The sequence below is a fragment of the Niallia sp. CD-39 genome (assembly GCF_059874745.1).
The window spans coordinates 173,015-217,820 of sequence record NZ_JCBCPS010000004.1 but is presented as its reverse complement, the minus strand read 5'-3'; the positions used below and the strand labels follow the sequence as shown (position 1 = coordinate 217,820).

At 36.8% G+C, this 44,806-nt stretch carries 38 protein-coding genes and 1 pseudogene (1 of these 39 only partly in view); 24 read left to right on the top strand and 15 right to left on the bottom strand.

Features of this window, described 5'->3' with window-relative positions:
• Positions 1–1,428: 1,428 nt before the first annotated feature.
• The 5 genes from AC6F34_RS11330 to AC6F34_RS11310 form a co-directional block, all read right to left on the bottom strand.
• A complete protein-coding gene (locus AC6F34_RS11330; protein ID WP_500772130.1) occupies positions 1,429–2,421 on the bottom strand; it encodes a serine hydrolase domain-containing protein in 993 nt (330 codons plus the stop codon).
• A 439-nt stretch (positions 2,422–2,860) separates the two neighbouring features.
• Positions 2,861–3,802 (bottom strand): hypothetical protein, encoded by a 942-nt coding sequence (locus tag AC6F34_RS11325; protein ID WP_500772128.1) that lies wholly within the window; start codon positions 3,800–3,802, stop codon positions 2,861–2,863.
• Between the two features lie 58 nt (positions 3,803–3,860).
• Positions 3,861–4,319, bottom strand: coding sequence for a small multi-drug export protein (locus tag AC6F34_RS11320; protein WP_500772126.1), 459 nt, complete (start codon positions 4,317–4,319; stop codon positions 3,861–3,863).
• 22 nt (positions 4,320–4,341) lie between these two features.
• Positions 4,342–4,980 (bottom strand): pentapeptide repeat-containing protein, encoded by a 639-nt coding sequence (locus AC6F34_RS11315; RefSeq protein WP_500772124.1) that lies wholly within the window; start codon positions 4,978–4,980, stop codon positions 4,342–4,344.
• Between the two features lie 16 nt (positions 4,981–4,996).
• Positions 4,997–6,226: an MFS transporter gene (locus AC6F34_RS11310; RefSeq protein ID WP_500772122.1), complete on the bottom strand. Its 1,230-nt coding sequence runs from the start codon at positions 6,224–6,226 to the stop codon at positions 4,997–4,999.
• A 143-nt stretch (positions 6,227–6,369) separates the two neighbouring features.
• Between AC6F34_RS11310 and AC6F34_RS11305 the strand changes: the two genes are divergently transcribed.
• The 13 genes from AC6F34_RS11305 to AC6F34_RS11245 all read left to right on the top strand — a co-directional run bounded on the left by AC6F34_RS11305 (position 6,370) and on the right by AC6F34_RS11245 (position 19,070).
• A complete protein-coding gene (locus AC6F34_RS11305; protein ID WP_500772120.1) occupies positions 6,370–6,945 on the top strand; it encodes a lysophospholipid acyltransferase family protein in 576 nt (191 codons plus the stop codon).
• Positions 6,946–7,065: 120 nt separating this feature from the next.
• Positions 7,066–8,049 carry a ring-cleaving dioxygenase gene (locus AC6F34_RS11300; protein ID WP_500772118.1) on the top strand — a complete coding sequence of 328 codons (984 nt, stop codon included), beginning with the start codon at positions 7,066–7,068 and terminating at the stop codon, positions 8,047–8,049.
• A gap of 194 nt (positions 8,050–8,243) precedes the next feature.
• Entirely contained in the window at positions 8,244–9,437 is a 1,194-nt protein-coding gene (locus AC6F34_RS11295; RefSeq protein WP_500772116.1) for a TraB/GumN family protein, read from the top strand.
• Between the two features lie 29 nt (positions 9,438–9,466).
• The gene (locus AC6F34_RS11290) at positions 9,467–9,661 is read left to right on the top strand and encodes a histidine kinase (protein ID WP_500772114.1); all 195 of its coding nucleotides are present in this window, start codon (positions 9,467–9,469) and stop codon (positions 9,659–9,661) included.
• Positions 9,662–9,855: 194 nt separating this feature from the next.
• Entirely contained in the window at positions 9,856–10,614 is a 759-nt protein-coding gene (locus AC6F34_RS11285; protein ID WP_500772441.1) for a MerR family transcriptional regulator, read from the top strand.
• 184 nt (positions 10,615–10,798) lie between these two features.
• Positions 10,799–11,572: an ABC transporter ATP-binding protein gene (locus AC6F34_RS11280; protein ID WP_500772112.1), complete on the top strand. Its 774-nt coding sequence runs from the start codon at positions 10,799–10,801 to the stop codon at positions 11,570–11,572.
• Positions 11,573–11,585: 13 nt separating this feature from the next.
• Positions 11,586–13,490 (top strand): AMP-binding protein, encoded by a 1,905-nt coding sequence (locus AC6F34_RS11275; protein WP_500772110.1) that lies wholly within the window; start codon positions 11,586–11,588, stop codon positions 13,488–13,490.
• A complete protein-coding gene (locus AC6F34_RS11270) occupies positions 13,490–14,374 on the top strand; it encodes a branched-chain amino acid ABC transporter permease (protein WP_500772108.1) in 885 nt (294 codons plus the stop codon). Before AC6F34_RS11275 ends, AC6F34_RS11270 begins: the two co-directional genes overlap by 1 nt.
• A 3-nt stretch (positions 14,375–14,377) precedes the next feature.
• Complete coding sequence (locus tag AC6F34_RS11265; RefSeq protein WP_500772106.1) at positions 14,378–15,439, top strand: branched-chain amino acid ABC transporter permease; 1,062 nt, start codon at positions 14,378–14,380, stop codon at positions 15,437–15,439.
• An 18-nt stretch (positions 15,440–15,457) separates the two neighbouring features.
• Positions 15,458–16,621: an ABC transporter substrate-binding protein gene (locus AC6F34_RS11260; protein ID WP_500772104.1), complete on the top strand. Its 1,164-nt coding sequence runs from the start codon at positions 15,458–15,460 to the stop codon at positions 16,619–16,621.
• A gap of 60 nt (positions 16,622–16,681) precedes the next feature.
• A complete protein-coding gene (locus tag AC6F34_RS11255; protein WP_500772102.1) occupies positions 16,682–17,470 on the top strand; it encodes an ABC transporter ATP-binding protein in 789 nt (262 codons plus the stop codon).
• Entirely contained in the window at positions 17,470–18,624 is a 1,155-nt protein-coding gene (locus AC6F34_RS11250; RefSeq protein ID WP_500772100.1) for a phenylacetate--CoA ligase family protein, read from the top strand. The genes AC6F34_RS11255 and AC6F34_RS11250 overlap by 1 nt, the downstream gene beginning before the upstream one ends.
• 74 nt (positions 18,625–18,698) lie before the next feature.
• Entirely contained in the window at positions 18,699–19,070 is a 372-nt protein-coding gene (locus AC6F34_RS11245) for a hypothetical protein (protein ID WP_500772098.1), read from the top strand.
• A gap of 90 nt (positions 19,071–19,160) precedes the next feature.
• On the opposite strand, the gene AC6F34_RS11240 is transcribed toward AC6F34_RS11245, so the two are convergent.
• The 3 genes from AC6F34_RS11240 to AC6F34_RS11230 form a co-directional block, all read right to left on the bottom strand.
• Positions 19,161–20,153, bottom strand: coding sequence for a DUF3231 family protein (locus AC6F34_RS11240; protein ID WP_500772096.1), 993 nt, complete (start codon positions 20,151–20,153; stop codon positions 19,161–19,163).
• A gap of 288 nt (positions 20,154–20,441) precedes the next feature.
• Positions 20,442–21,323 (bottom strand): protease HtpX, encoded by an 882-nt coding sequence (gene htpX / locus AC6F34_RS11235; protein WP_500772094.1) that lies wholly within the window; start codon positions 21,321–21,323, stop codon positions 20,442–20,444.
• Positions 21,324–21,441: 118 nt separating this feature from the next.
• On the bottom strand, positions 21,442–22,710 hold the full coding sequence (locus AC6F34_RS11230) for an ATP-binding protein (RefSeq protein WP_500772092.1): 1,269 nt from the start codon (positions 22,708–22,710) through the stop codon (positions 21,442–21,444).
• A gap of 166 nt (positions 22,711–22,876) precedes the next feature.
• Between AC6F34_RS11230 and AC6F34_RS11225 the strand changes: the two genes are divergently transcribed.
• The 5 genes and pseudogenes from AC6F34_RS11225 to AC6F34_RS11205 all read left to right on the top strand — a co-directional run bounded on the left by AC6F34_RS11225 (position 22,877) and on the right by AC6F34_RS11205 (position 27,636).
• Positions 22,877–23,401, top strand: coding sequence for an RNA polymerase sigma factor (locus tag AC6F34_RS11225; protein ID WP_500772090.1), 525 nt, complete (start codon positions 22,877–22,879; stop codon positions 23,399–23,401).
• Positions 23,391–24,260 (top strand): hypothetical protein, encoded by an 870-nt coding sequence (locus AC6F34_RS11220; RefSeq protein ID WP_500772088.1) that lies wholly within the window; start codon positions 23,391–23,393, stop codon positions 24,258–24,260. The genes AC6F34_RS11225 and AC6F34_RS11220 overlap by 11 nt, the downstream gene beginning before the upstream one ends.
• A gap of 180 nt (positions 24,261–24,440) precedes the next feature.
• Complete coding sequence (locus tag AC6F34_RS11215; protein ID WP_500772086.1) at positions 24,441–24,902, top strand: ArsR/SmtB family transcription factor; 462 nt, start codon at positions 24,441–24,443, stop codon at positions 24,900–24,902.
• A gap of 3 nt (positions 24,903–24,905) precedes the next feature.
• Complete coding sequence (locus tag AC6F34_RS11210; protein ID WP_500772084.1) at positions 24,906–26,195, top strand: MFS transporter; 1,290 nt, start codon at positions 24,906–24,908, stop codon at positions 26,193–26,195.
• Positions 26,196–26,279: 84 nt separating this feature from the next.
• Positions 26,280–27,636, top strand: a pseudogene (locus AC6F34_RS11205) (IS3 family transposase).
• 39 nt (positions 27,637–27,675) lie between these two features.
• On the opposite strand, the gene AC6F34_RS11200 reads toward AC6F34_RS11205, so the two are convergent.
• The 5 genes from AC6F34_RS11200 to AC6F34_RS11180 all read right to left on the bottom strand — a co-directional run bounded on the left by AC6F34_RS11200 (position 27,676) and on the right by AC6F34_RS11180 (position 33,530).
• Entirely contained in the window at positions 27,676–28,413 is a 738-nt protein-coding gene (locus tag AC6F34_RS11200) for a DUF3784 domain-containing protein (RefSeq protein ID WP_500772082.1), read from the bottom strand.
• Positions 28,414–28,476: 63 nt separating this feature from the next.
• Positions 28,477–29,406 (bottom strand): ketopantoate reductase family protein, encoded by a 930-nt coding sequence (locus tag AC6F34_RS11195; RefSeq protein ID WP_500772080.1) that lies wholly within the window; start codon positions 29,404–29,406, stop codon positions 28,477–28,479.
• 59 nt (positions 29,407–29,465) lie between these two features.
• Positions 29,466–30,926, bottom strand: a complete 1,461-nt coding sequence (locus AC6F34_RS11190; protein ID WP_500772078.1) for a carbon starvation CstA family protein — start codon at positions 30,924–30,926, stop codon at positions 29,466–29,468.
• Positions 30,927–31,065: 139 nt separating this feature from the next.
• On the bottom strand, positions 31,066–31,794 hold the full coding sequence (locus AC6F34_RS11185; RefSeq protein WP_500772076.1) for a LytR/AlgR family response regulator transcription factor: 729 nt from the start codon (positions 31,792–31,794) through the stop codon (positions 31,066–31,068).
• A 2-nt stretch (positions 31,795–31,796) separates the two neighbouring features.
• Entirely contained in the window at positions 31,797–33,530 is a 1,734-nt protein-coding gene (locus AC6F34_RS11180) for a LytS/YhcK type 5TM receptor domain-containing protein (protein ID WP_500772074.1), read from the bottom strand.
• 395 nt (positions 33,531–33,925) lie between these two features.
• Between AC6F34_RS11180 and map the strand changes: the two genes are divergently transcribed.
• A complete protein-coding gene (map, locus tag AC6F34_RS11175) occupies positions 33,926–34,669 on the top strand; it encodes a type I methionyl aminopeptidase (protein WP_500772072.1) in 744 nt (247 codons plus the stop codon).
• A 112-nt stretch (positions 34,670–34,781) separates the two neighbouring features.
• Entirely contained in the window at positions 34,782–35,777 is a 996-nt protein-coding gene (locus tag AC6F34_RS11170; RefSeq protein WP_500772070.1) for a zinc-binding dehydrogenase, read from the top strand.
• 171 nt (positions 35,778–35,948) lie between these two features.
• Here the strand turns inward: AC6F34_RS11170 and AC6F34_RS11165 are convergent, their stop codons facing one another.
• Positions 35,949–37,136, bottom strand: a complete 1,188-nt coding sequence (locus AC6F34_RS11165; protein ID WP_500772068.1) for an MFS transporter — start codon at positions 37,134–37,136, stop codon at positions 35,949–35,951.
• A 218-nt stretch (positions 37,137–37,354) separates the two neighbouring features.
• Here AC6F34_RS11165 and AC6F34_RS11160 point away from each other — a divergent pair, with 218 nt between their 5' ends.
• From AC6F34_RS11160 to AC6F34_RS11150, 3 genes are all read left to right on the top strand, one after another.
• Entirely contained in the window at positions 37,355–38,830 is a 1,476-nt protein-coding gene (locus tag AC6F34_RS11160; protein WP_500772066.1) for an alanine/glycine:cation symporter family protein, read from the top strand.
• Positions 38,831–39,133: 303 nt separating this feature from the next.
• Entirely contained in the window at positions 39,134–40,270 is a 1,137-nt protein-coding gene (locus AC6F34_RS11155; protein ID WP_500772064.1) for a DEAD/DEAH box helicase, read from the top strand.
• A gap of 340 nt (positions 40,271–40,610) precedes the next feature.
• Entirely contained in the window at positions 40,611–41,900 is a 1,290-nt protein-coding gene (locus tag AC6F34_RS11150; RefSeq protein WP_500772062.1) for a protoglobin domain-containing protein, read from the top strand.
• Between the two features lie 53 nt (positions 41,901–41,953).
• Here AC6F34_RS11150 and AC6F34_RS11145 read toward each other — a convergent pair whose 3' ends face one another.
• Positions 41,954–43,477 (bottom strand): FAD-dependent oxidoreductase, encoded by a 1,524-nt coding sequence (locus tag AC6F34_RS11145; protein ID WP_500772060.1) that lies wholly within the window; start codon positions 43,475–43,477, stop codon positions 41,954–41,956.
• Positions 43,478–43,672: 195 nt separating this feature from the next.
• On the opposite strand from AC6F34_RS11145, the gene AC6F34_RS11140 reads away from it, so the two are divergent.
• Positions 43,673–44,806, top strand: partial view of a trans-sulfuration enzyme family protein gene (locus AC6F34_RS11140; protein ID WP_500772058.1) — the 5' portion only. 3 nt of this gene lie beyond the right edge of the window; only the first 1,134 of its 1,137 coding nucleotides appear in the window; it begins with the start codon at positions 43,673–43,675; the stop codon falls past the right edge of the window.

The following is a 44,806-nucleotide window of genomic DNA, read 5'->3' as shown; positions in this document are numbered from 1 at the left end:
TAAAAGAATCTAGGAGACAAACTTGTCAGCTTTTTTCATATTTTTCATTCCTTTTATGGAGTTGATCCAATTGTATCAAACATGTATGTGTAAACGAAAGATACGTGTTTGACAACTTATTAATAACAAAAGCTCTGTTTAACTTTAAGGTTGTTATTATATAAAAAAACGAACTTCCAAGTATATGGAAGTTCTATTTCGTTCTTTACCTTTTTCAATATAGAAACTAAATTCAAACAAAATATAATGCTCAATATAAGCATAAAAATATATGCTACATACAAACTTGCAACAATCATATTTATCTCTCCCTTGGTTTGATAATCTATACTCATACTGCCACGTTAGTTTGAAGTCGAGTAATGCAATAACTCTAGATTACGCATTTCGTTTAGCAGACTTAAACATCCAAAATAAAATTATAAGTGCGAGAACTAATGAAAAGACAATAGCCAACATACTATCTTCACCAAATAATAAAACTAATACAACGTCAAACGTTGGAACACCTAATGCTTTAATCAATGGCAATATAAAAAGAGTCACTGATACTACTGCAAAAAAATGTTAACCAGTAGCTTTTTTCTTTTTACTCATAGAATCCCCCTTTATTTGTAACTTCTTCTCACAACCCTTCTGCTCATTACTCAACAGGTGAAATCACTACTCCTGCTGGCTCAGTGCCTGGGTAATTAAACAAGAGCTCCCTTTAATTGAATGGTAACTTGTTTATTTTTTTTCAGTTTGAGATAATTTTAATTGTTAAAACCTACCGTCTTTGAATCTAATTTTTCACTAAGTAATTTTTCTAATCCTAATTTATCATCATTTGATAGATGATCTGTGTAAATTGGTTCTTCTTTTCCATTATTTAATATAAATATGATAGCTTCATTTAGCTTAACTACACGTTCTACTTTATCAAAGAGAATTAGTTTTCTCGGAAAGAGACTACCTCTATGTATTGACAAGGAATTGTCATTAATAATTAATTAGAATTTCTGAGGTAGTTTGAAATAATAAATTGACTAATATATCATCCCACCCAGTATAATCACTGTTACAATAATATAGAAGTTTGTAAGCCTCCCCATTTTAGAAGTGTAAAAGGCATAGATACCACAGAAAATGATTATTAGCACATATAAAATTAATAGTATACCATTCCAAACCCATTTCTTTTTCGGACCAAATTTATAACTCAAAACCAAACACCCCTTCCACTTATTTCCATTAGTTTTAATGTAACAGAACAAACATAATTATACAATTATAGAATAAAAAAGTATGGTCCTTTATAGCACTAACCTGCCACGTTTATTACATAAGAAAAGCTGCCTGAATTGGCAGCTGTCTTGAATATAAGCACTAGGTTGTTAAAGTAGTACATTCTAATAATACTACCCCTAAGAACCACTATATATATAATTATTCAGTTGTTAATAGGTGATTATATACTTCATAGGCAATTTCCTCTCCAATCGTTCCTCCTATTCCTAACAGGAGTTTAACTATACTCCACATTGAATGTTTTTGCGTAGTAGCAATAATAATCCCCATTTTATTTTCTTTTTTCATTCCAATATAGGTGTTAAATCCGATTGTACCACCGGTGTGCCAATGAATGTTTTCTTGTGTTTGTTTATCTTTAGAAATCATCCATCCTAATCCCATTTGTGTATTATTATCAACTCTAATTTTACTTTGTATTTCATGTGTTTGGTTCAAAACTTGTTGTAAAGGACTATCTGTTAATCCTAAATTTCCTTCTAAGAAAGTCAACATATCATTTAGTGTGCTTTTCAATCCACCAGCTCCCGGTAGTGCAGGAATAGAGAATGGAGGTATTTCTTTGTTTTTGTTATATGAATTGATTACTTTTTGCTGGTTACTATCACTTATATTAATAAAAGTGTTATGCAATCCTAAAGGTTTACAAATTCTCGCATTTATTGCTTCTTCATAATCAGTACCAAGAACACCAGCTAGTAAATTTCCTAAATGCCCTACACCAACATTTGAATATTTCCATTTGTTTTTATACTTTTTTAACTGAAAGTTTGATAAAAAATCGTCTAAATCCTTTGGTTGGTAGGAAGCAAAGGGATTCATTCTATCTTGTACTTTAATATTTGAAGCATCTCTCGGCAAATTCGATTGATGGGTAATTAAATCTCGTAAAGTCATTTCTTTGATATTATTTGAGAATGCTTGGACATAACTTGGCTGATATTTTAATACGGAGTCATCTAATTGAACTATATTATCCCTTATCATTGTCTGTAATAATATAGCAGTAAAAACTTTAGAAATAGAACCACTTTCGAAAATTCTGTCTTCAACGGGTGTATTTAATTTTTCGTCTATGCTACTGAATATAACTTTCTCCCGTTTTGATTCACAATACCAAGTAGGGTACACGAATCGTTACTTCTGTTGTTCTTAGACACTAAAATATTCTTAATTCCTGTCTCCATATTTTTCTCCTTTCAAAATAACCTCTCCCTTAGTCTAAGAACATTCTTTCCGAAGTTGCTAAATAATTTGTCTCCGTAATCTACTCATTCCAAATACTTGCGAAACAGTTATCTTGTCTCGGCACCCTGTTACTCAAATTCGTTGCTAATACTACTTTTCTTCACAGAGCAACCAAGCTTCCGAAATTTTCTATCTTTAATCATTCTTTTCCCTTTTTCAAATTATAAGAAATAGGTTATCTGCATTAATGATGCTAAGAGAGCTTGTATCTCCGTTTGCTCCCACGGTCATCACATAATTAAATGATGCACCTATTGCAAAACAACCTTTCCAATTGGTCACAATCAATATCTACCTTTAATAGAGCCTAAACAAAAGAGGCTTAAGAACAGGATTCAAATAGTTCAATTCTCTCCAAATGAACACGGGTTAGTTCGCACTCCAGTTCATCTCTTTGTACTTTGATATCCTTTAGAGTGGATTTAACAAGGTCATACATTTCTTCTGTCTGTGACAGTGCATCATTAATTCTTCCATGAACCATCCAATCGACAATGATGCCGTCAAAGAAGTAATCGGCAATCGTCAGCATATTGCCGATATCATAATCGTGATGAAAATGCTTTTTAAGATCTAACAACTCTTCTCGAAATTGGCGGAGTGTGTGTTGGGCATTATGGATGAGAGATTGAGCACTATTGTAGCGACTATGTTTAACAAAAGTAGAAATCGTGCCGCCGCCAAACATATCGAAGGTTGACCAATTTTGTGCAGAGCTTAGTTCGTCTAGTGCCTCATCTAACTGATGTTTTGCTTTCTGACCGACTTCAATTGCTTCATTGTATTCTTTTAAACTGGCAAATAAATCTGCTTCTCTTTCTGAAAGTGCGTATAATTGCTCGTTCCAAAAGGAATCACTATCACGGATTAACCGTTCTTTTTCTTTTAGAATCGCCTCATATTCTACGTCAGCATTCGCAACACTAGTAAGCTCTGCTTCAAACTCTCGTATCTCTTTTTCCATATCAGAAATGGTTTCAATCGCTTCCTTATACTTTAGTTTTGTAGCTTCGATCTTCCGTTCTTCTTCATCAATCTTCTCAAGCTTTTTGCCAATCAGAGAATAAAAAACATTGGCTAAGGTAAAAGATTCAAAACGGCTTACATCTTCCTGTTTCTGTTCTAACGAATGTTTATACATATCGCGTTTTTGCATTTCTAGCTGCAAATCAGCCTTTAGGCGTTCCAAATGGTCCTCATACTTCTCTTTTCTTCTCAAATCATCCTTCACAATAATTAACCGCTCATTCAACTCCGTGAACATTTGCGTTCCCCCTAAAATAGCTCTTTCTTTTTATATACGGTAAATGTAGGGGGAGGTTTCATATTTGCAGGAAATCTCGGACCCATTGATCTGCGAAAAACGAAAGAAAACCAATTGTGATGGCATAGACGATGACGGCGATTGAAACCCAGAAAAACGTTTTTTCACGGTCAATCCCTAAAGGAACCATCCCTGCTGCTGTTAGTTGACTACTGAGCATAAAGGAGCCAATGAATGCAAGACCAACTGAGCCGTATCTATGAAAATACTTTACTATTCTTTTGTTTGTTTTTTTGGCTACACGTTCTTTTTTCAAGCGAGAAAAAAATGCGAGAATTTTTTCGCCTAAGAAAATGAAGAGAAGAATCGATAGCACATTACCAGCGATTGCAAAGACAGTAGTGGCAATGGGATTTAATTTAAATACGATGATTCCAACTGGTATGGAAATGAAAGCTTCAACAAATGGAATCATTGCGAGAAAGAATACGCTGATGTATTCAAATGTTACACTCATATAACCCTCCTATTTAATAAAGCTATCCTTCTTTTTTAACTTGTAATCCAATTAATGAGGCAAAGCCAATTGCTTGTTCAGTTGATACAATACATCCTTTTAAGCTTTCAATCTGTACGTGGATTTTCTCGAATGTACAAGTAGTTAGGTCAACGCCAGCTAGACTTGTTTGCGAAAAATCAGCATCATGCAAATCACAATGTGAGAATTGTGTCTTTTGAAGTTTGCATTCATAGAAGTTTGCGCTTTTTAATGTAGTTTGTTGAAAAGCAACCTCTTTTAATCTAGCCATTGGAAAGTTTATAAGGTTTGTATGACAATTCCTAAATGAAACATTCCCTAGTGTGGCTTCAGTGAAGTTCGTTCCAACAAGCTTGCACTCTTTAAACGTTGCTCGATGAATCATCGCTTCTGATAAATTTGTATTAGAGAAGTCACAATGTTCAAAGATGACATCAGTAAAGTCTGCCCCTTGTAAAGAGGCACCGACGAAGTCTACCTGCTTAAAATGGACTTTAGAAAATACGACTCGATTCATTTCTCCATAACTGGCATTAGTATCGCGAATTGTACAAGAGGTGAGGAATGGATCATCGTCATCTATAGAAGCAAAGAGGTCAACCTCAGGCAAGTCTCCGGTGATTCTAGGTTTTACTACCATCAATTATCAACTCATTTCATTCGTTCTTTTGTTGTTTGATTATTTTACCATAGATGAAGAGGACAGGTACTAAAACAATTCCACAGACTAATAGTGCAGTACGGACAGTGAAGATGGTTGCGATCCCACCAATCATCGGTCCCCCAGAAATTTGCCCGATGGAATCGACTTGTCCTTTTACAGAAAAGAAAGTGGCTCTTGTTGATGGATTGCTAATCAATGAGTTTAACCATATATCCTCTAGGGGATACATGACTTTACGTGCCATTTGTACAATACAAAAGAAGAGCAATAGGATGATGAAATGGCTCGATAATGCAAATAAAATTAATGAACAAATGAGGATGAGACTTGTGAAAAGTAATACACGATAGATTGTTGATAACTGTTTATGCAATTGTTGATTTTGGATGATGCTCATGGCGATAAAGCCAATTAGTACAATAATAAAGTTTAATGCACCTGTCACAAGTACGAGCATTTGATTACTGACTTCGGTTAAAAAGGTTAAATCCATTATATGAGAGAGCCATAGGCGATCGAACCCTTCACTGTATAATCCAAAGAATAAAGCAATAAAAAGCAAAAGGCGGATGAGTCGGCTTGCTCGAGCGTATACAACAACTTGTTTTAATTGGTCTTTCATCATCGTCGTACTCGACTTACTCTTTTTCAGTGGGATAAAGCGCTCTTCCTTCATCGTAATGAATAGGAATAACGCAAGCCCAATCATGCATAATCCACCGATGATGATCGGCATCTGAATGAAAGTGAATCCGAGCAAAATGCTAAATGGAATGGCCGTTAATTGTGCAATAGACTCCACTCTTGCCCCAGTTAAAAAAGCATGACCTGCCTTTGTTTCTCCGATTTCGTCGGCAATCCAAGCTTGTAACGATCCACTTGTAAATGTATAGCCGATGCCCCATAAAATTTGAGAGGCAATGACCATTTCTAAAAGCGGAAAAAGCCCCTCAAGTAAAAAGGCAATTCCAACTAATACATACCCAATAATTAAAGCAAGCTTGCGACTTTTTAAGTCTGATACCATCCCGGTAGGAATCTCAAACAAAAACACAGTTAACTCTAATATTGTGCCAACAACCACTAATTGAAGCGGTAATAAGCCAACAACCTGTACATGATAAAGCAATGTAACAGTAAAGATGGTTGTAAAAAAGAATGATGATAAAAAGGTAGTGACAAGATAAACCGTATATGGATCTTTCTGTCTTAATGCGTTCATTGTTTCTCCTCCTTATAGCTATGCTACAAAAAAGAAAAGTAGGTTTCTTTTCCAAAATTGCGATATTTTTAGTACCAAGTATTAAAAGTAGATATAAATTCTATCTCGTTTCCATTATAATAATGGAAAAGGGGGAGAATAGAATGTATCCGTTTATTTGCAATATTTTAAGGATGATCATTCGAATACTTCGTTTGTTAAAGGTAGAGGGAAAGGAAAATATTCCTCGAAACCGTGGATTTGTTGTCACTTGTACACATATAGGCTGGGTGGATGTGATTATGCTTGCCATTGCTCTATATCCTACTGAAATTCATTTTATGGCGAAAAAAGAGCTTTTCAATCGGAAATGGAAAGAATGGTTTTTAAAATCAATTCATGCGTTTCCTGTAAACCGTGAGAATCCTGGCCCGAGTACGTTGAAAATTCCAATAAAATTAATTCGTTCGAATCAATGTGTTGGTATTTTTCCAAGTGGGACAAGAAGTACAGAGGACTTGCCTCTAAAGCGGGGGGCAGTCACAATTGCATTAAAGGCAGATGCCCCACTTGTTCCAGTTATTTATAGCGGACCAAAAACATTTAAAGACTTACTAAAAGGGGAAAAGGCTAAAGTAATTGTTAAAGAAGAAATCATCATGTCCTCGATTTCTGGAGATAGCACAGAGGATCGAATCATTAATGGAGTTCGTGTCCTTCAGGAAAGGATGAATGGCTAGAATGGGCTAATTTACACAGAAAGATCAATTTGATGTTTGACAACAAATAATTCGTATGGTATATTTATCTCGAAATAAAGATATTTTAATTCGAAATAAATTTCGATGGAGGGATTATTTATGAATGGTTTAAAAGGAATCCACCATGTTACAGCAATTACGAGCAGCGCAGAAAAGAATTATGAATTTTTTACGTATACATTAGGAATGCGATTGGTAAAGAAGACAGTTAACCAAGATGATATCAAAACCTATCATTTATTCTTTGCAGATGACAAAGGAAACGCAGGAACGGATATGACGTTCTTTGATTTTCCTGGCATTCCAAAAGGATCTCACGGCACGAATGAAATTTCTAAAACATCTTTTCGTGTTCCATCAGATGAGGCGCTTGAATATTGGGTAAAACGTTTTGACCGCTTGGAGGTTAAGCATTCTGGGATTCAAGAGCAGTTCGGTAAAGAGACATTATCATTTGTTGATTTTGATGATCAATACTATCAACTAATTTCTGATGAAAACAACGTAGGTGTAGAATCAGGGATACCTTGGCAGAATGGTCCAATTCCATTAGAGTATGCAATCACTGGTTTAGGTCCAATTTTTGTACGGGTAGCGAACATCGATTATTTCTCAGAAATGATGGAAAATGTGCTTCAATTTAAAAAGATTGATCATGAGGGCTCATTTCATTTGTTCGAAGTAGGTGAAGGTGGAAATGGGGCAGCTCTTATTGCAGAACATAACATAACTCTTCCTCAGGCAAGACAAGGGTTTGGTACAGTTCATCATGTGGCTTTCAGTGTTGAAGATAGAAAGGCAATTGATTATTGGGATGAGCGAATCCGCGAATTTGGGTTCCAAACATCTGGTCATGTTGATCGCTTCTTCTTTGAATCTTTATATGCAAGGCTTGCACCGCAAATTTTATTCGAATTTGCAACAGTCGGTCCAGGATTTATGGGGGACGAACCATATGAAACACTTGGGGAAAAGCTATCACTTCCTCCTTTCTTAGAAGGAAAGAGAGAGCAAATCGAAGAGAAGGTACGTCCAATTGATACAGTAAGAAGCACAAAGAAAATTGAAAAAGAATATGAATAAAACAGTTGGCTCGAGTGAAACCTCGAGCCTTTTTACATTTTGATATGCGAGAAACTGGCAAAAAAACATTCTCAATTTGGCCATTGTAGTTTACTATTAAATACAAAGGGTAATAGTTGAGTTCATTCATGTATTTCTGTAATCTAGTAGAAAGTCTTATAATATGTTTCTTTTGTTGAAAAGGAAGGGAATTTATGTCGGAAGATAATTTGGATATAGTACACGATGAAGATAATATAACGAGAATTCACTTAAACGGGAAAGAATACATACTTATTGGAACAGCTCATATTTCCAAGCATAGCGCAGAGCAAGTAAAGGAAGTTATTGAAAGAGAGCAACCTGATTCAGTTTGTGTGGAATTAGATGCACAGCGATATCAATCGATTGTTGATGGCAACAAGTGGAAGGACATGGACATATTTAAGGTCATTAAAGAAAAGAAAGCGACACTTCTTTTAATGAACTTAGCAATTTCATCTTTTCAAAATCGAATGGCCAAGCAATTTGATATTAAAGCTGGGCAAGAAATGATTCAAGGGATTGAATCTGCAAAAGATGTTGATGCGAAGCTAGTATTAGCTGATCGAAACATTCAAATCACGTTTTCAAGAATATGGCGAGGCTTAGGATTTAAAGGGAAAATGCTGCTTCTATCGCAAGTCATTGCTGGTATCTTTAGCGATGAAGAAATTACGGAAGAAGAGCTAGAAAAGATGAAGAAGCAAGACACAATCGATGCAATCTTGGCTGATTTCACTGAAAATTTCCCACAATTAAAAAGGCCGCTTATTGATGAGCGTGATCAATATTTATCACAGAAAATTAAAGAAGCTCCTGGTGAAAAGATCGTTGCTGTTTTAGGGGCTGCCCATGTTCCAGGTATTAAAAATGAAATCCATAATGACCATGACTTGAAGAAATTAACGGAGCTACCTCCTAAATCAAAAGCACCAAAAATCATCGGATGGAGCATCCCATTTGTTATCTTGGCGTTAATTATAGCTACATTCCTTTCAAATCCAGAAACAGGTATGCAACAAACGATTAGCTGGATCCTTTGGAATGGGAGTTTAGCTGCACTTGGAACGATTTTAGCATTTGGACACCCAGTAGCGATTATAGTTGCTTTTATCGCTGCACCATTTACAACCTTGGTACCATTTTTAGCGGCAGGGTGGTTAGCGGGGATTGCACAAGCTTATTTCCGCAGGCCGAGTGTACGCGATTTTGAACGCTTATCAGAGGATGTATTTACATTTAAAGGATTTTGGAGAAACAAAGTGACGAGGATATTATTAGTGGTTGTACTGGCGAATATCGGAAGTTCAATAGGTACATTTGTTGGTGGTGCCGATGTCCTTCGTTTATTTATCCAAAATTTCTAATGTGAAGTGAAGAAGGGAAGAGCAACAAAGTGAAAAAAAAGATTCCAGCGATGATTGCTGTTATGATATTCGTTTTTTCAATTGCCTTGTGGATGCTAGGTCGTGATTTTGCCGAAATCGAAGAGTGGATTCGAGTACTGATTTCGATTGGAGCAGCCATTTTATCAGGTACAATATTAATGACATTCTTTTTTTTAGATCAACATAAACAGGAATCAAACTAAACCAGTAGGAGAAATCTTACTGGTTTTTCAGTTTTTCTTTTAAGAAGCACATACTACTACAGTCTCTACCATGCGAAATCAGCTTAGAGGGTGTATCCAAAAAATATGTGATTTTTCCTATTGACCTTCACGCAACGTCAATGTGTATCGTTTAGAATAAGAGGAGCAAAATGGATGAAGGGAGGTTGGAAGAAGTGGAATATACGATTCAGAAGCTCGCGCAATTAGCACAGGTTAGCACACGAACATTGCGATATTATGATGAAATAGATTTGTTAAAGCCAGCAAGAATTAATTCCTCGGGTTATCGGATTTATGGACAGAACGAAGTGGACATTCTTCAGCAAATTCTATTCTATCGCGAGCTTGGAGTTGGATTAGATGAGATCAAGCAAATCATCCAATCGCCTGCTTTTGATGAAGTTGAAGCGTTGCAAAACCATAAACGTGCGCTCCTTGAAAAAAGAAAGCAGTTAGAAGAATTGATACGAAATGTAGATTCGACTATTGCCAGTAAAAAAGGAGAGATGAACATGTCAGATAAGGAAAAGTTTAAAGGTTTTAAACAAAGATTAGTTGATGAGAATGAGAAACAGTTTGGAAGTGAGATTCGTGAAAAGTATGGGGAGAAGACGATTGAAGCTTCGAACCAGAAAGTACTAAACATGACAGAAGAGGAATACAGGGAAGTGCAACAATTGGAGCAGGAAATGATTGCTGCGTTAACAGAAGCAATCAAAACAAATCCAGCGAGTGCACAGGCTCAAAAAGCAGTAGAGCTTCATAAAAAGTGGCTTATGTTTTATTGGAAAGACTATTCGAAGGAAGCGCATGCGGGACTCGCTGACATGTATGTAGCTGATGAACGATTCAAGGCTTACTATGATCAGCATCAAGAAGGATTCGCTCAATTTTTAAGAGATGCTATTCATATGTACGCCTTTGGAAAATAAGATGACGATGAGTAAAGCTGTTGAGACAATGTCTCAACAGCTTATTTTTTTACAGAATATATTACTTTTAAAAGCTTGTACAAATTAATTGTCATATTAAAATTGCTTACTTCATAGAAATGACCTATAGAAACAAGGTAAGGGGAGTTTGGAAAAAGTAAGCGTTTTCATGGGAGGTGGGAATTTGTCCATTTTAGAGATTCAAGATATAACACTCAAATTTGGGGGCGTCGTTGCATTAGATCACGTTAGTTATGAAGTGAAAAAAGGGGAGATTTTTTCATTAATTGGGCCAAACGGTGCGGGAAAGACGAGCATGCTTAATTGCATAAGTGGGCTCTATCGGCCGATTGCAGGGTCAATCTTATTTAACGGAGAGGATATTACACATTTAAAACCGCATAAACGTGCAGGATTAGGGATTGCACGTGCTTTTCAAAACATAGAGCTTTTTCCACATTTGTCTGTTTTGGACAACCTTATGCTTGGGCGACATGTCAGGATGAAAGCAGGAGTATTATCAGGCGGCTTTTTCTGGGGAAAAGCGCAAAGGGAAGAAATCGAGCATCGAAAAAAAGTGGAGGACGTTATAGACTTTTTGGAAATTGAGCATATTCGCCATACACCGGTTGGTTCTCTTTCATACGGGTTACAAAAGCGTGTTGAAACTGGACGAGCATTAGCGTTAGAGCCTGAAATTCTCTTATTAGATGAACCAATGGCGGGAATGAATTCTGAAGAAAAAGAGGATATGGCACGATACATTTTGGATATTCATGCAGAAATGAGCACAACGATTATTTTGATCGAGCACGATATGAGTGTAGTTATGGATTTATCTGACCATATTGCAGTACTCGATTTTGGAAAACTAATTGGGTACGGAACACCTGATGAAATTCAAAATAATCCAAGGGTGATTGAAGCATACCTCGGCGATGAAAGTTTAATTCCGTAATGGGGGTGAAAAAATGACAACATTTCCAATCCTTTTGGAGGAACGGGCGAAAAAGAGCCCAAAAAAAATTGCTCTAAGGCGAAAGCAATTTGGAATATGGAATGAATATTCAAATGAGCGTTTATTTCAACTCGTAAAGAATTTTAGTCTTGGGCTCTCCACGCTAGGGTTTAGAAGAGGAGATAAGATTGCAATTGTTGGTGATAATCGACCGGAATGGGTCATAAGTGAATTAGCAGCTCAAAGCTTAGGTGGTGTGACTGTTGGTGTGTATCAAGAGTCGCTTGCGCATGAAATGAAATATATTCTGAAGGACTCTGAGGTCAGCATTATTGTAGCAGAGGATCAAGAGCAAGTAGATAAAATTTTTGAAGTCATAGCAGATGTGCCTCACATTCTGGCTGTCATTTATTATGACCCTAGAGGAATGAGGAACTATCATTCTCACACGCTATTTTACTTTGAAGAAATGATTAGAAGAGGCAAAGAATACAATCACAAAAATCCTCATTTCTTTGAAGAAGAGCTCTATAAGGGCAGCGGTGATGATTTAGCGATTCTCTCTTATACTTCTGGAACGACGGGCAAACCGAAAGGAACGATGCTAACCTTTAACAACTTGCTGAACATGGCTAAAAATCTTTCCGATCTTGATCCACTTACTGACCATGATGAATATGTATCCTTTTTACCCCTTGCTTGGATTGGCGAGCAAATGATGACTTTTGCAATGGGGCTCTACAATGGCATCACTGTCAATTTTCCAGAAGAGCCAACGACCGTGCTCGAAGACTTAAGAGAAATCGGTCCGCATGTTCTGTTTTCTCCACCGCGTATCTATGAAGATATGCTTTCGCGCTTTCAAGTGAAAATACAAGATAGTTCGTGGGTGAAAAGAAAAGTATATGAATGGTGTAAGCCTGTTGGGAAGAAGGTCGCACAAGCCCATTTTGAAAATAAAGAGCTAACCTTTTCTACAAAGCTGAAATTCAAGGTTGCTGACTACTTTATGTTTAGTGCGATTAGAGATCACCTCGGGTTATTGAGAATGAAGCGTGCTTATACAGGCGGAGCTCCTCTTGGTCCTGATGTTTTTGAGTTCTTCCATAGTATAGGTGTCAATGTTAAGAGTATTTATGGTCAAACAGAAGTAGCTGGCATCGCTATTGTTCATAGAGATGGAGATATCAAACTTGATAGTGTCGGTGTCCCAATTCCGGGGACAGAAGTGAAAATTTCTGATGATGGAGAAATTCTCATTAAAAGTGAGAGTGTGTGCTCAGGTTATTACAACAATCAAGAAAGCACAAACGAGACAATTCAAGAGGGGTGGCTGAAAACAGGAGATGCTGGATCGATAGACGATAGTGGACATGTGTATGTCATTGATCGCTTAAAGGACGTCATCCGCTTGGATTCTGGTGAAATGTTCTCCCCACAATTTATTGAGAATAAATTAAAATTCAGCTCCTATATACAGGAAGCTGTAGCCATAGGAAAAGAAAGACCATATGTCGTCGCAATGATCAACATTGATATGAAAAATGTTGGTAGATGGGCAGAGAAAAACCAGATTAGTTATACAACCTATACAGACCTCTCCTCTAAGACAGAAGTGCTGAAGCTAATTGAGGACCAAGTTGGACAAATGAACGAATCATTGCCAGAAAAAGCACGAATCAAAAAATTTGTTCTTTTATATAAGGAACTTGATGCAGATGATGAAGAGTTGACCAGAACGAAGAAAGTCAGACGACAATTTGTTGCCAAAAAATATGAAGATTTGATCAATGGCTTGTACTCCGATGAAAAGGAAATCAAGGTAATCGGTACAATCAAATATCGTGATGGTGCTCAGCAAACAATTGAAACAAAGCTGCAAGTAATCGAAATGAAGAAGGGAGAGGGGGCAGCTTAATGATCTTTTTCTTGCAAATGCTTGTGACTGGAATTGTCATTGGGAGTGTATATGCATTAGTCGCATTAGGGTTTGTATTAATTTATAAATCTAGTGACGCGATTAACTTCGCACAAGGAGAATTTTTATTGATTGGAACGTATGTCTGTTTAACGCTTGTCAGTTTTTACAATATTCCATTCCTAGCAGCCCTTCTCCTTTCCCTATTATTCAGTGCTGTACTTGGTTTTGTTGTCGAACGGATTGTTCTTCGTCCGTTTATCGGAGAACCCGTTATCTCGATGATTATGGCAACGATTGGGCTATCAAGTGTGTTAGCTGGAATTGTTCATATAATTTGGGGGCATGAAACGAGGGTTTTCCCTTCTATCTTTCCTAGCTCACCGATAAAAATTGGTGAAATCGCCATTGCACCAGTCTATTTATGGTCACTTGTTATTGTTGTGTTCATGCTTATTATTTTTACGCTGTTCTTTAAATATTCGAAAATTGGAATTGCAATGCGAGCAACAGCTGACGATCAACAAGCTGCCCTTTCTATGGGAATTAGTGTAAAAATGATCTTTGCTGTTGCTTGGGCAATCGCAGCAATTGTTTCAGCGGTTGGTGGTGTTTTATTAGGAAACATCAACGGTGTTAATTCTTCCTTGTCCGCCATTGGGTTAAAGGTTTTGCCAGTTGCAATTTTAGGCGGATTGGATAGTATTCCCGGGGCAATTGTCGGTGGTTTAATTATCGGGATATTAGAGAGTTTTACTGGTGGTTATTTAGATCCATTAGTTGGTGGAGGTTTAAAAGAAGTCATGCCATTTATCATCCTCGTATTCATCCTTATGTTTAAGCCATATGGATTATTTGGCAAAAAAGAGATAGAGAGGGTGTAGACTATGAGAAATCCGTTTGTAATGGATTGCGGGGAATACCATGTCAATTATAAGCAAGACATGGCGATATGGAAGATTCCTAGAATTCGTTTGCGCATCATGATCATCATAGCATTCTTTGCGATTTTTCCTTTCTTAACCTCTGATTACATTATTAGTTTAGCCACATTATGTGGAATTGCAGCTATTGGGGCAATCGGGCTGAACATTCTAACTGGATATACGGGACAAATTTCGATCGGTGTCGGTGCTTTTCTCGGTGTAGGTGGGTACACTTCAGCCATACTTACGGCAACACTTGGATTGAGCTTTTGGATTGCTTTACCTGTTGCAGGGATCATCACTGCAGTTGTTGGTGGACTTTTCGGACTCCCATCCTTAAGGCTGAAAGGGCTTTACTTAGCGATAGCAACACTTGCAGCACAGGTAATCATTATCTTTGTCATTTCTAGATGGGATTCATTAACTGGGGGAACAGCTGGAATGGTTTTATCAAGGCCAGAGGTCGGTGGCTTTGTGTTTGCAAGTGAAAGAAGTTATTACTATCTCATGTTTATTATCTTAGTTTTGACAACTATTTTTGCTTTGAATTTATTCCGTTCTCGTGTAGGAAGAGCTTTCATTGCAGTACGAGATCGTGATGTTGCAGCAGAGGTTATGGGCATCGATTTATTTAAATACAAAGTACTTGCGTTTATCGTCAGCTCCTTCTTCATTGGCATTGCAGGTGCGCTCCTTGGGCACTATACAATGGTTGTTAGCCCAGAGCTTTACAGCATGTCGGTATCGATTGAATACCTTGCGATTATTCTGGTTGGTGGGCTTGGGAGTGTTTTTGGTTCTATTTATGGAGCAGTGTTCATTACACTATTGCCCGTCTTTCTTCGATCAATCATTGATTTACTAAGCGGCGTGTTTCCAGACTTGTCAGCTGTTTTACTTGGACTTAGGGAAGTTGCTTTTGGTTTGGTCATTATTCTGTTTTTAATCTATGAACCTCAAGGGTTGGCGAAGATCTGGAAGAACATTAAAGACTATTTTAAGCTGTGGCCATTTTCATATTAATAAATGAGGGGGATTTATATGGGGAAGATTGTAAAAACGTTCTTGATGGTAAGCTTGCTTATAGGGACTTTGGTAGCTTGTTCAGGTGGAGGCTCTACTAGTGACACGATTAAGTTTGGTGGGCTATATGATTTAACAGGTGGGACTGGAGATGTCGGAACGCCTTATGCAGAAGGATTAAAGGCATATTTTGATTCTATTAAAGATGATGAAATCAATGGTCATAAAGTCGAATTAATCGGTGATGATTATGCGTATAAAATTCCAGAGGCACAAAAGCTTTATCAGAAATTGAAATCAAAAGATAAAGTGTCTGCCATATTAGGATGGGGAACTGGTGATACGGAAGCTTTAAGAACCCAAGTGGCGGCAGATAAGCTCCCATTTATCTCGGCTTCTTATTCTGAAAATCTAAAGAATATGGATGAAAGTCCATACAATTTCTTATCAGCAGCTACCTATTCTGATCAGGCGAGAACAGTCTTAACGTGGATCAAGGAAAATCATCAAGGCGAGAGTCCAACAGTAGCGTTGCTTTATAATGACACAGCATTTGGGAAGTCTCCAATTGAGGATATAAAAGAGTTTGCTAAAGAAGTTGGGATTGAAGTAGTAGATGAACAAGTTGTTGAATTAAGTGCATTAGATTCAACATCTCAACTATTAAATATGGAAAAGAAAAACCCTGACTATGCGATCATCAATCAAACGTGGGGAGCTACGTCTACGATATTAAAGGATGCGGAGAAGCTTGGTATTGACACACAGTTTATCGGATTAAACTGGGCAGCAGGGGAAGGCTTAATTCCAATCGCTGGTGATGCAGCAGAAGGATTTATTGGTGTAATTACGCATGCATTTCCTTATGAAGATTTACCAGGCATGGAGGAAATTAAAACGTATTTAGAAGGAAAAGGCGAAAATCTAGAGGAAAAGAACCAGAAATTCATTCAAGGTTGGGTTTCCGCGAAAATTATGATTGAGGGAATGAAGTTAGCAGATGATCCCACGACTGGTGAAGGAATTAGACAAGGATTAGAGAAAATTCAAAACCTTGAGTTTGGTGGTTTGGCTGCCCCAGTATCCTTTTCAGTCGATAATCACGCTGGTACAAATCAAATTCGACTAGCTAAAGTTGAAAACGGGAAATTTGAAGTGTTTACAGATTATATCGGCCATTAATGAGAAGAGGGGTGATTTTTCACCCCTTAATCGATTTGTGATCAAGAAAGGAGAAGTCTCTTGCTAACTTTAAATAATGTTGAGGTTATGTACGACAAGGTTATTCTTGTTCTGAAGGGAATGTCTCTCGTTGTGCCAAAAGGGAAAATCGTTGCTTTATTAGGAAGTAATGGCGCTGGGAAAACGACAACGTTAAAAGCCATTTCTGGTTTATTAAAAAGTGAAAATGGAGAAGTGACAGATGGTTATATTGAGCTTTATGGAGAGCGTATTGATGCTAAGGATGCCGAAGCAATTGTAAAAAGAGGCATTTTTCAATGCATGGAAGGTAGAAGGGTGTTCAAGCACTTAACGGTAGAGGAAAATTTAATTGCAGGTGCACATACGAGAAAGGATCGGAAACATCTAAAGGATGAATTACAAAAGGTGTATCATTTCTTTCCGAAGTTAGAAGAGTTAAAAGGCAATCAAGCGGGGTATTTGTCAGGCGGAGAGCAGCAGATGCTTGCAATTGGAAGAGGCATCATGGCGAAGCCAAAAGTACTATTGCTTGATGAACCTTCACTTGGACTTGCTCCATTGCTAGTAAAAGAAATCTTCTCGATCATTAAACGAATCAATGAGGAAGAAGGTACAACAATTTTAGTAGTGGAGCAAAATGCGAATATTGCTCTTTCAATTGCAGACTACGGCTATATTATGGAAAACGGTAGGATTGTGATGGATGGTACGGTAGAGCGCCTGCTTTCTAATCAAGATGTAAGGGAGTTTTACTTAGGGATGGGCGATAAGGGGAGAAAAAGTTACAAAGATATTAAATCGTATAAACGAAGAAAGCGGTGGTTGTAGTGGACAAGGTAAAAGAAATCATTCGGTATGCTTACAACCATTCTCCAAGCTTTTACAAACGGATGAATGAGGCAAAGCTTATCCCAGAATATATAAAAACGATTTCAGATGTTAATCGGATTCCTGTTTTACAAAAGGATCATTTGCCAGATATGCAAAAGAATGAACCGCCATTTGGACGAATGCTTACTCATTCAGTAAGTGAGCTTGGGCGAATCTTCATGTCTCCAGGACCCATTTATGACCCGGAACCAAAGGTGGACGATTATTGGCGTTTTTCAGAAGCGCTTCGAGCAGCAGGATTTACGGCTGATGATCTCGTGCAAAATACGTTTTCTTATCATTTATCGCCAGCGGGATTTATGTTTGATAGTGCTCTAAGAGAAATCGGTGCTTCAATTATTCCAGCCGGGACAGGAAATCGTGAATTGCAGGTGCAGCTAATCAAGGATCTTGCTGTAACAGGATATGTTGGTACACCTAGCTTTTTTCAACTACTTCTTGAAACAATAGATTCTAAAGACTATCGCATTGGTAAGGATATTCATCTCAAAAGAGCGTTCTTTACGGCAGAACCAACTTCAAAAGAGTTAAGAAAACGCTGTGAAGAAGAGGGCATATCTACTTTTGAGGGATATGGAACGGCGGATTGTGGCTGTATTGCCTATGAAGACAAAGTAGGACAAGGATTAAAAGTAACAAATTCAGCTTTTATTCAAATCTGTCACCCACTCACAGGCGAACCGGTGGAAAATGAACCCGGGGAGATTGTTGTGACGACATTTGATCATCATTATCCACTTATTCGTTTTGGAACAGGTGATTTATCACAATGGGTAGATGGAGAAGTTGGATCACGCATTGTCGGAATAATAGGACGGGTGAGTGATGGTGTAAAGGTAAAAGGAATGTTTGTGAGAGAGAAACAATTGAGAGAAGCGATTGAATCACAAGGGTATTCCAACTTCCGGGCAGTTGTTACACATGAAGGCAATCAAGATGTGCTTAATGTTTTTGTGGAAACAGATGGCGATTTACCAGCAAACTTTATTCGAAATATTCAAGATGTGATTCGGGTAAGGCCAAATGTTTTTGCAGTTCATTCTTTGGCGAAGGCAGATGAGAAATGCTTAGTTGATGAAAGAAAGAGCTAGAAAATCCACATAAATGAACAATTACATCCATACAATGGTGTATAGCTTGGTATGTAGGAGAGTGGGTTGATCAGATGATTACACTGGAAATGATGAAGCGGTATATGGAGCTTACAAAACAAAAGAAAGCATTAGATTCTGAGATGAATGAGATGAAAAGTACATTTAATTTATACTTCGACCATATGGTCGGAAAGAATGAAAAAGGGGAAGTTCGAATTAAGGATTATAAATTACAACGGCAAGTGAGAAAATCTGAAAAATACCGAATTGAGGATACCGTGAAGAAATTAGATCATTTGCATTTCTCAGAGCTCACATTAAGAGTACCAGACGAAGATAAAATCAAATCTGCAATTGAATTAGATTTAATAAAAGAAGAGGACCTTTCTGATTGTATAGAAACTAAGTGGTCGAATGCTATTTATGTAAAAGAAGTGGACTAAGCTAAAATCATGTAGGGGTTGAAGATGTTCCCTACATGATTTTTTATTAAGATTGTATCCACACTTCTCTTAGATTTTCGCAGTAACAAATCAAGGGTGTGGTTTATTCAAGGAAGGTGGTTCTTCATACCACCCATTTTCAATCATGATTTTTAAACCATCTCTAGAAAAGGCATATACATCTTTTGCAATTAAACCATAACTAACGAGTAAATCGTTTCTTAGACTAAAACCAATGCCAAAGCTGTTTGCTCCCATGCTAAAATTACATAGTAAATATGTACAATACATCATTAACTTATCGGAAAATGGCGCAACATTTGAAGTCGTTACGGTCCCTTTAGTAGCCGACGAAGGTTGAATATCATTTTCATGAAGCAATTTAGTCATGTCAGTAATGATTTTTTTTGATAACTCTTTTCCGTGAGTCATGTATTTGACGACATCTGGATTATTGGCAGTTTGTTCGAAACCAGTCATTAGTTCAAGCCCTGCAACATTCGTTTCAATTGAATGGGAGAGATAAGCATACTCAATTGTAGACAATGGTCGTTTTTTGCTTTTGAATAGTGAGTTGCCTTTTAAATAACTTTCATCTGTTATAAAGCCTACTGATTTGGGCATTTCAATGGAAACAGGTGGAGCAAGCGCTCCATGTGTAACAAGGTAACTTGTAAATTCTTTATAGAAATGTTGAGTGATTCTAGAAAGTTCTTCGTAAAATGTAATAATATCCTCACGGTAGGCCATTGTTAAATGCAATGTATACATCCCCATGCTGATCTCTTTAAGAATTCGTGAAAACATAATGTTAAAGTTGCGATCAAATAATTTTGGTGCCTGCAAGTTCACATCAGCTTCCGTAAACCCAACCGGAATGACTGAACCTTCTTCTGAGAAGATTTTTCTAATCTTATCTACTTGAGGCAGCATCTTCTTATGTAATCCACTTAAGAGCTTTTTTTGAACGATATCATCTGTCGAATGAATAAAAAATTCCAGTACACGAATGATCAGTGTCTTTTTCTGATAAGTCATCCATAACGCGCCAACTTCAGTTGAATTTAGCTTCGGCTTCTTCATTAGGTGATCCTCCAGTATGTCTCTTAGTTTCCTTTAGTATTAATCAATTTAAGCGGACAATGCATTTTTTTTGAAAAAATATACGTCTCTACTAAAGAAAAGAGAATCCAAAAGAGTTGGATTCTCTAGTTTCTCATACGTCCCAATTTGATCCATCGGTTTTATTGGGGTCTTCACTCTACTAAGTGTATAGTTTGGCAGGCGTTTTGAAGACTGTCTGATGGTTTTTTCAGTTTTAAAAAAAGTAGACAAAAGTCAGTATACGACTTTGTCTACTTTTTTAATGCTTTATTTAGCTCGTAAGCGGCTAATACGATCGTCTAAATCTGGGTGTGTTGAAAAGATGCTCGATTTCTTTTTGTTGTTGATCTTTAATGTAGAAATGGCTGTATCTTCCTCATCTCTCATACGGCTTGTGTATGATTTTAAGCTTTCTAAAGCATGGACCATCTTATCTTTTCCTGCAAGGTCTGCTCCACCACGGTCAGCATGGAACTCACGATGACGAGAATAAGCAAATACGACAAGACTTCCTAAAATAGAGAAGACAATCTGGAATACGATTACAGCAATAAAATGAACAATTGGTGCCATTTCTTCTTTTACGAATCGTGACGCAATCCAGGCAGCAATTCGTGATAAGAAGACAACAAATGTGTTAACAACACCTTGTAGCAATGTCATTGTTACCATATCTCCGTTGGCAACGTGGGCAACCTCGTGTGCAATAACTCCTTCAACCGCGTCATCATCCATTTCAGTTAGAAGACCAGTTGAAACAGCAACTAATGAACGCTTCTTAGAAGGTCCAGTTGCGAATGCGTTCACTTCAGGAGAATTATAAATCCCAACTTCTGGCATATGAGTAAGGCCAGCAGCTCTTGATAAACGGTGTACTTTTTCAACAATAGCTCGCTCGTGTGGAGATAATGAACCATTCGGATCGAGCACTTGAACGTTCATCATTTTTTTTGCCATCCAGCGAGACATCGCTAGAGAGATAAATGAACCAGAAAAACCAATAATGGCACTGAAAATCAATAATTGACCAAAGTTGATGTAGCCATTCGAATCGAGGTAGTTACCAGCACCAGTAACCATAAAGATAATACTAATTGTTAATAAAACGAGAACATTCGTTAGTAGAAAGTAAAATATACGCTTTCCCATTTCCTCACCCTTCACTTTTTTCTGGTCATACGACCTTTTCTTTTACATTATTATAAGTTGTATGAGGGCAATTATCAAATGATACCTTCATTCAATATAGTACTTGACCACTCGAACATCAATACCGTTCATTTTTGCTTGCTTTATTATATGTAGGAAAGGTGAAAGTAAATATAGAACCGACTTCAATTTCACTTTCAACGTGAATAGTACCCTTCATCATTCTTGCGATACTAAATACAACCATCATGCCCAAGCCAGTTCCTTTCGCACCTTTTGTTGAATAATAGGGTTCTCCTAACTTCTTGATTTGATCTTGTGACATTCCAACACCAGTATCCCGTACTATAATCGTGACATGCGATTTACTATATTCAGTTGTTATGTAAAGATGACCTCCACGTGGCATTGATTCAATCGAATTTTTTAATACGTTTAAAAAACATTGATGAAATTTTTGTCTTTCCCCTTCAATAGAGCCGATAATAGAAAAATCTGTATGTATCTTTACTGAATTTTGATTTGCAGTTGGCTGTAAAATGTTGATCACCTTATTTAGCTCTGTTTTAACTTGTATTTCTTCTACGTAATTCATTGAAGGTTTTGAGAATGTAAGATAATTCTGTATAACCCTTTCAGCAGACTCCAACTCATCATTCACGATGTTTAAATACTCTGTTCTTTTTTTGCTTGAAATGGTCGCGTCCTTTAGCAAGTGTACAAACCCCATGGCTGCAGTTAAAGGATTCCGTATTTCATGAGAAATGGCTGCACCCATTTGCTCAACAGCCTCTAGCTTTTCTGTCATAATCATTGAATGTTGTATTTTTTCATTTTTTAATGCGTATTCAATGATATAAGCAGCCATATAAACGCCCAATGTAGGGATGACTATATAACCAAACCATAGGTCAATGTGATTAAGTACTGATGTATCTAGAATTACACAATATGTGACGGATAGGAAATTACATATTAATACGAGGCTGACAATGAATAATATTCTTTTTCGAGAACTCATGGACCAAAAGTACGGATACAATTTATAGAAAATGATTCCTAGTATAATAAAGGCAGCGGATTGAAAATAAAAGCCAAAGTCAACTCCATAAAATGCTCGAATGACGATAATAGCGATGGCTATCATCGGTCCAATGCCTACATAGAGTCCCCCTAAAATAACAGGAACAATTCTTAAATCGATTTGGACATTTTCGATCGGTCTATAGGAGAATTGAAAGCAAATGACCAACATGATGACAATCCAAATAAAAGAAGTTAGTTTTGAATAGGAGAACCTATTGTTTTCTTGGGACCACACTAATGAAAAGAATAGGACAATGATAAGTAAGGATAGATTAAAAATTAAATGACTTGTGATCTCCAATTTGTTCACCCTCACAAATGTTGATACCAAAATTTTATCTCTTTTGAAAAAATTAGACAATATGAACAATTGATATATTTGTAAATAAGGAGAAAAAAATAAATGGGATGTCACATCTTTAATTTCTTAACGACTAATAGATAATTGAGCTCAACGAGGTGGGGGAATGGATAAGGAAGCAATAATCATGCAGTGGTATGAAGAATATTTTAATGATGTATATCGATTTATTATTTATATGATTGGAGATTACCAAGTTTGTGAGGATCTGATTCATGATACTTTTTTAAAAGCATATTCAAACCTTCATACATTTAAATATGACTCTAGTCCGAAAACATGGCTGATAAGTATAGCGAGGTTTGTTGTAATTGATGAAATAAGAAGGCGGAGGAAAAAGAAAATCTTCTCTTTTTTTGGAGGAGAAGAGGAATCGCTGCAAGCAAAAGAAGATGTTGAAAAAATACTAGAAACAAAAAATGCTATACAAGATATGGTTAGAAATGTTAGGAAACTTAAAGCAAACGAGCGAACAGTGTTAGTGCTTCGTAAGGTTGAAGAATACTCTACAAAGGAAACAGCTGAGATTTTAGGGTGGACTGAAACTAAAGTGAGAAAGGTTTTATCTAGAGCAATGAAAGCGATGAGAGAAATGAGACGTGCAGAGGAGGTCGAAGTGAATGGACCATAATTTGAATAATGATCATTTGCGAAAAGTGAAAGACAATGTAAGGTCAAGACTTAAAGCTTCTATAGAAAATGATTTCGTACCGTATCAGAAGAAGAAAAATAATCGTTGGAAAGAAACTGCACTCGTTTTTATTACAATCATTATGTCAATCGGGCTTCTTACACTGCTATTAACGTTACGAACTACTGATTATACTTCGGGTTCAGATGGGAGTGAAGAGTTCCACATACGTGCAGACTCTTTTCAATGGCAGCTAAAAGATGTATTTTTTCGTGATGATATGGAAGGTGGGATAGAAGTCGTTCGAGATGGAAAAGTAATAGGATCAATAAGACTTCTCACTGAACAAGAAAAAGAAGAGGAATCTGACAAAGACTATATGTTAGAGAAGGAAGAAATAAACGGTTTTCCATATCCAATGGAAATGAATATTGAGCATGTTAAAATGATGGACGTCGTACAAAGGTATCATTTCGTTATTCCATTGCAAGATAAGTTCCTTTGGTTTACATTTGACTATCCTAAATTAGAACACGCGGAAGTCTTTCATGGAATGTACACATTGATGATAGAGAATCAAAAAGCAAATAAGCTTAAAGAACCATTATATGTTTCACACGGATATGATTCATTTCCATATCCGGTTGATCTAATTCCTATTGAAGTAACATTTGATTATGAGAAATATGAATGGGTAGGTGGCACTAAAGCAGCTTTTTCGAAGTATATTCATAAGCTTGAAGGAATGTCAGAGTGGAAACGAGTTGAGGGAGAAAATACATTTATAAGTGGAGGAATGGAGATTGATATTAAATATGAAGCAGGATATTTAATATTTAGTAAATTCAACCATAACTAAGAAGGTTATATTGGACGATACAAATAACTAAAAAGCTGTTAGCTCTTAATTGAGCTATAGCTTTTTTTGTTGTAATAGAAAAATTTAATACTAAAAATTCAGAAAAATATTGCATTCTAAAAAGTTAGAACATATAATAATTTTAGAATGATAAAGATGATTAGAAAGAAGGTTATTCTAATGGAATTTCAAAAAAAAGAAATGAAAATCAATTTAGAGCAACAAAAGTTGTTAGCAAGTCCACTGCGTTCGAGAATTATCTATTTATTAATTGAGCAGGAGATGACAGCGAAACAGGTGGCCGATGCATTAGGTAAAACGGCAGGAAGCATTCATTACCACATTCAGCAATTGTACCAAGCGGATATTTTAGAAATTACAAAGACAAATGAGGTTCGTGGGATTATTGAAAAGTACTATCGATCAAAAGCAACTCATTTTATTAATGAACGAGATCCAGGAACAATTCAAGTTGAAAGTCAATCTGGTACAGCAATTTCTTTATCCAAAGAAGAGAAGAAAGAGTTTGAAAAGGAATGGGAAGCTCTCATCATTAAATATGTGAAAAAATCGATTGATAGTAGTGGAGAACGAAAAAATTATTCTGTCTTCTTAAAAATGACTGAACTTGAGGAGGAATAAAAAATGAAATCTCAAATCAAAAAGAATATGATCTTGTTTGTTTTTGGTAAGTTTACAGCAGTTCTAGGATCATCCATTTATGGGTTTGCAATCGGTTTATACATTTTAACCTTAACAGGGTCTAGCTTAAACTTTGCGATTACTTTACTGTTAAGTGCCTTGCCAAGAGTATTATTAGGTCCAATTGCTGGAGCTATTTGCGACCGCATTGATCGGAAAAAAGTCATCATCTTTTCTGACTTCGCCTGTGCGGTCTGGCTAGCAATTGTCTTAATCGTTTTTAACAACTTCTTCGCAGAGATTTGGGTCTTATACACTGCAACAGCCGTTCTCAGTACCCTCAACACATTTTACTCCGCTGGTGTTACTTCATCGATTTATAACATGGTAGGGCCAAATCATATTCAACAAGCAATGTCTTTAAACCAAGCAGCTGTCTCTACTTCAACAATCTTAGGGCCAGTACTTGGTGGTGTATTCTTCGGATTTTTTGCAGAGCAGATTACATTTTTTATGATCATCAATATTATTGCTTTCACCCTTTCCGGTATTGCAAGCGTGTTTATCCAGTACAATCTATTTGCAGTGAAAAAGGATGGCAAAGAAAAGATACGCATTATATCGGATTTAAAAGAGGGGTTTGCGTATGTAAGAAAAGAAAAGTTTATCTTCAATCTGATTTTCATCGCCATTATGATTAATTTTTGGTTTGCAGTATTTCCTGTCGCGATGCCATATCTAGTACTGACTGTGAAGGAAATGGGCAGCATCCAATTAGGAATTATTGAAGGAGCCTTTTCCGTAGGAATGTTGGTTGTCGCGGTGTACTTATCTACTAGGCCAGAAATGAAGAATAAAGCAAAAGCGATTATGTCAGGATTGATCATTATTTCTGTAGCGCTTATGCTGATCGGGCTGCCAAGTGTATCAGCATTTATGGGTGCATCGAACACATTGGTTTTCGTCTACTTAATATTTGCTGTACTGCTCTTATCTTCTTCAATCATGCTGATTAATACACCAGTAATGGTCATCATGCAGAAGAAAGTACCAGATGAAGTGAAGGGAAGAGTCATGTCATTGCTTGAAACAGGGGCAAGTGCGATGACACCTCTGGGATTTATTCTCTTCGGTGCCTTATTAGAAGTAGTACCTGTTTGGGCACTAACACTCATTTGCGGTGCTGGGGTATTTGCACTTGTTGCAAGAGAGTTAATAAGAAAAACCTTTATCCAAGCGATTCGCGAAGAGGATGTAGCAAATCAGCAACAAAAAGAAGTAGCGCGTGCGTAGTGATTTTTAAAAGAATCCTAGAGAAGTTTTGAACTGCACCCCAATTGTTAGACACCAACTAACAATTGGAGGTGCAGTTTTTATATGGCTAAATTTACTGCAGAAGACAAAGTACAAGCAATTAGTCGTTACTTAAATGGAAATGAGAGTTCATATGAAATGGCCAAATCTATAGGAACTAATCATAAAGCAATTCTTAAATGGGTTAAACAATACGAATACAATGGTGTTGATGCATTTATAAAGCGATATACAAATTACACACAACAGTTAAACTAGACGTACTAAATTATATGATTGAACACGGTACGTCCTTTGTTGAAACAGCTGCTATCTTTAATATAGCGGCACCGTCCACAATTCTTGTTTGGAAAAGGCAATTTGAAACACAAGGATTTGATGCCCTTCAATCCAAAAAGAAAGGGCGCCCTATCCATGAATAAAGAGTCTATGAAACAAACAAATCAATTACCAGCCAAAGGATCTGTCGAAGCTCTGGAAGCACGTATTAAGCAGATAGAAATGGAAAATGCGTATTTAAAAAAGTTGAATGCCTTAGTTCAAAACAAGGAAAAATCACCAAACAAGACAAAGCGCAAGTAGTCTATGAATTAAGGCATGAGTTTCCGGTGATTGAATTAGTGAAGCTAGCGGGGATCCATAGAAGTACATACTATTATTATATAAAAAAATGGATAAGCCCGATCCAGATTCCGATCTGAAAATCGAAATAAAAGCTATATTTGACGAACATGAAGGTCGTTATGGATACCGTCGAATTCGTGATGAATTAGAAAATCATGGTAAAAAAGTAAATCATAAAAAAGTACAAAGAATCATGAAGGAATTAGGTTTAAAATACCTTGTACGCATAAAAAAGTATAAATCATATAAAGGGGCAGTAGGTAAAATTGCGCCCAATATTTTAGACCATCAATTTAAAGCGGATCATCCGAATGAGAAATGGGTAAGGGATATTACAGAGTTTTAATTATTTGGAGAGAAGCTTTATTTTTCACCTGTATTAGATTTATTCAATGGGGAGATTATCACATACACGATTGGCTCTAGACCGACGTACTCTCTCGTATCAAAGATGCTTGAACAAGCACTAGAAAGGTTGCCAGAAGACCACCAGCTACTTATGCACTCAGATCAAGGTTGGCACTATCAAATGAAGAAATATCGTCAGGCTTTACAAAAAAGAGGAATCACCCAGAGTATGTCCCGTAAGGGAAACTGTTATGATAATTCCGTTATGGAGAATTTCTTTGGTATCATGAAATCAGAGTTTCTCTATTTTAAAGAATTTGAAAGTGTAGAACATTTTAAACGTGAACTAGAAAAATATATCCAGTACTTTAACAACAAACGAATTAAAGCAAAATTAAAAGGTATGAGCCCGATACATTATCGGACTCATACCCAATCCGCTGCCTAATAAGATAAACGTGTCTAACTTTTAGGGGACACTTCATTTCTAGGATTCTTTTATTGCCTTTTGTAAGCTTTCATACCAAGCTTCCGTTATTAGCGGGTCCTTGTCGTTAATGAAAATTGACTGGTTATTTAACTCAATGAGGATAATTGGTGAGACACCGTTTTGAATAAAGAGTAGACTATTTTCATGGCCAACGACTCTGAATTTTCCTTTAGACAATGTTGGTAGGCCAACTCCATTCGTTCTCATTGTTACTTCAGGCATAGCATCGAGCAATTGGATGTTCTCGATTTGCTCGGTTTCCCATTCATCGCCATACATGCCCGTAATCTCAAATTTTTTATCAGAGATCATCAATTCATATCCTTGGTAGCTGAAAAAAGAAATCGTGGCGATGCCACCCACAATGATGACGAAGAGACTTATATTGATGGCGTAGGACTTCTTTCTTTTCTGAGGCAACTCATATTTTGTAAGATAGATCAGCCCTCCAATAAGAAAGAGGATCATGAAGCCAAACTGAACCTCCATTGAGTATGAAAAGGAGGTAAAGGATAAGGGAAGCAATAGAAGCATTCCAACGCCAGTATAAATTAGCAGCGCAGCTGTTTTTTGTGGATAGCCTTTATCAATCAAAAGTTGCTGCTCTTCCTCTGGACGAGTGTTGAATCCAGAAATTAATGAATATTGTTTTTTATACTTAATTACCCAACCAAATAAAATGAGAAGAAAGGCAATAACTACTTGTGTAATAGTAAGGACAATTAAACCAGACATGATTGACCCCCTTTTTCATCTATTATAAACGAATGAGGAAAAGGGAGAAACCACTCGCTTCGATTAAGCTTTAACAGCTGGATCTACCTGACTTTGTTCATATACTTTTAAATTCGTATAAACGGTTTCAATGGTTGGACAGATAATGCCATATTGATTTGCTAACTGAAGCAAATATCCGAAAAAGTGTTCAGCTTCAATCTGTTGTTTTTTCTCCATATCTCTTTGAAGCGAAGTTTTCATTTCACTGTTAACAGCGAAAAGTGTGTCTAATTGTTTCATCTTCATCTTTTCTGTTAAAGGTGGAAACGCTTGTTGCATAACCGTAAATATCTCATTGCTCATTTTTGTTATAAATGCATTTCCTAATTCGCTGTCACGAATCGGGCCAATTGGTGTCCTGAACAGTGAGGTAACGCCTGCCATCGTAGCGATGAAAAAGTATTTTAACCACATATCTTTCTCAATGTTAGAGGAGAGCTTGAATAAAGAACTATGCCACTTCTCTTGTATGTTTTGTGCCATGACTTCTTGTGATTTTGTTGTTGGACCAAATATGAAACGATGTGCTTCACTTGTTTGGACAATATGTCCGTTTTGATCGAGCGTGCTTTCAATAAAGCAAAGGCCACCAAAAATTTGCTCACTTGAAAAATGATTTTTCATTTCCTCTATATGGGCAATTCCATTTAACATTGGAATGATCACCGTTTGCTCATGAACAAACGGTTTAATTGTGCTTAGAGCGTCGGTTAACTGGTATGCTTTAACAGAAATTAAAATCACATCAAAGGGGCTTGCTTCTTCTCCTGATGTAAGAAGCTTTGGGTTACAATGAAAATCTCCATGGATACTTTTAATTGTAAGTCCATCTTTTCGTAATTGCTCCTTACGTCGTTGTCGAACTAGGAAGGTAACGTCTTGTCCGGCTTCGATTAATCTTCCTCCAAAGTAACCTCCAACTGCTCCTGCTCCTAGAACCAATGTTTTCATTTTAAATGAACCTCCTTTAAATGGAATGGAAGTGCATATCACTATGCACTTCCAAAATATTATGCCGTTTTTTGATAATCAGAAACATCAATCTCAAGTGGGAGATTGTTCTTTCTTGCCCGATTTCCAGCTATAAAGAATATCACGATCAGAACAATTGAAAGAACTGCTGAACCAATCCATGCGATGTTCATCGGGAGGTTGAATCCGATTTGCGCGTTTAAGATGTATGCTATGACTAGGACAAGCATAAAGGAGCCTGGTATTAACGCAATATAGTAGTTTTTCTTAGCAATGTATAAATACATTGCTCCAACGAATAAAGCGATTACAGCAGTGGCTTGATTAGCCCAGCTAAAGTATCTCCAAAGAATGTCAAAATCGATTTGAGTTAATACAACAGATACTGCAAACAATGGTATTGCAATTAAGAAACGCTTAGAAATCTTCCTTTGAGCAATGTTAAAATAATCAGCAATGATCATACGAGCACTTCTAAATGCTGTATCACCAGAAGTAATAGGCAAGACAACTACACCGAGAACAGCGAGTGTTCCACCAATTGCCCCTAGTAATGTAACAGAAACTTCTCTTACAACTGCACCTGGTCCACCTGCAGCTAACATCTCTCCTAGGCCGCCATATCCATTGAATAAGCTCATTGCAGCAGCAGCCCATATCATGGCGATAACACCTTCTGTAATCATCATTCCATAGAAGATTTTACGACCTTGGTTTTCATTTTGAGTTGTACGTGAAATAATCGGTGTTTGTGTTGCATGGAATCCAGATAGGGCACCACAAGTAATTGTAAAGAATAACAATGGGAAAATTGCATTTCCACTAGGGTGGAAGTTCTGGAAATTAGCCAGAGTCAATTCTGGTATAGGAGCTCCAGTAACAATCAAGGCGATTCCAACACCTAATGCACTAATCAAAAGTAATGCTCCGAAGTATGGATACAATCTCCCGATGATTTTATCAACTGGTAGCATTGTTGCTAAAATATAATAAATAAAGATCGCAGCAATGATTAACCCTAAAGCAACTTTTCCATCCATTAATAAATGAAGCAAGCTTGCAGGTGTGCTAACAAAAACTGTACCAACTAACAGCAATAGAAGAACAGCGAATGCATTGACGACATGCTTCATTATTTTCCCTAAAAATTTACTAGCAAGCTCAGGAAGGTGGGCTCCTTTATTACGAATCGAGATCATTCCTGTTAAGTAATCGTGAACGGCCCCAGCAAAGATACAGCCAACGACAATCCAAATGAAAGCAACTGGTCCGTAGAGCGCACCCATAATTGGTCCAAATACTGGTCCAGTTCCAGCAATATTTAATAATTGAATTAATGAGTTCTTTTTTGTGTTCATTGGAATGTAATCTACACCATCTGCATGAGTATATGCAGGTGTAGGACGGTTTGGTTTTACACCAAAGATTCTCTCAACAAACTTGCCATACGTAAAGTAGGCAACTATGAGTATTACAACCGAAGCTAAAAATGTAATCATAGTTTCTCCCCCTTGTTCATCTTTGTATACGTTTTCATTATAGTAAACGTAGTTATTTATGAGTGAGAAACTCAACTGAGATGTCTGAATAATCACTCAAGATGCACAAATTGAAGCCTGAAAGACAATTGTTCCATTATTAAATTTCTAGTTTATTTCTTAACTGTTTTATATAGTTTCTACTAACGGAAAGTTTTTCCTTTCTTCCATCTAACTCTAATTGATATGCCCCATTAAACCATGGTGTTAGACGAGTAATATAGTTTAAGTTAACTAAATAGCTTTTGTGTATTCTGAAAAAAGTAAACGGAGTGAGCCTGTTTTCCAAGTCTTTTAAAGAGTTTTTAATATCATAATCAACTTTCTTCGTTACAATTTTAGTTAAAGTCTCTTCTTTGCATACATATAAAATATCATCCGGATCTACGTAAAGAATCTCACTGTTTACTTCTATTGCAAGTTTACCCTTTGTATTTCCTGTATGCCCTATTGAATTAGAGAATTGCCTCTTCAATCGAAGAATCGTTTCTGCTAATTGGTCTTCATCAAATGGTTTTAATAAATAATCAAAAGCTTCATGCCGAAACGCTTCAACGGCAAATTCAGGAAATGCTGTTGAGAAGATGATTTTAGGAGGCTTTTTCAAATCATTTACAAGCTTTGCAACTTCCAGTCCATTTAAATGATGCATGTCAATGTCTAAGAATATCGCATCAGGCTGTAATTGCATGCATTTCATCAATGCTTCCTCACCGTGTTCTGCTTCACCAATAACGTGAATATAACGGTCATATTTGGAAATGAGATGCTTTAATTCATCTCTACTATATGGTTCATCATCAGCTAGTAAAACCTTGATTCGTGTCATATTTACACCGCCTTTTGAATGAAGAATGAAACTGTTGTTCCTTCTTTTTTATTTGAGTGGATTTGAAGAGAGGCTTCTTCTCCAAAGGTTAATGAAAGTCTTCTATTGACATTGTAAATCGCTACACCAGAACCGATTAAAGAATCAATTTTCTCTTTACCTAACCGTTTCATTATTGGAGCTGGAATGCCATCTCCATTGTCATGAATACTTAATCGTATCTTCCCGCCTTTCTCCTTTATGGATAAATAGATTTTACATGCTCCATTTTTATTTCTTAGTCCGTGCTTCAATGCGTTTTCAATAATTGGCTGCAAAGTAAGCGGTGGAATTTTTTCATGTAAAACAGTCGTGTCAATATCATATTGAATCGATAAACGATTATAGAATCTAGCTTCTTCAATTTGCAAATAAGCTTGAATATGTCTCAATTCTTGTTCGATCGTAGTTAAATAAGATGTTGTTGATGTCAAATTTAACCTAAGAAATTGTGAAAGTGAACCTAACAACTTTCTAGCTTTATCAGGATTAATACGAATCATTGAGATAATTGTATTTAAACTATTAAACAAGAAGTGAGGACTGATTTGAGCCTGAAGTGCATTAATCTCAGCTTCTTTTGCTAGTTGATGAGCGCGATCTGCCTCCGCAATTTCAAGTTGACTGCTTAACAACATGCTCAACCCTGTTACGAGTTCTATTTCAAGGTGGTTGATTTCTTTCTCCGATTCGTAATAAACCTTCAGTGTACCAATCGTACCATCTCTGTTTTTTAAAGGACCAATGATTGCTGTTTTTAGTGGGCAATTCAACTGTTTACAGCCTATTTCTTTCTCATTTGCGACTGTAAGTTTGCCTATCGATAAAACATCATGTGTAACTTGTGTTTGTATCATATGTTTTGTTTTATGATGATCGTCACCTATTCCAACATGTGCTAGTATTTCATTCTTATTTGTAATTGCAACTGCTTTTGCATTCAACTCTTTAAATAAGATGTTGCATACTGCGGTTGCTGATTTCTCTGTAAGACCAATTTTAAAAAATGGCAGTGTTTGATCAGCAATTCTAAATGATCTAGAGGCTTGTGAGGCTCCTACTTTCTCTTCTTCGTTAATCACACTTTTAATTATAAGCAGAAACAAAGCACATCCAATTCCGTTTGCGACTATCATTGGCATGCCTATAACTTCTACAAGAGCAATTGATTTTTCAAATGGTTTTGCAAAGGAAAGTATAATCATCATTTGGATCGTTTCAGCTAGAGCACCTAAAAGGAAAGCGGTCGAAAGATTAACTGCTTTTTTCTTTTTGTTATAAAAATAACCAGCAATGGCACCAGCCAATATGGATGCGAATCCACAGGCAAAACCGGTGAATCCTCCGAGAGTGAAACGATGAATGCCTGCTATTAGTCCAGCACCGATTCCTACCTTATATCCACCAAGGATTCCAGCTAAAACGACACCAATAACACGGGAATTTGCAATTGCTTCATCTGAACTTAACTCGATCGCCCACCGATTAAACTGTTGTGTTTCTGTATTTAGGGCCATCCCAGAATAGGTACCAATAATTCCGAAAAACCCAAAGAAAATAATCGCAGTTAGTTGTTGGTTCTTATTCAATTCACCTTTATAGATCATTGCACGAAAAAACCTGAAACGAGTAAGAATAAATGCAATTGTGACAATAATGCCTAGTCGTTCAATCATTGTAAGTAGAAGTTCCGGCATATCGCCACCTCCTTTGCTTCAAATCAATACAAAATGTTAAGTAAACTAAATACAAGCTTTAACATAATTATAATGATTCGTATTTGAATGAAAAGAGGAAATTCTAAATGCTTATTAGATTTATATAAAATTTACATGTTATTCCATAAATGAGAAGTTACATAAAGATTTATATGTTAAATAGATAATTGAAAGAGTCATTTTTTGGAGTTAGAATATACTTAGTGTAATGAGTTGTGGACTTGGAAGGATAATTTTTTGATTGTACTTATATAGTAGGAATTAGTAAGGGTATACGTAGTTGTTCTAATTCAACTATTGTGTATATACTTTAGTAGATGAAAAGTGTTCGGCTTTGCATATTAGATCAAATGTTATAGATAAGGAATGATTAGATGATTATTAAGAATGAAGAAGATTTGAAACATTTACAAGAAATAGGGAAAATTGTTGCGCTCATTCGTGATGAGATGATTTCTAAAACAAAACCGGGCATTACGACAAAAGAACTTGATGAAATAGCTGGAGAGCTATTTGAAAAGCACGGTGCCATTTCGGGACCAAAAGGTGAGTATGATTTTCCAGGCTACACATGTATTAGCGTCAATGAAGAAGTGGCACACGGGATTCCAGGGAATCGTGTCATCCATGATGGTGATCTTGTTAACATCGATGTTTCAGGTTCAAAGAATGGGTATTTTGCAGATACCGGAAGGTCATTTGTTGTTGGCGGTCAAAATGCTGCGTTAAATAAACTTTGCGATACTGCGCAAAAGGCATTTGATGAAGGACTGAAAAAGTTAAAAGCAGGTTCAAAGCTTAGCGCAGTTGGCAAAGTGGTACAGCACACTGCAAAAAATAATGGATATACGGTCATTAAAAACCTCACTGGTCATGGAGTTGGGAAATCATTGCATGAGAGTCCGGACCATATATTGAATTACTTTGATCCATGGGACCATCAATTATTAAAAGATGGTATGGTTGTTGCATTTGAGCCATTTATCTCAACAGGTGATGACCAAGTTATTGAGCTCAGCGATGGTTGGACATATGTTACACCGAAAAAAAGCTTCGTAGCTCAGTGTGAACATACAGTGGTCATTACAAAGGATCAACCGATCATATTAACTCTTTAATAAAAACCTTTGCCCCTGATTAGATAAAATTCTTGTCAGGGGCTTTTGATTTTTCAAATAACTGATTATTAGGTAAAATTAAATGAATTATAGAATTGGGAGAGTGAATGAGATGAGAGCGCTGGTACACGAAAGTACACTAGGAATTAAGGGTTTAGCTTATAAAAAGTTTGAAAAACCGATTCCAAAGGAAGGCGAGGTTCGTGTTAAGTTAGTAACAGCAGGTTTAAATCATAGAGATCTATTTGTTTTACATAGACATAAAGAGTCAGACCCACCACTTATTATAGGATCAGATGGTGCGGGAATCATTGATGCGCTCGGTAGTGGAGTGCACTTGCTTGCTGAAGGGGATGCAGTTGTTATCAATCCTGGTCTCGGTTGGAAAGAGAATAGTGATGCTCCACCAGAAGGGTTTGAAATTGTTGGGTTGCCATACCACGGAACATTTGCAGAATATATAGTCCTACCGGCAGAAAATGTTGAGAAAAAGCCTGAGCATTTATCGTGGGAAGAAGCTGGAGTACTATCATTGGCTGCATTAACGGCTTATCGTGCCCTCTTTACTAGAGGTAAGGTGAAGCTAGGCATGAATGTATTCATCCCCGGCATTGGTGGTGGTGTAGCAACGTTCTTGCTGCAATTTGCCATAGCTGCTGGAGCTAATGTATACGTGTCTTCACGATCTGAGAAGAAGAGAGAAGAGGCACTTGCTTTAGGCGCTATACAAGCTTTAGACAGTGAAGCTGATTGGGGGAGTGAACTGAATAAAAAAATAGACTTAGTGATTGAATCTGTTGGTGCAGCAACTTTTCAGAAATCATTAAATGTATTGAGGAAGGGAGGCACAATTGTTACTTTTGGTTCTTCAACAGGCGATGAATTCACATTTAATTTACGTGAATTCTTTTACGGGCAATTTAATTTATTGGGCTCAACAATGGGAAGCGCAGAAGAGTATGCTGAAATGCTCCACTTTGTTGAGGAGAAAAAGATTCGCCCAATTGTAGATGAAATTTATCCTTTAGAAGATTATCAACTTGCTTTTGAGAAGCTCGAAAAAGCTGAACAGCTTGGGAAGATCGGTTTTTATGTAGGAACAGAATAAAGACCATGATGAGCTTCAACGTGGTCTTTATTCTGTTGATAGATTGTAGTTGCTTGGCACAGAAATCGTTCTGATAAGCGTTTTTTAGATATTCTGATTGAATACACAAGAAAAACATGTAGGCATAATCGTAAATCGACTTTGTCTACATGTTTTTTAAAATCTACGGTATTATTTTGATGATGAGAGTGTTTCATCTGAAAATTTAGGATGTCTCAATACAGCAACTAACAAAATGATACCACTAGTGATTAATAAAAGACTTGTAATAATAAATACAGATGAAAATCCTAAGTAAGCAGATAACAAGCCACCCATCACTGGCCCGATGACATTTCCTAAAAATCTTAGACTTGTGCTATATCCAAGTACTTCCCCCTGCATTGCAAGTGGTGCTTCTTGGCGAATATAGGCAACCCTTACAGGGATAATACCACCAATAGCTACTCCTAATGCAAATCGAATGATGACAAGTTGCCATAGATCGGTAACAAAAGCACCTGGTAAATAGAAGATTCCAGCCATAAACAACAAGATAATCAATACTTTTACATATCCATGGTCATCGCCTAATTTTCCCCATTGTCTTGCCATAATTAAATTCCCAACCCCCGCTGCGGAAAAGGCAACACCTGCAAAGAATGCAAGGTTTTCAGGACCATTTAGTTCACTTACATATAAGGAAAGAATCGGTTGAATACTGAAATGAGCAATTTGTACAAGTGTGGATATGAAGAGAATGGTTAATAAAATGGGATGTCTAACAATATGAAGGATGACTTCTTTACTAGAATACTTTGTTTTTATCCCCTTTGGATAATTGATGACAATCTCCTTCGTGAAGAAAACAAGAATGGCAGATAGTAAGATTGCGAGTGATATCCATTTGAATGTATTGGCAAATCCAAAGGCATCCGCTAATATCCCTCCTAATAATGGACCGAATAAGGAACCAGTAATGCTTCCAGTTTGCAGAGTACCTAATACACGCCCGGCAATTTCTTTAGGTGTTTGCGTTGAAATAAAGGCTTGAGATACACCGATAAAACCAGTGAAAACCCCCATAACAAGACGTAAGAAGAACAGTTGCCACACATCAGTGATAAAACCCATAAGGAAAATAGAAATCGCCATCCCGATTCCAGAGATTATGAGGATTTTTTTTCTTCCATATAGATCACCTATTCGTCCCCATATCGGTGAGAAAAGAAAGGCGGTTACGAATGTAATTGCAAACGTCCAACCAGACCATTTTTGTACATAGGCAGTTGAAAAATCACCAAATGTTTCAATGTACAAAGAGATAAAAGGTAAAACCATCGTCATACTTGCTGCTATAAAAAAATTCGAAAACCACATAATGTAGAGATTCTTTCTTGATTGCAAACTCAATATACGTACACTTCTTTCTATACACGAAATTTCGTTTTCCTAAATATATAGTACCTTAAATCTGAATAAATAGGAAGATTTTATCTCTAAAACGATATAAATGGTTAAAAATAACATCTTGTTCATTTTTAGTGTTCAGTATATAATTCTTAATATTAAAACAATTCTAAAAAAAGAGGTGTCGTATGGAAGAATTCTTTGGAGAGGTTGTCGCAAAGATAAACAATGTTTTATGGAGTGATCCTGGTATCTTTATCATTTTAGCTATAGGGGTATTCTTTACAATAATTACGAGGGGGCTACAGTTCCGTCATTTAGGAGATATGTGGAATTTAATGTTTAAAGGTAAGTCTTCAAATGCAGGAATTAGTCCATTTCAAGCATTAACAATTGCTTTATCAGGACGAATTGGTGCAGGGAATATTGTAGGCACAGCTACTGCTATTTTATGGGGGGGACCTGGCGCTGTTTTCTGGATGTGGGTAATGGCATTATTAGGCGCAGCCACTTCCTTTATAGAATCAACATTAGCTCAAATCTATAAAGAAAAAAAAGATGGGGTATACCGCGGGGGACCTGCCTTTTATATTGAGAAAGGACTTGGAAGTAAACCATTTGCGATTATTTTTGCGATTGCTGCTCTTATTGCTTTGGCCATTTTAATGCCTGGTGTACAAGCCAATTCTATTGCTTCAAGTGTCAATATGGCTTTTAGTATTGACCCATGGATAACAGCAGTAATAATCTCCATTATTTTAGCCGTAATTATCTTTGGAGGAATAAGAAGGATTGCTCAAGTTGCACAATTCGTTGTTCCATTTATGGCAATTGCTTATATCGCTGTTGCACTATTAATTGTAATTATAAATTTTACTGAGATTCCAGCAGTCTTTACTTTAATCTTTTCAAGTGCTTTTGGTGCTGAATCAGTTTTTGGTGGAATGCTCGGTAGCGCAATTGCATGGGGCGTAAAAAGAGGTGTCTATTCAAATGAAGCTGGTCAGGGGACTGGACCCCATGCTGCTGCTGCTGCTGAAGTATCACATCCTGTTAAGCAAGGGTTAGTTCAAGCATTTTCTATTTATATTGATACATTATTTATCTGTACAGCTACTGCATTAATCATCATTTTCACTGGTTCATTTAATACATACCTGGAGGACGGAACAGCTGTTGTAGAGAACTTGCCTGAGGTCGCTGGTGAGGCAGCTCAATTTAGTCAATCTGCGGTAGAATCTGTATTACCTGGATTTGGCGCAGGTTTTGTAGCGATTTCATTATTGTTTTTCTGTTTTACAACGATCATGGCGTACTATTATATGTCTGAGACTAATATCACATATCTATTTACCGGTTCGGTACGAAAAGCAGCTATGTTTATTTTAAAGTTTGTAATTATCGCTGCTACAATCTTTGGATGTCTTCGTACTGCAGACTTAGCTTGGGCATTTGGAGATGTTGGATTAGGAATTATGCTTTGGTTAAACTTAATAGCCACATTATTGCTTTCGAAAAAGGCAATTATTGCATTAAAGGACTATGAGGCACAGAAGAAGAAAGGGCTTGATCCAACTTTTAATTCGACAGAAGTGGGCATCGAGAATGCAGAGTTTTGGAAGGATGGATACAAAGAGAAAAAATCTGAAGGGAAAGTGTCCTAAAGAATGAAGAAGTGACATCATGTTGGTGTAACTCTCATGCTGTTGCTAAACGCTCGCAAACGACGTTGCTTGTCTTAATCGTCCTTCATGAACCACATGTTCTATTCGGGTCTTCATTTAACTACACGTTTAGTCAGAAAAGCGCTTGCAAGAACTTCTTCTAATATTAAAAGAATCTAAAAAAATAGTAGACAAAGTCAGAGATCAGCTTTGTCTACTATCTGAGAGTGGCATCATGTTGATGTCACTCTTTTACTTTGCTACAATTATCAAGCAATAGAAACAATTAAAGGTGGAATAAGAATGACCATTACAATAAATGAATGTAAGCCCTTTTTACAAGAGGCTTGGAATAAAGCTGGCTATCAGCAATTTACAGATGTTCAAAAGCGAGTGCTTCCTTTACTTCTTGAAGGAAAGGACGTAGTAGCAGAATCACCAACGGGTACAGGAAAAACATTGGCTTATGTACTACCTTTGCTGCAAGCAATTGATGAGCAGGAAATAGGTGTCCAAGCTGTTATTGTTGCACCATCACAAGAGTTGGTCATGCAGATTTTATCTGTGATTCAAACATGGTCAACATCTGCTTCTATCAGAACAGCTTCTTTAATTGGCGGTGCGAATGTGAAGAGACAACTAGAAAAGTTGAAAAAGCAACCACATATCGTAGTTGGAACGCCAGGCCGATTAGTGGAATTAATCAAACAGAAAAAATTGAAAATGCATAAAGTTAAAACAGTGGTACTTGATGAATGTGATCAATTATTTATACCAGAGCATAACCAAACAATTAAGCACATTGTAAAGTCAACCTTAAAAGAAAGACAGCTTGTACTAATTTCAGCAACAATTTCGAAAGAAACATTAACACAAGCAGAGGAACTTTTAACTTCTCCAGAAAAAATTATTGTGGAAAAAGATGAAACCATCCAAGCAGGTGATGTGGATCATATTTACTTTTTAGCTGAAAAAAGAGAAAGAATTGATATTCTAGCGAAGATTGCTCGATTTGAAAGCAGCAAAACACTTGTTTTTGTTCGTGATATTGGGAATTTATCGGTTCTTTCTGAAAAACTGTCCTTTAAAGGCATTGAACACAGTGTCCTTCATAGTGATTTAAACAAGGATGGCAGAAAAAAAGCGTTAAGAACTTTTCGTAAAGGTGAAGTAAATGTGTTATTAGCAACAGATATTGCAACAAGAGGGTTGGATATACAAGGGATCACTCATGTTGTTCATTATGATTTGGCAAAGGATATTGAACAATATACTCACCGATCTGGAAGAACTGGTCGTTTTGGAGCAAGTGGGACTGTGCTTTCAATTGTAACTGATCGAGAATTACGTGAACTTAAAAAGTACCTGACTTCTCTAAAGATCGAAGGAAAGTTAAAGAGAATTAAAGCTGGAGAAATAATTGATCCAGTTCAAGGTTAGTATATGATTCAATAAAGTAAAACGCCTAAAACATGTAGACAAAGTTGATATCAGCTATGTCTGCATGTTTTTTTTCGGAATAATCAAAGGTTATCATGTGTTTTCCATACATAGAAATCAACGCTCTACTTAAATAACTTAAATTATATTAAAATATTGATTGTTTTAAAAACCATATTTTACAACTTGTTAAATAGGTAAAAAGTCATTTATATTTAATTTTATTGCTAGATACATAGATGATTGGCACTAAATATTCACTTTTTTCACCTATTTCATTTCTAATATTTAGTATAGTAAAAAGTATTACAAGAGAAAAAGTTACGGGGGAAGAGATACAATGTTTTATAAGAAGAAAAGGCGATTAAGCTGGACGGCTAAGGCCTTGAATGATAAGGAGATTATGATCGCAAGAGACCTGCGCGCAATGGATAAACTCATCATGCTTAAATTAACTGAAAAGGATTTACAACATGTAAAGGTCGTCCAACCTATTATTGAAAAGGAAATTGATCACTTAACAGAAGAGTTTTATGGAGTGATTCTAAAAGTAAAAGAATTACAGCAAATCATCGAGAAATATAGTTCAGTAGAGCGATTAAGAAAGACATTGAAGGTGCATATCATTGAACTTTTTAATGGTGTGATCGATCAAGATTTTATTGAAAAACGTTATCGTATTGCCCATATTCACTATCAAATCGGCTTAAAACATTCATGGTATATGGCAGCTTTTCAAAATCTACAAAATGCTATTTTATCGATTTTATATAATGAAGCTGGGGAAATGGAAGAGTTAAAAGAAGTAATGGCTTCAGTAAATAAATTGTTAAGCCTTGAACAACAAATTGTATTAGAAGCATATGAAGCTGAGAATGTACAAGTGATATATAACACATACTTAGAGGGTAAGAATGATTTGAAAAACAAGATTCTCGAAGTAAGTGAAGATCTCGTCGCCTTGGCTGAAGAAACTAATGCATCTGTTGAAAACCTTGTTGCGCAAAGTTCAGATGTCAATAAAGTTATTCACATAAATGTTGAGGAATCTCTGCATATCCAAGCCCAAGGGAAAAATGGACAAACACAATTCAAAGACTTATTAATGCGCATCTCTCATATAGAAGAGGAGATGGAAAAGATGACAGCCATTGTGGCCCAATTAAATCAGTCCTCACAAGATATAACCTCTGTCATTTCCTTTGTCCAAAACATAGCTGATCAAACAAATCTACTTGCATTAAATTCTTCCATTGAAGCAGCAAGAGCCGGGGAGCATGGAAAAGGCTTTGCTGTCGTATCCCAAGAGGTTAAAAAGTTAGCAGAGCAAACGAAAACATCGATAGGTGAAATCGAAGGGTTAATCGAAAACTCGAACAAACTAACGCATTCTGTGAGTGAATCACTTAAAAATGTGGAAGCATCAGTACAATCAGGGCGTTCATCCTCTGAGCAGATGAATGAGCTATTTGCTGGGATTACGTTATCGATTGTTAATAATGGTGAAAGCCTAGAGGAAGTAAAGCAACAAGTAACAGATTTAATCTACTCAATTAATGAAATTGGTACAGCATCAACAACCGTTGCAACTTCAGCTGAACGGTTAAATGATGTTGCCGCTCAAGCATAATATATTTAAAACAGCAAAAGGTCAAAACGATCGTCTCCGTTTTGACCTTTCCACTATAAAAGCTCCAATGGGGTGTTCGCAGGTCCTTCAACAACTTCACCTTTATACGTAAAGCGAGAACCATGGCAAGGACAATCCCATGTTTTTTCAGCGTCATTCCACTTAGTTTCACACCCTAGGTGTGTGCAAGTATGATCTACTAAATATGTTTTTCCTTCTAAATCCTTGTAAGCACCGACTTGCTTTCCTTTATGATGGATAACAGCGCCTTCACCTTCATTTAAAGTTTCAATTGTTCGTGATGGATGTTGCAATTTTCCTTTTACAAGTTGCGCAGCTACGTCTGCGTTATAGGAAATGAACTTTTTTATGCTTGGGTCTGCAATGAATCTTGATGGTGAAAATACTTCAGCATATCTAGATGCTTTCTCACAAATTGCATCCTTCAAGATATTTGCGGCAACAGTTCCATTCGTCATGCCCCACTTTCGATAACCTGTAGCAATAAATATGTTTTGAAGATTTGCTGTAATTGGTCCGATGTATGGAATTTTATCTAAAGTAACTAAATCTTGGGCAGACCATCTTGAATGGAGTTTTTTTATGCCGAAATGTTCTTTTGCATAGTTTTCAAGAGCTTCATAATGAAGATGTGTTCGAATATCCTTTCCAGTCTTATGTCCTTCACCGCCGATTAATAGAATATCTTCTCCGTTACTAAGCTTTGCTCCTCGCAAGGATCGAGTTGGGGAATCATCTTCATAGAACATACCTCCATTGAAAGGCTTTTCTGGTGTAACGGCAATGATATAGGACCTATCTGCTAACAATCTAGAGAAATATAACCCTTTTAAATCAACAAAGGGATAATGAGAAGCGGAAATAACGAAATTACCAGTCACCTTATGTCCAGAATTTAGATGAACGGTCGGTTGCTTTCCTTCGTCAACTTGGACAGCGGTAGATTGTTCATAAATCTGTCCACCTAATTTAGTAAATGCGTGAATGAGTTCGGTTAGGTAAAGAACTGGATCAAACTGTGCTTGGTCAGTCATTGTTAGAGATGCGCTTATGTCAGTTTGAAGAGGTACAGTATCCGCTATCTGGAAGGGGATTTTTAGCTGTTCGTAAGCTTGTTGTTCTTTTTCAATCTTGCTAATTGATTCATCCATAGTTGTAAAAAGTGTAGCGTTTTGTGCACTAAATTGACATTCTATTTGTAGATCCTGAACGATTTGATTGATTGTGTGTATGGCGTCCTTTTGAGCATGATAATAAAGCCATGTGTGATCGTAGCCTACATGATGTAACAGCTCATCATAAATGAGCCCATGTTGGGCTGTGATTTTTGCAGTAGAATAGCCAGTTGTTCCGCTTAATACTTGATCTGCTTCTAATATGACGACTTTAAACCCTTCTTTTGCTAATAAATAGCCACTAGTAATTCCGGTAATTCCGCCGCCGACAATGACTACATCCGTTACTAAATCCTCATTTAATAATGAGAATGAAGGTGGCTGGGCTTGTAACCAGAGAGAGTGTTTAGATGCGTTGAATCCTTGATTTTCTATAGTCAATTGCTTTTCCTCCTCGTTAAACAATCTTATCTGTATATGTTATTTCCATATTTAACCGAGTTTATTCTTGCTAAAAGAAGAGGCGAAGACTTTTCCTCATTGACGTAAAAAAGTGTCATTTGCTATAATCCTACTAACTTATATCTCGTTTAACGAGTAGGTAAAGACGATCTTCGTTAGAGAGGAACTGTAAAAATGAACCTAGAGACAAAGGTATTACATAGTGAAGCAAAAAAGAAGTCAATAGTAAAAAGCAAGAATACGCCAGTTTATCAAACTTCAGCATTCTACTTTCAAGATTTAGACGAATTAGAAGGGTTCTATCAAGGCAATAATCAGTATTTGTATTCAAGAGTTGGAAACCCGAATACAGATGAACTTGCCGATTTAGTTGCACGGCTAGAAAATGCTCCTGCTGGTGTTGCAACATCATCAGGCCTATCAGCAATTCTTGTAGGGATTTTATCAGTTGTAAAGACTGGAGAGCATGTCATTGCTTCGAAGGATATATATGGAGGAACTTATCATTTATTTGAGCATGAGCTATCGCAGTTAGGAATTAACGTTTCATTTGTATCTTTTGAGGATCAAAATGCGATTGTGGAGGCGCTAAGGGACAATACAAAGCTGCTATATTCAGAATCAATTACAAATCCATTGCTTCGAGTAGAGGACATTGATTTAATGGTTGCACTTGGTCAAAAATATGAACTGAAAACGATGATTGACAATACGTTTGCTACGCCAGTGTTCTGCCAGCCATATGATAAAGGCATCGATTTGGTTGTGCATAGTGCAACGAAATACATTGGAGGTCATAGTGATGTGACATCAGGTGTGCTTGTTGGCAAAAGTGATTTAGTGGCAAAGGCAAGGGAGAAGGTTGTCAATTTAGGAGCAAATTTAAGCCCGTTTGAATCTTGGTTAACTGTACGTGGAGGTAAAACAATTGCACTTCGAATGAAAACTCAAGCTGAAAATGCATATCATGTAGCGAAGCTATTTCAGCAGAACGCAGCAATAAAGAAAGTTTATTACCCTTTCCAGCAAAATAGACCGTTCGGAGCAATGCTAACGATTGAATTGTCAAATGAGATTGATGTAGGGGAGTTTTTCAAGTCTTTGGAATGGATTAAGATTGTCCCCACATTAGCAGGAGTGGAAACATCCGTTTCACATCCAGCTAGAACTTCACATCGAGCATTAACAGAAGAGGCACGATCAGAATTGCAAATCAATGACTCTGTTGTAAGGATTTCAATTGGAATTGAAGATGCTGAAGATATTTACGCAGTTTTTGAAAAGGCTATAGGCAATGCAAAAAGAGGC

Excerpts from the sequence above, each read along its gene's own strand:
- AC6F34_RS11325 (WP_500772128.1), bottom strand. The coding sequence starts at position 3,802 with ATGTTCACGGAGTTGAATGAGCGGTTAATTATTGTGAAGGATGATTTG.
- AC6F34_RS11320 (WP_500772126.1), bottom strand. The coding sequence starts at position 4,319 with ATGAGTGTAACATTTGAATACATCAGCGTATTCTTTCTCGCAATGATT.
- AC6F34_RS11315 (WP_500772124.1), bottom strand. The coding sequence starts at position 4,980 with ATGGTAGTAAAACCTAGAATCACCGGAGACTTGCCTGAGGTTGACCTC.
- AC6F34_RS11310 (WP_500772122.1), bottom strand. The coding sequence starts at position 6,226 with ATGAACGCATTAAGACAGAAAGATCCATATACGGTTTATCTTGTCACT.
- AC6F34_RS11305 (WP_500772120.1), top strand. The coding sequence starts at position 6,370 with ATGTATCCGTTTATTTGCAATATTTTAAGGATGATCATTCGAATACTT.
- AC6F34_RS11300 (WP_500772118.1), top strand. The coding sequence starts at position 7,066 with ATGAATGGTTTAAAAGGAATCCACCATGTTACAGCAATTACGAGCAGC.
- AC6F34_RS11295 (WP_500772116.1), top strand. The coding sequence starts at position 8,244 with ATGTCGGAAGATAATTTGGATATAGTACACGATGAAGATAATATAACG.
- AC6F34_RS11275 (WP_500772110.1), top strand. The coding sequence starts at position 11,586 with ATGACAACATTTCCAATCCTTTTGGAGGAACGGGCGAAAAAGAGCCCA.
- AC6F34_RS11270 (WP_500772108.1), top strand. The coding sequence starts at position 13,490 with ATGATCTTTTTCTTGCAAATGCTTGTGACTGGAATTGTCATTGGGAGT.
- AC6F34_RS11265 (WP_500772106.1), top strand. The coding sequence starts at position 14,378 with ATGAGAAATCCGTTTGTAATGGATTGCGGGGAATACCATGTCAATTAT.
- AC6F34_RS11260 (WP_500772104.1), top strand. The coding sequence starts at position 15,458 with ATGGGGAAGATTGTAAAAACGTTCTTGATGGTAAGCTTGCTTATAGGG.
- AC6F34_RS11245 (WP_500772098.1), top strand. The coding sequence starts at position 18,699 with ATGATTACACTGGAAATGATGAAGCGGTATATGGAGCTTACAAAACAA.
- AC6F34_RS11240 (WP_500772096.1), bottom strand. The coding sequence starts at position 20,153 with ATGAAGAAGCCGAAGCTAAATTCAACTGAAGTTGGCGCGTTATGGATG.
- htpX (WP_500772094.1), bottom strand. The coding sequence starts at position 21,323 with ATGGGAAAGCGTATATTTTACTTTCTACTAACGAATGTTCTCGTTTTA.
- AC6F34_RS11225 (WP_500772090.1), top strand. The coding sequence starts at position 22,877 with ATGGATAAGGAAGCAATAATCATGCAGTGGTATGAAGAATATTTTAAT.
- AC6F34_RS11220 (WP_500772088.1), top strand. The coding sequence starts at position 23,391 with ATGGACCATAATTTGAATAATGATCATTTGCGAAAAGTGAAAGACAAT.
- AC6F34_RS11215 (WP_500772086.1), top strand. The coding sequence starts at position 24,441 with ATGGAATTTCAAAAAAAAGAAATGAAAATCAATTTAGAGCAACAAAAG.
- AC6F34_RS11210 (WP_500772084.1), top strand. The coding sequence starts at position 24,906 with ATGAAATCTCAAATCAAAAAGAATATGATCTTGTTTGTTTTTGGTAAG.
- AC6F34_RS11200 (WP_500772082.1), bottom strand. The coding sequence starts at position 28,413 with ATGTCTGGTTTAATTGTCCTTACTATTACACAAGTAGTTATTGCCTTT.
- AC6F34_RS11195 (WP_500772080.1), bottom strand. The coding sequence starts at position 29,406 with ATGAAAACATTGGTTCTAGGAGCAGGAGCAGTTGGAGGTTACTTTGGA.
- AC6F34_RS11190 (WP_500772078.1), bottom strand. The coding sequence starts at position 30,926 with ATGATTACATTTTTAGCTTCGGTTGTAATACTCATAGTTGCCTACTTT.
- AC6F34_RS11185 (WP_500772076.1), bottom strand. The coding sequence starts at position 31,794 with ATGACACGAATCAAGGTTTTACTAGCTGATGATGAACCATATAGTAGA.
- AC6F34_RS11180 (WP_500772074.1), bottom strand. The coding sequence starts at position 33,530 with ATGCCGGAACTTCTACTTACAATGATTGAACGACTAGGCATTATTGTC.
- map (WP_500772072.1), top strand. The coding sequence starts at position 33,926 with ATGATTATTAAGAATGAAGAAGATTTGAAACATTTACAAGAAATAGGG.
- AC6F34_RS11170 (WP_500772070.1), top strand. The coding sequence starts at position 34,782 with ATGAGAGCGCTGGTACACGAAAGTACACTAGGAATTAAGGGTTTAGCT.
- AC6F34_RS11165 (WP_500772068.1), bottom strand. The coding sequence starts at position 37,136 with ATGTGGTTTTCGAATTTTTTTATAGCAGCAAGTATGACGATGGTTTTA.
- AC6F34_RS11160 (WP_500772066.1), top strand. The coding sequence starts at position 37,355 with ATGGAAGAATTCTTTGGAGAGGTTGTCGCAAAGATAAACAATGTTTTA.
- AC6F34_RS11155 (WP_500772064.1), top strand. The coding sequence starts at position 39,134 with ATGACCATTACAATAAATGAATGTAAGCCCTTTTTACAAGAGGCTTGG.
- AC6F34_RS11150 (WP_500772062.1), top strand. The coding sequence starts at position 40,611 with ATGTTTTATAAGAAGAAAAGGCGATTAAGCTGGACGGCTAAGGCCTTG.